The following is a 57,671-nucleotide window of genomic DNA, read 5'->3' as shown; positions in this document are numbered from 1 at the left end:
ATCTAATAATAGGCTGGATTCGTATTCAAACAATGTCGATAGTATAAAGATTACAAATTATGGTTTATATATGACCAATGATTTAGCTCATTATTTTACTTATTTAGATTTGATATGTACCGATACTGGAGTATTTACTGAAAAGACTTGCAACTACCTTACAGAAGCAGCAAGAAAAGAATATAGCCTATTCACTCGAGGTGAACGAATTGAACGGGTCAAAGTTAGATTAGAGCGTGTTGAAGAATTCATTAAATATTTGGAAATAGAGGAATTCAGGGAGAGAGCGAGCTTTAATTTAGATATGCCGCTTAACGAGATGTTTAGCTTTAAAGCTATGGAAGAGTTTAATTCCGAAAAAACAAGGGTATTAAAAAGCGCAAGGAAGCAACCAAATAAGCAAACAAATGGTAGGAAACGAGTAAAATAGCAAGGTGATAAAGTGAACATTTTCGAACGCTGATTGTTTGTTAAATGATTTCAACTTAATAGATATGTGGGGGGCAGTGTAAACTTTATCTAATGACCATATATATCCAAAAAAATCCAACCTTTAGACCTTTTACCATAGTTCGTATATGTCCAGGTACGTGTCTGGGGAATGCTGCTGACACGTTTATGTCCACACTCGTGTCGGGTCGATCAGTTCTGGCACGTTTATGTCCAAAAGTATGTTACGTAATCTTTTTCAATCCACAGGTTACGCTAACGCTAAAAAGGTGAGCAATGGTGATTGGCAAGACGACCGTCCGCCCCATGGACGGGGCGGTCGAGCATCCAAGGATGGACTTGCTGCGTGTCGGCGAGTCAATGCCATGGCGAGCCTATATGCGTGGATACCTGCCAATGCTAACCCACTAAAAAATCTAACTAAAGATGCAGGTCCTCCGGCACTACTTTCCAACACATTTCAGTCTAAAAAATATGTTGCGTATATACTTTCAATCCACTGGTTACGCTAATGCTAAAAAGGTGAGCTAATGCCGTGGCGCGCCTATCTTAACAGCCGTCAGCAGGCCATTACAGCTACAAAAAAAGCGATAAACCCAGTGAGTCTATCGCTATTGTGTTGTCTTGTTATTTCAGTATTCTTAAAGCACTAAATCGCACTTAAATGCTGATAATCCAGCCATTATAGGCCGCACCATTGCTGATGCGGCAATGGCTTACTTAACTATTTCCATCTCGGCTAATAGATTGTCGGCATGATCTAAATACTTCATTACCCACAACATATAGCGGCTATCCACTTGGATAGAACGGTTGATGTTATCGTCATATGCCCAGTCGCCGATAATACTTTCATACACACCATCGAACAGCAAACCGACTAATTCAGCGCGGCCGTTTAGGGTGGGTGAGCCTGAGTTGCCGCCGGTTGTGTCTAACGTCGACAGGAAGTTAACCGGTACAGAATCGATGGCTTTCACATAGAAATCACCGTATTGCTTCTGCTTAATCAGCTCTAACTCTTTTTTCGGCGCATCGAAAGGATCAACACCTGTGTCCTTTTGCACTATGCCTTCAAGGCGAGTGAATGGCACAGCCACTAAACCGTCTTTTGGCGAGTAGCCTTTCACATGACCAACCGTGACACGCAGGCTTGAGTTCGCATCGGCATACACTGGCTTACCTTGCTCAAGATTGTAGGCAATGATGGCATCCATGTACTGAGGACGCACTTTCATCAGCTCGCCATCCAGTTCTTTTTCTTTCTTTTCTTCAGCCATATCTGTGTCATACATAGCCACGGCGAATTGAATGAACGGATCTTTAGAGGCTTTAAAATCGGCAACGGATTTATCCATCCATGCCAGACGCACGTCTTTTTTGCCTAACTCAGTTTTGGCGTACATTTTGTCTAAGGTTTTCGAAAGCTTAGCTTCGCTGAACTTTTTATCGATACCAAAGGCTTTATCCAATGCGGGTAGACGTTTGTCTTCTGGCAGTGCGGCGTAGCGTTTCAGCATATCGAACAACACGGCTTTATCGACGCTTGGCGCATAACGACGATCGATACGCTCCATGCTCGCTTTCAGACGAGTCATATCACGTTCTTGGAAGCCAGGTTCACGCTGCATATCCGGCAGTTGTTTCTCGTTCGCTAAGCGATACAAACTGCGCGCCGTTGGCAACATTGTCGTGCTACCTATGTAGCTTAAGATCATGTCACGCTCTTGATGCGCTTTACTCTTGGCAATTAACGCATCTAGTTCTGCTAAAGTTTTACCGTATTTCGCTTCACGGCCGCTGTCTTTAGCGATCCACGCTGCAAGCTCAGCTTCGCGGGCTTTACGGTCCGCAAGCATGGTGGATTTGCCATAAAACTCGATCATCGAGGTGAAGTTTTTCGCGTAGTTTGCAAGGCTAGCAATTTGACTCTCGTACTTAATACGTTCGTCACTACCCTCTGGCGCGGTATCTTTAATGATCTCAATAAAGCGCTCGCGCAATAACTTACCTTCAGGATAAGCCCACTCGAATTGATTTTGTACTTCATTGGCGGTGCGATATCGGTTGGTGCGACCTGGGTAACCAGCCACCATGACAAAATCGCCATCGCTCACGCCTTTAGCCGATACTTTTAAGAAGCTTTTTGGCTCGTATGGCACGTTATCGCTACTGAAATCGGCAGGTTTGCCCGCTTTAGACACATAGGCGCGATAGAAAGAAAAATCCCCTGTGTGACGTGGCCACATCCAGTTATCGACGTCGCCACCGTATTTACCCACGCTCGCGGCTGGGTTATAGACTAAGCGTACATCGCGGATTTCCAGTTGTTTAACCAGATAATATTCAAGACCACCGTGGAAGCTATACACTTGGCAACGGTAGCCGTCTTCTTTTTCGCATTCAGCTACTAAGGCTTTTTCTTGGCTTTCAACGCCTTGATAGAAGGCACTGCCCACTTTGCCTTCAAGCCCGCCTTTTACGCGCTCGGTCACATTGGTCACATCTTCGGTCACGTACACACGTGAACCCGGTGTGGCAGGTAATTCATCGGCGAAGGTCTTAGCTAAAAAACCATCTTGCAGCAGGTTTTTTTCTGGGGTGGAGTTGTATTGAATCGCACCATAGGCACAGTGATGATTAGTGACCACCAAGCCTTTTGGCGATACGAATGACGCGGTACAGCCACCAAGGCTGATCACTGCGTTCATTGGGAATTCGGTGAGTTTTGAAATCGATTTTGCATCAATTTCTAGCCCTTTTGCTTTAAGCTCATCGGCCATAGCGGGCAGCTGATGGGGCTGCCACATACCTTCGTCAGCCTGAGCGCCAAAACTGGCGGCCACGGCAACTGTGAGTAACCATTTTTTCATTGTGTTAAGTCCGTTTTATGTGAATGAAGCCACGCGCAAGCTGGGCCATGTTCTCGTTTTAATCGTGTTGTTTTTATCTTAAGTCACTGTATTAAAACCCAGCATCACTCGCTTTAAAACCTAAAAAGCAAAAAGTCAGGCCGGGGCCTGACTTTATCACATCGGATACACTTTATAACAGACTCAGAAAAATTCGCTTACAAAGCAAATACATTCCATCAGCTACATTCCATCAAAGTTACCCCGCGGTGTTCGCTACAATGCTGACGCTAGCTGCGAGCTAAATACCAAGCCGTTAGATTGCAACAAATAGCTGCGCGCCCACAATCACAGCGCCTAACAAACCTGCCATCACTAAGCCCGCAGAACCACCCGACACTTGATAACCGCCAGGTTGTGTTTGGCGTTGACGCAATGCCATCACGATTGGCAAGAAGATGATCATCACCACCAATGGCACGGCTGCGAATCCCAGTACCGCCACAAAGCCTTCTGGCAGATACAGAGCACATAATACTGGCGGAATAAAGGTTAACAACCAGGTCTGCATACGGCCGGCAAACGTCTCTTTAGCGCGGGTTAATTCGGCGACAAAGTCATACAGGCTTAAGGTCACCCCTAGGAATGAGGTCACTAGGGCTAAATCGGCGAATAACGAAATACATTTGCTGATCCAAGGCGTATGGGCAATATCCTGCAATGCCGTCACCAGTGACGGTAATGAACCTTCAAAACCACTGACTTCATAGCCGCCTACTGTGCCTAAGGTCACCAACAACCAAAGCACATAACAAGCCAGTGGAATCGTCGAACCGATTAACAATACCTTGCGCAGTGAAACTGCATCGCCATCCAGATAACGCACTAAAGTGGCAATACAAACGTGGAAACCAAAAGAAGTAAACACGACGGGAATCGCCGCCATCCAACTGCTGGTCATCGACTCGGCAATCGCGCCCGTTGCCATGCTGGCAATACTGACTTCAGGCAGGAGAAATAACACCACAACCACCAGCAGTAAAATCATTAACGAAAACAGGAAGCGGGACACTTTATCGACCCAAGCCACACCGAGCGCCGCAAATCCGCCGAGCACTAAGGTAAACAACAATACGGCGACTTGATTATCGAGCACGATATCGAACATGTTCTTCGCTTTAAGCACTAATAGCGATGACCCACCGGTGAGATAAGCGGCAGTCAAAGCAAATAATAAACTTAAGAAAGAAGCGCCTTGAATTATTTGACCTTTTTTACCCAGCAATTTACCCGTAATGGCATGCACGTTATCACCTACGCCAGTGCGTAAGTTAATTTCGAGCATCAGTAATGAGGTATAGGCAGATACGCCCCAAATAACGACGAGTAACACTAACGCTGGAATAATACCTAAAGCCGCGGTGGCTAAAGGTAAGGCTAACATACCTGCGCCAATGGCCGTCCCGGCAACGATGGCGATCGAGCCTAACATTTTTGAATTCACACAATAGTCCTGTTCAATGATTAATTATTATTTTATTTGAGTAAGATTTGAACCGATAAAGCCTTGCGTCTTAAATCGAAATAAGCAACACATCACTTAAAGCAGCTTCAAAAAGCATCCAATCGGATCTCATTCCTGCAGATCAATTGGCCCCAATAGCTTTTGAATATTTCAACCCAGTAGCCATTGAGGCTAACTAAATCGGTTGCATAAAAGTGGCATGACTTTCAATTGTGATAATCCTAATAACAACATAGGTAAAATAGATAGTTTGGGACATTAACAGAGCCAAACCCAGTGGGCAAGCCAGTTGTGAACAAAGATAAGTCGCGCACTGTACGGTAACAACTTAATAGCGCTGTGGTAAACGAAAACATACAAGCCAACAAAATCGCTACCTTTGTTGGAAATACGTGGGATGCCGCATTGTGGGTGAATCGAGGTAAAACGTATATTTTGACTGTCGCGAACGCGCTGAATATGGGCTTAAACATATTCGCTGTGTTTAAGCCCAATCACATCATGTTGAGAATCGATTAACTCAAGATGTTAATTTACAGCTCAGTCCACGCCATAGTCCAAGAAGCGCCAACACCTGGCTCAAATCCTGTGGCAGAAGCCGACCACTGCATGCAATAACCGCTATAGGGGAATGGCTTACATTGATACACTTTGCCATTTTTAGGCTGTAACACTGTAGTGCCCGCAACGTAACCTTTGACTCCTTCAGGGAAGACAAAATCCGCTTCTGGCGCTGGTGCTTGATCCTTTAAGAAAAGATCAAAGTTCTGCTGAATAACATCACCTTGTTTAGGCTCAGCTTTAACCTGCAAGTGATAATGCCCTGCTTTAGGCGCAACCACGTCTAACACTAAGCTTGCACTGGTATTATTAACGGTTTGACTCACAAAACCCGCAGCCGTGCCATCGTGGCTAAACAAATACGCAGACACTAACATTTCAGCATTGCTGGTGACGTCAAAACTAACCTGCGCCGCGCCGTCGATAATTTGATAATCGTCGGCAAGTGAAGTGACTTCTAAGCTGTTGCCCGGAGCGGGTGCCAGATCAAATCCCACTTCAACACGCTCAATACCTGAAGTCGTCGCAGTAAAAATGTCGTTTTTGCCATACACAGGCTCAATCACACCTGATGCATTTTTTTGTCCCGCTTTTAACTGAGACTGCTGGGCATTAATCGCGCTCGCTAATAGGAAAGGCCAATTTTGTTTATCACCTTGAGTCGCATCGCTAATGGTAATGACTGTTTGTTTAGCCGGTTGCTCACCATTGGCATCGAACACTCGGGTCATCACTTTATCGCCCGCCTTGAGATCGAGTGACGGATTGATGTCGCCCACATCGAGCCATTCACCCGGTACGACGGGACCCGAATCTAAGTTCACATCGATAGCATTGTAGAAACTGTTGGTGGTATCACCCACTTCCCACACGGCTAGAATCACTTGATAACCGCTGCGACCTTCTGGCACATAACAGTCATGGGTCACTAACTTAGGCGGCTGCACCATGCCACCATCGACTACGCAGAATGGCGCTAAGTCAAAGCTCGCACGGCTTAAAGCTTGGTTTTGATTCCAATCTTGGCGGGTTAAATAATAACGCCAATTACGGGTGACATGATTGGCAGTAAACTGCCAACTGAACTTATTCCAGCCCGCTTTGATATCCGTCTTGGACCAACGACTGGAACTCTGTTCATCTAAAGGCGAGAAAGCACCATTACCCGCACTCGCCAGTTTGCCATCAGCAGGACCTGACTCAGGAAAACCCGATGGTCCTTCAACGCTTTGCGGTTCCCATTGCACCGCGCCACAGTTGGCATTGTTGCCGGTTTTACAGGCATAGGAACGTGACTCTGGCGCCACAACATAACCGTGTGCCTGTGCAGAAATACTCACAAATGTATTTGCCGCCATCACTGCGACGGCCAATAAACTCAATTTAGAAACAGGGGAAAAAACAGTAGGATTTGCCACTTTAATGCACTCCATTTGCACCCATCTTTGCCAGTATTGGCTTGGGCTTAGATATAAAAGTGGTATTTGGGCAAACAACAGCATTAAACAGCAGTCGTTTATCTTTCACAGAAATCGAATTCTGCGGCAACTCCGCTATCTTAGTTCACTAAAAAATCCATTTACAACCTTAGACCGGAAGCTTTGCGTCCTAACTTTTCAATTAGTTTGCCAAATACGGTAGGTGTCATCGAATCACTACGAGTTAATAGTATGTAATCAAGTAGAAATGACTTGGCTAAATTAGCAACAAAAGACAACGCTGTCAAAAAATAATCCATTTATATTCATATAATTACAGAATGTCGCGCGGTATTATTCTGACACCCGTCAAACATTCATTCATGCCTACTGTAATAAACTCGTGCTTGAAACCGAAATTCACTTAGGTATAATGCCCACCTCGCTTCGGGGGAGTAGCTAACGGGATGTCGAACCATCGTCATCTAGGGTGAACATCAACATACTTGGCCACACGCCATGGTGTTCACAGCAAATCATCGATTTGCCCAGCAAGACCTGAGCACAATGACTGCACCTAGGGGTGGACGGTTTATTGTGCTTATGTCTTAACCACCCCTAAAGGATCACACTTGGAAGCCCTACTTGCCTCAACCTTTACGGTTGCCATTGCCGAAATTGGTGATAAAACTCAATTACTTGCACTAATTCTTGCCGCAAGATTTAAAAATAAAACCGCCATTATTTTAGGCATTTTGCTGTCGACCTTATTCAACCATTTTGCCGCCGCTTGGATTGGCCAATGGGCGATTAACTGGGTCAGCCCAGATCTTGCCCGCTATTTAGTTGCCGCATCCTTCTTCGCGATTGCTCTTTGGGTGTTAATCCCAGATAAAGTCGATGCTGAAGAGAGCCGTTTCTATAAAATGGGCCCCTTCCTCGCCACCTTTATCCTGTTTTTCATCGCCGAGATGGGGGATAAAACGCAAATCGCAACGGTAGTGTTAGCCGCAAAATACGATTCATTAACTATGGTGGTTGCAGGCACAACCTTAGGCATGCTGGTTGCCAACGTACCTGTGGTGATCGCAGGCCATTTCAGCGCCGAAAAATTACCTATGTTGTGGATACACCGCGGCTGCGCCGTATTGTTCGCACTGTTAGGCGTAGCAACACTACTGTTCTAGATCATTGATCATATTGAATTAAGGCAACAAAAAGGCCAGTGATAAACATCACTGGCCTTTCTACTTACGACGGTTTTATTGAGATAAACAGTGTCGACTTAGAAGCTTAACTTCTTAGAAACGCAGCTTATAGCCCTAATGCCGTTCTAATACGTTGACCGTAATCCGCATCGGCTTGTTCGAAATGTGCCAGCATGCGTTGCTGCACATCTAAACTCGCTTGACTTAATGAACCCGAAATTGTTGCCACTAAGCGCGCTTTCTCGGCTTCAGAGAAGATGCGATACAGATTACCCGCTTGGGTATAATCGTCTTGGTTATAACGACTGTAACGTGCCGCTTCACCTTCTAAACGCAATGGTGGTTCGCTAAAGTTTACTGGCTCAACCAAGGCATCTGCAGTGCTGTTCGGGCCATAGTTTGCCGTGGCATCGGCCCCCGTTTGGCTGCCATGGTAAGGACATTGTGTGCCCGCCATAGCGCCCGCACGTTGATGATGATTTGCCTTAGCCGCATGTGGGCAGTTCACCGGTAACTGGTTGTAGTTGGCACCAATGCGGTAACGCTGGGCATCGGCATAGGCAAATAAACGCGCTTGCAACATCTTGTCGGGCGAAGCTCCAACACCGGGAACCAAATTGCTGGGCGCCAATGCCACTTGCTCAACTTCGGCAAAGTAGTTTTGTGGCAGGCGATTCAGCTCTAACACCCCAATCTCAAGCAATGGATAGTCGCTATGTGGCCAAACCTTAGTTAAATCAAATGGATTGATATGATAAATATTGGCATCTGCCTCAGGCATGATCTGCACGTTAACAGTCCAACGCGGGAAATTGCCATCGGTAATCGCCACCACCATATCGCGCTGTGATGAATCGGGATCTATCCCCTTTAATTTATCAGCCTGTTCGTTGGTTAAGTTGACCACGCCTTGCTGGGATTTAAAGTGGAACTTCACCCAGAAACGCTCGCCCTTGGCATTCCACAACGAGAAAGTGTGTGAACCATAACCGTGCATTTGACGGTAGTTGGCAGGAATACCGCGATCCGACATCAAAATGGTCACTTGATGCATGGCTTCAGGGTTCAATGACCAAAAGTCCCACATAGCCTGCGGATCTTTTAAGTTTGTCTTAGGATTACGCTTTTGCGTATGGATAAAGTCTGGAAACTTAATCCCATCTCGTAAGAAAAAGGTCGGCGTGTTGTTACCCACGATATCGTGATTACCACGGGCAGTATAAAAACGTAAACCAAAGCCACGTGGATCGCGCTCTGCGTCGGCAGAACCCATTTCGCCACCGACGGTTGAGAAACGAATAAAGGTTTCGGTTTGCTTACCAACGCCATTGAAATGGTCGGCAATGGTGTAATCGCTTAAATCTTTAGTCAGGGTAAATGTGCCGTAAACGCCAGTACCTTTGGCATGCACGATACGCTCAGGGATACGCTCACGGTTGAAATGGGCTAACTTTTCAATTAAATGCCAATCCTGTAATAGCAAAGGACCACGTTCACCCGCCGACAGTGAGTTTTGATCGTCGGCCACTGGGGCGCCGTTTTGGCTCGTTAAGTACTGACTTGTTTGATGTTGTTGACTCATGCCCTGCTCCTTAGTCTTGATTGCTGGTTAACCAGGTTTCAATTAAATCGTAAATGGTGGCCATGGTTTATCTCCTTGGCTGGCGACGTGTTGTCGATGGAGCAAGAATAGAGAATCGCCAGCAAAGAATAAAACGATTAAACTAGATTCATGCAATCTATAAAAAAGATTAAAAGAAAAATAGCAAAGTCGATAAACGATTGCGCGGACTCACAGCCAATGGTCCGCTCACATCACTAAGGTGCGGCTGAAAAACCAAATGGCTGCTCGCAGGGATGAAGCAGATTACTGTAAAGCTGAGTGCGGTACAAAAAAGCAGAGAAAGATAATGCGCTGCCATTAACTGGCGGGTGAGTCGGCTTCGCGGTAAAGCTTAACCAGATAATAAGTGTCTATCAGTACGATAAAAAAGTTAACTAAGGCAACAGGATAAGCCCCAATTGCCACGCCGTAGGCCACAAATAATGCCGCACCGATAAGATTCCACCAGCGCAGTTTTTTGATGTTTGACATCATCAGTGATATTGCAACGACCACAGACGCTAAATAACCAACCCATTCCCAAATTGTCGCGTTATCCATATCCAATCCTTATTCATATATTATTTAAATCAAACGATTGATACGCCATTCACACCACAGGAAATAGGCTGGGCTATTGCACTTAGCACTTAGCACTTAGCACTTAGCACTTAGCACTTAGCACTTAGCACTTAGCGTTTAACGACAGCCGCCGTCATCCGTGAAATACAAGTCAGTTCACCGGCGCTGTTATGGATTAACACTTCCCATACAGAGCCGCGTTTTCCTAAATGAATAGGCTTAGCCGTGGCGGTTAATAGCCCATTACGGGAAGCCCGTAAGTGGTTAGCGTTAATTTCTTGGCCGACACAATAGTACTGCTCAAAATCCACCGCAAAATTTGCCGCATAACTGGCAACGGTTTCAGCAAGCGCAACATTCGCGCCGCCATGGACTATCCCCAAAGGGTTATGCACCGCAGGGCTCGCTGGCATAGTGGCCTTCATGTAATCGTCGCCAATTTCACTGATCTCAATCCCTAAGGTCTGCATCAAGGTGCCTTTACCGCCCATACCGGCATCTAAACGCGCGCAATCCTCTAACGTGACAGCTCTAAACCAAATACTCATTGCAACTTCCTAGTCAATAAAACCAATCAGCAGTTTACTGCGAAGTGGATGAAGTTCAACTAGTTTGCGCTAAGCCAGTCCCGTCAATCTCGGCAAAAATAAGACTCAAACTAACCATTGTTTAGTAACACTCAGCCGACTAAACCAGACGAGAAACAATCCCCAGAACACCACCACACTCGGCATGATTAATGCGTCAGCTCCTAGCACCACAGCCGCTTGTTGAATGCAAAACACATAGCTCATTTGCAACAAAACCGCGATAAGTGAGGCAACCAGCACTTTATAGGCAAGGGATTTTCGCAATAACAACAATAGGCAGCCCAGAACGCCAGACACCACAGCAAAGCCAAATACCGCATCAACTAAAGCCGGCGTGGTCTCATAGAGTTTGATTTGATCTGGACTCATTTGCGCCAAGGCATCCGGCGTCATGGTCATTTGGATCACAAAGGCCATCAGCCCCATGATATTCCACAATAAACTGAGCGTTGCGACAAAGTAAAACCACAGTGGCGCCTTCGCTTTAATGGTTTTCAGCGGATTTGAGACTGTATCCATACTCACTCCTAATAAAAACTGAAAAAAACAGCTAAAAAAGGGATGGCGAACCATCCCTTCATTTCAGTCTAGCTCACAAATAACACTTGTGAGCGCACCCGTTACACAGGTTAACGGCGACGACGTTGTAAACCAAACAAAGACATCAGTGCTAAACCTAAATAACCCAAAGCACCGCCATCATCTTTAGGCGTTGGCTCAGGTTTTGGTGGCACAACCGGCGCTGGGTAGCTTAAGGCAACGATCACAGGATCGTGGTCCGATGCAGAGAACGCATTTTCAGATTTAGCCAGATCACCAGAGAATTTCTTACCGTATTCAAACAGGTTAGATTCCACTGAGTTGATATGCCAATCTTCAATATCCACTAAGCGCTTAGCTAAGCTAGCATTGGCTAAAGCATGGTCTAAGTTACCTAGCTCGCCGTTATAGCTATAAGAGAAAGTGCCTGTACCGTGGGCTTTCGTGTTCAAGTTGATCAGGCCATAGCCTTTTTCAATCTTGCTACCTTGGCGTTCAAATACTTTGCCATCGAGCGTCGTCCACGAAGCGGTCATGATGTCACGATCTGACTTGCTCGCATCAAAGTCGGTCAGCACACGGATAGGATCTTCCATGCCGTAGGCATTCATATCACCGATGATCAGTAAGTCGCCCTTCACGTCTTTTAGCGTTTCACCCAAGACTTTGGCTGCAGATACGCGGAAAGCATTACACTTGCCCTGTTGATCGGCAGGATCGACTGACTCTTCGAAGTTAGCCCAATCTTCTAAACAGCCTGAGCCTTTAGATTTCAGATGGTTAACGACTACGGTCAGCGACTCATCATGGATTTTGAAAGTTTGCGCTAAGCTGTGACGTTGGTAAGCATCGTTACCTGGATTTGTCTCAGTTTTGCCATCTTTAGTACGAGTCACGCTACCAGCACTGGCATGTTGCTCAGGAGTATCGATAGCTTGCGCAGCACCCGCTAAGGTCACTTTGCCACCGCGGTATAACATACCGACAGTGATAGCATCAGTACCAAAGTACTTGCCGTCATATTTATCAGCGTCGGTGATTTCAACAAAGCTATAAGCGTTTTCAGGCGTTTGCTTCTCGTTCAGTGCATCGACTAAGTTTTTAATCGCACTCTTCTCACCAAAACCGTTGTTGGCAATTTCCATCAGACCGACAATATCGGCGTTCATGGCAGTAATAGCGCTAACGATTTTAGTACGTTGTAGCACCATTTCTTCCAGCGTTAGGGCACCACGGTTACTACCTGATGGATTGGTATCACCACCATCAACATCGTTAAAGAAGTTCAACACGTTAAAGCTAGCCACACGCAGATCGCCCTTAGTGGCGACGCTTGGGGCATCAGTTCTGTCATCCCCACGGATAAAATCACCCGCTGTAATAGTGTTAGTTGCCACTAAACGATAAGCGCCGTAGCTGTAACCAATCACACCTTGCAGATTAGTCAGTTGATCGCCCACACGGATATAGCCCGTTTCCACATTGAAATCAGGGAAGTATGGAATTACACCGTCGGCAGGTTTGTAATCAGATTCGATAAAGAGTTGGTTTTCGAGGTTAGATTTAACTAACGCAGTCGCTTCAGCAGAAAGCGCAGGATAAAGCTGTGTCGCCTTCATTAGCGGTTCTTTATAAGACACTAGCATGTTATTACGACGGCCTGCGTAGTCATAGCTGAAGGTACGGCTGATCTTAAGATCGCTGCCCGCATCTAAAGCCACATTCATGCCTTCATAACGCTCTAATGCTTGCGCTAAGGTTTCGCCATCGGCGACATAGAAAGGCGCGGCAACTGGAACTTCACCCTTAGCGCCGACTTCAAATTTCTTATCGGCTTTAATATCGATTTGAGTTAAGCCAAAGTATTCTTTCACTTTACCCTGCACACAAACTTCAACCCCAGGTTGAATCGCTTCAGGTACCGCTTCACCTAAGAATACAAACACACCATCAGAGGTATACGGTGAGTTATCACCTTTCACTTCTTGTAGATAAAAACCTTTAAACAAGCTTTCACCACGGGCAGTCACGACACCGCGCACTGTGACTTCAGCTTCAGACTCAAATGCACCTTCTGGAACGTAAGGGCTAGACTCACCCGCACCTTGTACTTGATAAATCGGCACTATTTTAGCGCCGCTGCAGCTAAAGAGCGGCACTTCTGGCTCTGCTGGGGCTTCTAGATAACCTAATCCTGAGAAGGTATCTTTAGGTAATTGTTCCCACTGGGCGGCATTAAATACCGTATTCGCCACTAACGCATCTAATTTACGTTTTAAGGTAACGTCGAATCCCCAACCCGTTGGTGTTGGTACATCGCCAATAATATCGACAACCGCATCATCTTTAACGAGTGCGACCGCATCACCACCATTAAAACTTAAACTGCCAGAGTAACTGTCAACACCTTGGTCAAGCGTGATCACAGCGCTAGAATTTAAAATGACTTTAGTCGTTTTAGGCGCAATGGATTGGCCATCTAATGCCACCATATCTGATGCAACAGTTGCCCCATCTTTATAACGAACCAGTTTATAACCCGCGAGATCAATTGCCGTATCGCCGCTGTTATACAGTTCAATTGCTTTATTGTTTGCGCTACCTTCAACATATTCGGTAATCATCACATCTGCGCTTGCCATCATAGGCAAAGCTGCTGCGACAGCTAAAGAAATCGCCGTTAACTTATTAACATTATCCATATCATCAACCCCATTATTATAATATTGCCGCTAACTTCTATTAACGTGCGGGCGGATTATTTCAGAGTTGAATGCTTAAAAAAAGAGGGCAAGATCGCACATTGCCAATGTAACACATTGATGAGTAAATGATTATGGACACAGCACTGTTCACACAGAAGAACAAGGTAATAATTCGAAAGTATTAGCCAAATAAAAACAAACAGTAAGAGTAATACACCCAAGCTCAGCCAAAGCACTGGCGAGTACAAATAATAACCAATATTTTAATGTGATATTTTAATGATTTTTATCGGTATGCAATACCCAATAAAATGTAAAGAATGCGGCGCTTTAAAAGATAGTAGATATCATTAAAACGTAATTTAGCCTTCATTATTTTGAAATAAAACCAACGCTAAAGCGAGCTAACGTTAATGATTAATACCATCCATTGTAATAGCCGATAGAGATTGATGATTGCTATATAAAATTAAACATGAGTTAAGGCTGTAAACCTTGTATAGCAAGGCAATAAATTAAGCATTAAAACTATAATGTGATTTTTACAGACAAAAAAATACCGCTCATTTAGGAGCGGTATTTCACTTACTGCGTAATAAACGCGGCAGTTAATTCATTACTTTTTAGCTGCTGGTTCAGCGGCTGGCGCTGCAGATGCTTTCTCAACTGATTTCAATTCAACTTCAAAAACCAGTGTGGAATTTGGTGGAATAGTACCAGTGTCACGCTCGCCGTAGGCTAAGTTTGCAGGAATAACAAACTTGTACTTAGCGCCAACAGGCATTAATTGAACGCCTTCGGTCCAACCTGGGATCACGCGGTTCAGTGGGAACTTAGCCGTTTGACCACGTTTGTATGAACTATCGAACTCAGTACCGTCGATTAAAGTACCAACATAATCCACTTCTACAGTGTCTTCTGCAGCAGGTTTTTCGCCAGTACCTGGTGTTAATACTTCGTATTGTAAGCCAGACTCAGTTGTCACTACGCCAGACTTAGCCTTATTTTCTTCAAGGAATTTTTTACCGTCTTCGATGTTCTTAGCAGAAATCGCAGTCGCTTGTTCCTGACGTTTATCGTTTAACTTTTTATCTAGACCTTGAAGAATGGTTTGCATTTCTTCTTCGGTTAATTTTAATTGGTCATTCAGACCATTAGTGAAACCAGTGACGATCAGAGTGCGATCAACTGGTAGGCCTAATTCTTCTTGCTCTTTGATATGGCCAGACATGTAACGACCGATTGAAGCGCCTACACTGTAAGCTTCTTTTTGAGCTTCTGTCGTTAATTCAACACTTGTACTCGCAGCAGCTGCTTTTTCTTCTTGATTACAAGCAGATAGGCCAATAACAGCCAATGCAACTAACGATAATTTATAAATCGATTTCATTAAAGCTTCCTCAGCATCCTCAAGCGGTTACAATAACCTAAGCGAGACAACTTTATACTAGTTATCTCGGTTATACCAACTAGATTCTTTATGGGTTAACAGTGATTAATGTCACTTGATCAAGTCTAAAGACAGCAACTTAGGGAGCAAGTTCATGAAGAAAAATCTACTGCTGGTAATTTGCACAATTTTTCTGACAGCTTGCCATCCTAAAGCGGAAGACATTAGCGTTCTCACCACGGAACCTAGCTATAGCGCGAGTCTATCGAGCAATGGACAATTCGCCTTAGTCGCCACCCAAAGTAGTGGAGTCCAATGCTGGGATCTCAGCACCCATACACTTAAATACCAATGGATACATGGCGATATCAATACTGGCGTCACAGGTACGGCGATTTCGCCCAACGGACTATTTGCTGCGTCGTTAAGCCGAGATTCAGTTGCCATGTGGAGAATAGCCGACGGAAAATCCCTAGGATGGTGGTCTTTGCCTTCATCCGGTGAAAGCGTGGCGGTAGCTGATAATGGCGCGCTACTCATTGGTTTAAATGATGGTTCCGTTATGTCACTCAATGCCGCCCAAAGTGCCTTAATCAAATTTCTGGGACATAAAGATCGCGTCAATAGCGTGGCCCTCTCCGCGGATGGCCGTTTAGCATTAACGGGGTCGAATGATATGCTGGCGATTCTTTGGCAGGCGCAAACGGGTCAGCCGCTTCATACTTGGACCTTAGGCAGCCGTATCACTAAAGTGGCGCTTAACGACAGTGGCACACTAAGTTTTACCAATGGCAGCACAAATGAAGCCAAAATCTGGGATAACACTAGCGGTAAACTGTTAAATCAGTTAGATATTACCCGTCGGCAGATGAACTTTTCCGCGGTGCGGTTTATCAAACAAGACAGCCAGATATTAACGGGAACGCCGGCGCGGGAAGTCATACTATGGCAACGTGACTCGGGTAAGGAAATTGAAAAATGGCAGGTTGCACTCACTAAAAACAGCCAAAATCGAGGAGCCGTTGTATACTCTGTGGCAATTCGAGATACCAATAAAGTTGTTAGTATCAGTAGCCAAGGCTTAGTTGAGACTTGGCAGCAATAGAGGTTAGTCATGCAAGGCGTACAAGCACAGATTGAAGATCTAGAAACCAAATTGGCTTTTCAAGAGCTCACAGTCGAAGAGTTAAACCAAGAAGTGATCAAATTAAATCGACTTGTGGCTCACCAGCAGCACCAAATTCACATGTTAATTGGTAAGTTACAAGACATGGAACCGAGTAATATGGCGACTCAGGCTGAAGAAACGCCGCCGCCACATTACTAATACTGACGCTTTAAAATAAGACTTTGATTCAAAGACGGTTACCGCAAAATATCCAGGGAATGCGATGTTTAAACATTTGATGCCAAAACAAACCCCGCCTTTATTACCCATAGCGTTAGTGGGTGAAGCTATCCTAGGGCAGACTGCAATTGCAGTGCAGCATTTTAATGCCGAACTTGCGCACCTTGCAGAGCAAATGTCTGCCTGCATGGAAGCCGCCAAAGGCGTTGGCATCGCGGCGCCACAGGTTCACAGTCCCTTAGCCTTATTTATTATGGCTTCTCGCCCAAATGAGCGTTATCCCGATGCGCCCAATATGGCGCCTGTAGTCGTGGTTAATCCGCAAATCATTAATGTATCAAGCGAGTTGGTCAGCGGAGAAGAAGGCTGCCTATCTGTACCGGGGCAAAGATTTACGATACAAAGGCATCAAGCCATTGAAGTACGCTATCAAAATTTACAAGGCGAGTGGCAGCAAACCGAATTAACGGGCTTTATTGCGCGGATTTTTCAACATGAATTTGATCACCTGCAAGGGATCACCTTACTCGAGCGTTCACTTATGCCAGAACAGGCTCAGTCGATCTCAGCCCAGTCCATCGAACAAGGTGAAGCGCAATAATGAAACTGTCTTTGGTTACACCTTTATCTCGCGTTTTTATCGCACCCGCTTTGGCAATGGGGTTGGTGCTAGGTCTATCTGGCTGCGCCTACAACAGTATTTTCATTAATTACCCTTCACAGATTGAACCGCTCAAACAAGAGTTGAATAGTGCAACGCCCTTGGCTGGTATCGACAAACTTGCCAGCAATATCAATGGCAACGATGGCCTACTCTATGCTCAAGAAGCGGGCCGTATTGCTCAAGTCGCCGGCGATTTTGCGGCCAGTAAAAAGTACTATCAACAAGCGGTCGATGCTTACACCGCCTTTGATGATAAGGCCAAAGTCAGCGTCAGCGATATTAGTGCCACAGCCAGCAGCTTAGTGTTAAACGACAATGCGATTCCGTACCGTGGTCCTGGCTATGAACGCATCATGCTGCACCAATACCAAGCGCTAAACTATTTGTTTAGTGGCGATTACCAAGGCGCTTTAGTTGAAGTTCGTCGCAGTAACGAGTTACAAAGCAGCGAACAAGAGCGTTATCAAAAATCACAAAAATCAGTACAAGCCATGGCGAACGGGACTATCGATGCCGAGGTCAACAAGCTAGGTCAAGCCGCAGGCACTGTGACGAGTTCTTTCTTAAACGCTTACAGCTATTACACCACAGGCGTACTACATGAAGTGCTAGGTGAGCCAAACGATGCCTATATCGATTATCGTAAAGCGGCACAAATCACCCCAAACAACACCTATTTACAGCAAGATCTGGTGCGCCTCGCCAAGCAACTTGGCATGCCACAATATGACGAATTTAAACGCCGTTGGGGCGATGCAAAGCTGCCTAACCCCAAAGATGGCCAAGTGATTTTGATGGTTGAACGCGGTTTTGTTCCGGCCAAACAGGCACTTACAGTGCCTTTTACCATACATGGCAATTGGCAAACCGTGTCGCTAGCCACTTACATGCCAAACAATACTTTTGTGCCAGAGACGCAAGTGCAAGGTTTAGGTACAGTGCTGAAAACTGAACCTATTGCCAATATTGATGCCTTAGCCATCACAGCACTCAAGGAAGATCTGCCCGCAACCTTGGTTCGCCAAGTCGCAAGGGTCTATGCCAAATCCGAGATGGCCTATCAGGTTGAGAAGAGTGGCAGACCCGGAAACAATGCCGCCGATATTGGCAGTATTGCGATGCAGATTTTTAACGTAGTAACAGAGCAAGCGGATCGTCGTAGTTGGCTGACGCTGCCTAAACAAGCACAGATCGGGCGGCGTTATTTGAGTGCGGGTGAATACACTTTGCAGTTAGATAAAGCGCCACCGGCAAAAATTGACGTTGCAGCAGGCAAAACCACCTTAGTCTGGGCAATTGATACTGGTAATTACACCCGAATTTATTCAATAATCATTTAGCCTAGCGGTTGTGGTATTTGAATAAGACGAGTGTCATTAAGTTTATACAATCACAAAATGGAACTGACTATGAAACAATTTAAACTAATTTTTGTGCTGGCTGCCGTTATGGGTCTGGCTGCATGTCAATCTAAAGTCGAGTATGGCGATGCCACCGAAGTTGAAACCGTCAATGAGAACTTTGGCTCAACGGATCTACAAGCTATTGCAGCCAAGATGGTGGATAGCATGATGACTTTCCCTCCTATCGTGGCCATGACAGCTAATAGCCGTCCGATTTTATTTGTCGACAGCATCAAGAATAAAACCTCAGAGCACATTGATACTGAGTCAGTTACTGACTCTATCAGCAACAAACTATTGCGCTCAGGCAAGTTCCGTTTTATCGACATGACCAAAGTAGACTCAGTCCGTAAGCAACTGGATTACCAAAACAACACTGGCATGGTTGATCCATCAACCGCCATCAAGTTTGGTCGTCAAATCGGCGCGCAATACATGTTATACGGCAATTTATCTAGCATAGTGAAGCAAGACGGTAGCACTAAAGACGTGTACTACAAGATGACAATGCGTTTAATGGATTTAGAAACAGGCTTGATTGAATGGTCTGATGAAAAAGAAATCCGCAAGATGAAGTCTAAGTCTTTCTTAGGCATGTAATTGTCTCAGGCGCTTACTTTCGCCAAACTGAGTTTCCAATAAGCCAGCTGAAATGCTGGCTTTTTTTTTACATTTTTAACATTGGTTATCCTAGGCAAATAAGGTAGTGTACTCGGCCAAAATACACTGCAATGATACTGGCTCAAATCGGCACTGGCGCAGGGGATAATTTGCCACTCAGGCAACCCCAAACACCCGACATTGAAACAATATCCAAGCAGAAAACAAAACAAATTGTTGAAGGATTGAAGTTGTGAACTTGTTTAAAGCCAGTTTTGTTGCCCTTGCCTGCGGCGCATTGATGTCGTGTGCCACCCAAAGCACTCTTAATACGGGCCCACGTGACGCCAGTGCTTACATTAGCCAGTATCAGGCCGCGCTGCGCTCGCAGGTTATTTCCGATGTTCGCTATGAATTGGATTTTCAGCTCACAGGGGAAGCCGAGTTTTCCGCCACCTCCAAAGTGACCTTTCAATTAAGTGAAATACCAAAACAACTGAGCTTAGATTTAAACAAAGCACAGATAAAACGCTTTATCATCAACGGTACCGCAGTATATCCAAACTATAATGGCGCTTACATTAGCTTAAATACGCGTCTGCTGACCTCGGGTGAAAACACGGTTGAAGTGCAGTTTACTCGCCCTCACAGCACCAATGGCGAAGGTTTGCACCGTTTTAAAGATCCGGTCGATGGCAAGGTCTACCTCTATTCGCATTTTGAACCCGCCGCCGCGCAACAAATGTTTGCCGTATTTGACCAACCGGATATCAAAGCCAACTATCAGATTACGGTCACAGCACCTAAAGATTGGCAAGTGATTAGCACTATGCGTGAAAGCCAAATCACTCCAGCAGGCGCATACAACCGTTGGACCTTCCCTGATACACCGAAACTCAGTCCGTATAACTTTTCTATGCATGCGGGTCCCTACCACATGTGGCAAGACAACTCGGGCCGCTATCCAATGCGCCTGTTCGCCCGTGAATCTGTGGCTAGCCAAGTCACACCGCAGGATTGGTTTAACTATACCAAACAAGGGTTAACCTTCTTCGATAACTACTTTGGCATTCCGTATCCCTTTAAGAAATATGATCAAATTCTGGTACCTGATTTCCTCTATGGCGCCATGGAAAACGCGGGGGCAGTGACCTTTGCCGAAGATCATTTCCTCTATAAAGCAGCCATGACGGCAGATCAAAAGCAAAGCCTAGCCGGCGTTATCATGCATGAAATGGCGCATCAATGGTTTGGCGATCTCGTGACCATGAAATGGTGGAATGGCCTGTGGCTCAATGAAAGCTTTGCCTCCTTTATGGGCACGCTTGCGACTCAGGAGGCGACCGAATTCACCAATGCTTGGCGCACTTTTTACGCTAAAGGCAAACAAAGAGCCTATGAGCAGGACAGCTTAGTCACCACGCATCCGATTGAAGTGCCAGTGGCAACAACCCAAAACGCCTTCGACAATATCGATGCGATCACTTATCAAAAAGGCGCATCGACACTGAAACAACTGCGCCACTTGCTGGGCGACATGGTGTTTCGCCGTGGCGTCAGCAATTATTTAAAACAATATAGTTATCAAAATGCCGAATTAGACGATTTTATCAATAGCCTAGGCAAAGCCGCTGGTCGTGATTTAAGCGCTTGGACTCAAGAATGGCTCTACAGCGCGGGCGTTAACACCATCAAGGCGGAATATCGCTGTGAAGCTAACCGCATCAGTGACTTTAGTCTGCTACAGCTCCCAGCAAGCACTGAACTGCCAACATTACGCGAACAAAAAGTCCAAGTAGCCCTCTTTACCCAAGGTCGCTTCGATTTACGCCATGACGTTACTGTGCCTGTCACGTACAAGGGTGAGCGTACCGAAGTCAAACAACTGATTGGTGAGCGCTGCCCTGACTTAGTCTATCCAAACTTTGATGATTGGGGTTTTGTGAAAGTCGAGCTCGATGACAAATCCTTTAACACTGCAAAACAGCAGTTGAGTAATGTGTCAGATCCACTGCTGCGCTCTATGCTGTGGCAAAGTCTGTGGGACAGCGTTCGCGAAGGTAAATTGAGCTTAGATCAATACCTAAGCACAGTATTTGTTAACGCGCCTGCTGAGACGGACTACACGATTGTTGGTCAGATCATCGATAGCATGTTGCGCTCGAAGCAGTATCTCGCACAAATCGCACCTATTCAGCAAAACTACGCTGAGAATGCAATCAAAGGCTTAAGCCAGATGAGCCTTAGAAAAGCGATGGAAAGCAAAGGCGATAATGACTTCCAACGTATTTGGTTCGATGCGTATGTCAATTTAGCCAGCGACAGGGATTCATTGCGCCATTTAGCGCAACTCGCTGACGGTGAAACAAAAATTAAGGGGTTAACCTTAGATCAAGATTTACGCTGGGCGATTATCACCCAGCTCAATCGCTATGATTTCCCTAACGCACAGCAACGTTTAACCAAAGAGGCGGCCAAGGATAATTCAGACTCAGGCGAAAAAGCTGCGCTTGCGGCGCAAGTGATCCGCCCAGAAGCGGCGGCCAAACGTCGCTGGTTAAGCAAGGTTCATCAAGACAGCCTGCCTTTCTCCAAGCAACGGATCATTATGGAAAATCTTTATCCTGCGGAGCAGAAACTATTGAGCGCGGCTACGGCGGAAGAACGTCTGGCGAGCTTGAGGGATATTGATAAAAAAGGCCCTGTGTTTATGCGTAACTACGCTCACAACTTGATTCCTACTGATTGTAACTACACTAGCATAGCGGCATTGGATAAAGTGCTTGATAGCCAAACTGGATTATCGAATCTCACCCGCCGCAATCTATTAGAAACTCGTCAAATGGAACTGCGCTGCGTGCTGATCAAAAATAAAATGACTCAATGAGATTAAGGCCATTTTAGAATTAACAAGGAGCTTCTAGGAGCTCCTTTTTTATGTGCCGCAATAGATGAAGCCTAAACACGAAGCAGAACAACAAAGACTCCCCACAGAAACTTAGCCTTCAAATAAACAAGTTGCCATTCTGAATAATAACTCGTAAAACGGTAACATATTTAATTATATCGTTAGCGAGAACGAGTATATTTTAACGGTCTACTGACGATAAAGAATGATATTTGTCATTTGTAGAATATTATTCATCCCTCCTCGATTCAATCTTCTCAGTTTTATCGAGTAGCCATTAATAAAGAATGGCTCACTCAATCGTTATTAACATAGAAATCATATGATTATAAAAATTTTAAATTATGGGAGTCACTTCTAAATTTATTACTATAATTCACTCATGGTTTAATGTTTTACCCCTTGCTGCCGCTATACTAAAACAACATTAGAGAGCTAACGGAATATAAAGGAATAGATTATGCGATCGACACTCAAAACACGGCTGCTGTTCAGCAGTCTTTCCGCTGTACTGATCACTATTGCTGTACTCGTAAGTATCTCAACTTATTTCATTAGAAATAATGCGTTAGAAAATACACAGAATGAAATTGACCAACTGGCGAATACCTTTTCATCCGGCATTGGTCAGTGGATGCAAGACAGAAAAATGGCCATTACCAGCCTAAAACAAACCATTGAAGCCGATCCGAGTACAAACGTTACCCCTCATTTGCTGCAAGCGCATACTGCGGTGGACTTTGCCCTCACCTATTATGGCGACGAGCAAGGCAACATGTATCGTCAAGATCCGTCTCTAAATACCGCGAATTATGATCCCCGCGTCCGCCCTTGGTATATGGACGCTAAAGCTGCCGGTAAAATGATCATGACGGCGCCCTACGTCAGCGCCACACTGAAAAAACAAGTTGTGACGATTGCCGAACCTGTAATGAGTTCGGGCCAGCTGATAGGCGTGGCAGCAGCGAACTTAACCATAGATCAATTGACCGATGCGGTGCAGCGCCTTGAAGTGCCGGGCGAAGGTTATACCTTGATGGTCGATAATGCAGGACTCATCATCAGTCATCCCAATAGTCAGCTCAATACCCAACAACTCACGAAAATTGATAGTGATTTTAGTAATAGCTGGTTATCACAGCGCACCAATGCCAATACCATGGAAGAACGCACCCTCGATGGCGCCACTAAGTTAGTTTATGTGGCGGCAATTCCCTCAACGGACTGGGCGCTGATTTTCGTGATGGATAAAAAGGAAATCATGTCACAGGCAACCGATCTTGCCTGGTGGATGTCGGCCGTAGGTATCGCCCTATTAGTGCTATTTGGCTTGATTTTAATCGCTATTTTCAAAATCCAATTCAAAGATCTCGAACGCGTTGCCCAAGCACTCAATGATATCGCCGAAGGTGATGGCGACCTAACAGTGCGCATTCATACTGCCAACAGTCACGACGAAATTGGTATGTTGGCATCGGGCTTTAACCGCTTTGTGGAACGTCTCCATGGCATGATTTCCCGTATGCACAAGATTGCCGGTCAACTTGAGCATCAGGCCCAAGGCAGCAGCGCTTCGGCCACGGACAACAGCCAACGCATTGAAGTCCAACAAGATGAAGTGACTATGGTCGCTACGGCTGTCACCGAAATGGCCAGTGCCACCGAAGAGATTGCCAGCAATGCCGAGCACACAGCACAAACTGCGCAAAATGCTGTCGGGCTTTCGAATCATGGCCACAAACAAGTCGCCCAGAGTCAGCAATCTATCCGTAATTTAGCCAGTGAAGTTGAAACTGCCGGCCGAATTATCGGTGAGCTGAATGAGCACTCACAGAAGATCAACAGTATTCTGTTAACGATCAGTGGCATCGCCGAACAAACCAACTTACTCGCACTCAACGCGGCCATTGAAGCCGCGCGCGCGGGTGAACAGGGTCGCGGTTTTGCTGTGGTTGCCGATGAAGTTCGAGTACTGTCACAACGCACTCATTCATCGACCCAAGAAATTCAAGCGATGATCGAAACCCTCCAACAAACCGCCGGTAAAGCTGTTAAATCTATGACTCAGAGTCATGAAATGGCAGAAACCAGTGTGGCCGACGCCAATTCCGCCAGCGAAAGTTTGTTGCTGATCAGTAAAGCCATTAATGATATTTCAGATATGGCGAGCCAAATTGCCACGGCAGCTGAAGAGCAAACTTCAGTCACCAGCGAAATCAACCGCAATACTGAGTCGATTCGTGAAGTGTCAGAGAATCTGTCGATTGAGGCGCAAACCTCTATGGTGCAAGCGCAGGAACTCGCCCACTTAGCCGCGTCATTACAGCAAGAAGTGAATCGCTTCAAACTGTAGAGTCATCACGGACTCTATACCCTGATACCGTAAAACCGCTACATACAATAATGCCCGCGAATGTCACTGACATTCGCGGGCATTTCTTTACACATTCCAGTAATTCAAACTCTTGCGCTTGAACGTCTCAATCGGACTCACACTATCTTAGTCACCTTGTTTTCAAGGTTATTTAACTCAGTGTCTTTTAACTCAGCGCTCTTTAACTCAGGAGCCGCTGTGGAAGGATCTGCATGCAGGTTTCTCAGCCCTTGATAGCCCATTTCAATGCGATTGCCCCCATTTTTCTTAGCCTTATACATGGCCGCATCCGCACAGGAAAGTAACTGTTTTTCGTCCGTGCCGTGCTCTGGATACAGGGCAATACCGATACTCGGCAGAATATGGATTTGCTGATCGGTAAGCTCAAAGGGTTGATTGAGGACTTGTAATATTTTTTGCGCTGCCAACAGGGTATTTTGTGCCGAATCAACGCGCTCAAGTAAGATGACAAACTCGTCGCCCCCAAAACGGGCGACGGTATCAGAGCCCCTTACACAACTGACAATACGTTGCGCTGTCACTTGCAGCAATAAATCGCCCACACTATGACCAAAGGTATCGTTCACCCACTTAAACTTATCTAAGTCTAAATAAAGTAAAGAGAAATAACTTGATTCCCTATGGGCTCTGGATAGCGCCTTTTGAAACCTATCGTAAAAAAGCTCACGATTGGGCAACAGGGTTAGCTGATCATACAGCGCAATATGTTCTAATCGCGCTAGCATTTGTCGGCGTTCAATCGCAAAGGCAATTTGCGTAGAAACAAACTCCAATAGCTCACGGTCTTGGTGCGTATAAGAAGCCGAAGTGGGTAAGCTATGCATCATCAAGGCACCGATAACGCCTTTTTGCAGCTTCAGTGGCACGCCCAGCCAACTTAAATTGCCATTACCCAGTTCTTCGCGAATCGCTTGAGGATACTCAGATAAGGTCACGGGACACAGGAGTAAAGATTCTGCACTGTGTATCACTTGTTCGGTGAACAGGCTGAAACTTGCAATATCGACCAGGGATTTATCACCCGCGGCGGCTTTGTAAGGGAAGCTGAGTTCATTTAAATCTTGATCGTACAATGCAATGGCAAAGTTTGCCGCAGGCAGCAATTTTGCAATGATTTCATGGATACGGCGATATAGAGCTAGTAAGTCCTCAGCGACATGCACAGCTTCAGAAATCTCATACAGTGCAGCTTGTCGGCGTTCGGCGTTTTTACTTTTAGAAATATCCCTCGCCACAGCCACACGTTGCTGATGAACCTCAGACCAGCGGGCAGACCATAAAATATCGACAACTGTGCCGTCTTTACGCACATAACGGTTTTCGAAATCGACCTTATAGCGGCCAGTCATAATCTCATTGGCGGTTGCGAGTGTGCGTTCTCTATCTTCAGGCAGCACAAGATCGAGCATCTGCATACCCATCATTTCCGCAGGCGTATAGCCAAAAATACGTTCAGCCCCCGCACTGACAAATTCAAACCGCCCAGTTTTATCAACGACGCAAATAGCATCCAAAAGAAGGTCAATAAAATTGCTTAGGGAAGTGTAGCCATCATTATTCACACCGTTCTCCAATCAACGTCTGTATTTGGCTAAGTAATAAGTCTGATCATAAGCATAAAAATAATAATAACGCACTATTAGAGTAGGTTAATTTTCAATGTCATTCCAGAGTTGCCCAAGTTGGGCTCGGCTTTTTATAGGATTAAATGCAAACAAAATCAAATACAATACCCTAAGCCATCAGCGGCGAGATTTGACTCTAGACTAAGGGTATCGGCACAATGCCCCAAACCCTAGCCTACATCAGGCTAGGATTGCATTGGCAAATGTGAATAAAATTTAAGGAAGGTCTTTTTGGATGAGTTGCGTTCTGGGTTAAATAAACCGAGTCATTTTCGCCTTGGGCTAGCCATGTGGTCACACTCAAATTGGCAAGAGAGTGTCTATGGCCATGGGATTAAACAAGCGGAGCGACTCGCCCGTTACGCCACAATATTCAATACGGTCGAAGGCAACACCAGTTTCTACGCAACAGCAGCACAGCAAACCGTAATGAACTGGCATAGTGCCACACCCGATGATTTTCGCTTTACCTTCAAGCTGCCGCAAACCATTACCCACCAAAAACTATTGCAATACTGTGGCCAAGAGTTGAAAGATTTCTTCCAAGTGATGGCGCCATTAATTGATAAAACGGGGATCTGGAAAATCCAACTACCCGCCCATTTCGGCCCAGAAAACTTACCTGTGTTAGCGCAATTTCTCAATCAAGTCCCCCAAGGATTAACCTATGGCGTTGAAGTCAGGCATGCTGCATTTTTTGCGAAGGGAGAAGCCGAGCGTGCACTGAATCGATTGCTTATCGATAAAAAAGTGAATCGCATCATCATGGATAGCAGGCCCTTGTTTGCCCTACCACCCAGCGACGCCGCCATTATCGACGCCCATAAGAAAAAACCTCGAGTGCCAGTGCATGCGATTGCCACCGCAAATCATCCTGTGGTGCGCTTTATCGGCCAAGCAGACGATGCCGTAGCACGACTCGCGCAGCAAGGCGCGAGCGCTTTACCTAAGGATAACGATGCCTTTTTTGATAATTGGCTCGCCCAACTCCCGCAGTGGCTTACTGAAGGCCGAGAGCCCTATCTATTTATCCATACTCCCGATAATGAAACCGCACCAGAACTCGCCATACGTCTCTATCAAAAATTGCGCAGCCAAATTGCAACGCACATTCAACTCGCCGAGATAAACCTGCTTGAAAAGAAACCCGAAGAGACAAGCCCCCAGATGGGACTTTCTTGGTAGAACGCTATCAAGGTAAAACGGGCCTAATAAAACCCACGGCAAGCTCGCCGTGGGTATCGCTGCTCTTATTATTGGTGTCGTGCTTTAAAACGTATTCGAGATTGCTCAGCCATTTTATCCTTGTGGGTGTTGAAGGCTCAACACTAACAAGACGGCATAGCTCATTATCGCGGGAAACGGCGCTGAATTTAAACACCAAGCGCTTAAGGCTTGGCTATGTGAGCATTCAGCTTATATTTCTGGCTAACCCCAAAGTGCATTGGCAAGGATAAATACGCACGCAGAGAGCAACATAGTGATAGGAAGCGTCAATAACCAAGCGAGCATGATTTGCTTGATTGTCTGGATCTGAAGCCCTGAGCGATTCGCCACCATAGTGCCAGCAACAGCGGAAGATAGAATATGAGTCGTCGATACCGGCATGCCCGTCATACTGGCAATCCCAATTGATACGGCAGCGGTGACCTGTGCAGCAATACCTTGGCTGTAAGTCATACTCGATGAGCCAATTTTCTCACCCACGGTATACACAATCCTTCGCCAACCCACTAACGTGCCGCAGCCCAGTGCAGTCGCAATGGCAATAATCACCCAAAGTGGCGCATATTCAGTGGTGTGGGTGAGATCCTTGCGCCATTTCGCCAATGAAGTCAGATCTTTCACGGGCAGATCTAACTTAGCGACTTGGCGAGCGGTATCATCGATACACAGGAGTAATCGACGCACCTCGCGTCGCTCAGCGACATTCATCTCTTGGTAAGTCGAGACTTTTGCCAAGCGGCGGTCGAGCAGCGACATCGCGGGCAATACATTCGCGGGCGAGCAATGGGCCAGCATATATTCGGGGACGTTTGCTGAAGCGTTAAAGTCGATCACATCGGCGATAACGGCTTGATTGCGATCGTAAATCGCCATGATGCGCCGATTGGCATCTTGAGTTCTTTCTAAATCATAGGGTTGGCTGCCCATATCCAAGGCAAAATACGCCGGAGCCATACAAATCAGCACTAACATCACTAGGCCGATACCCTTCTGACCATCGTTAGAACCATGGGCAAAACTCACGCCCATAGCAGAGACAATTAAACTCGCCCTTGCCCAAAATGGCGGATGTTTTTTGCCATTAATCTGCATCTGCTCATCGGGAGTGCGGTGAATTTTATGTTTCTGCCAGACATATTTCATGATGAGCAGAAAAATCCCCGCCATCACAAAACCTAAGGTCGGCGAAATAATTAAGGACAACATGATCTGCGAGGCTTTAGAGACATTAATACCCTGCAAGATAGGCTGATGATTCATCCACGCGAACGCGCCGCCCACGCCCATTATTGACCCAATCAAGGTATGGGAACTCGATGCTGGAATACCGAAATACCAAGTGCCTAAGTTCCAGATAATTGCCGAAAACAGCAAAGAAAAGACCATCAATAAACCTTGGGTCGAATCCATGCCTAGCAAGGAATCTACGGGCAATAAATGCACTATCGCATAGGCCACACCTAAACCACCTAATAGCACACCCGCAAAGTTAAAGAGTGCAGAGGTAGCAACAGCAAGATTGGCCGGCATCGCCTTGGTATAGATAACTGTCGCCACCGCATTGGCAGTGTCGTGGAAACCATTGATGAACTCGTATGCCAATACAAACAGTATCGCAAGCACTAAACCCACAGACCAAGCAAAGCCTAACGTAGTGAACATTTCAAACATAACATACTGACCCATGGCGAGAACGCCCACAGACTACGCCTATATTTGGCCTCTTTTACAGTGAAAAATTATTTAGATTGTCAAAAAGTGAATTAGTCCTCAATAACTCAGTCGTATGCTTGCAATTGATGATTATATTCAACGATATGAATAACCGCGAATAAAATCCATAAAGCATTGATTCAAATTAAAAAGTCAGATGAAATGCTCGTTATCATAGGTCGTAACTGCGTTATATCCCATGATCGCCTAACCGAAATCGCTGTGGCGTCATCCCAAAGCGCTCCTTGAAAGCTTTGATATAGGATGAATTATTTTGATAACCGATTTGGTGAGCCACATTCTGTATTGATAGGTCTGTGGCCAATAACGACAGCGAATAGATCAGCCGCAAATGTTGACGCCATAAGACGAATGAGGAACCAAACTCCCTCACAAATAACCTCGACAATGTTCGTTCCGATGCCCCAACCATCTCACCCCATTTCACTAAAGAGAAATCTAAAGCTGGTGTTTGGGTTAAATGCTCAAAGATCAATTTTAGGCGCCTATCTTGCGGTATCAGTAACTTAAAAGTCTGTCCTTCCGCACTATTAATTTGATCGTATAACACCTCAAGCAAACGCTGTATTGCCGCCAGAGCCATTGGCTCAACATTCGTTGGGGGATTAAAAACACATTGTTTTCTAAGCGTTAGCACCAACTCCCTTAGAAAAGCACTCATAGCCACGGGTTTTATCATGGCGCCATAATCTCGGCCATACATAGGATTCAAATAGACACCAATAAAGCAGGTATCTGTAATCGCAACAGACTCATGCATGACACCTGCAGGTACAAAAAGCGCTGTAGTATGGGGGACCAAAAACAGTGCCCCATTTGCCTCTGTCTGTAACAGGCCTTGAAGCGGAAAAATAAGCTGATGCCAACAGTGCTGGTGTAAAACATCCACATAACCCTTCTGCATCTCAATCGTTTTTACAAAGGAAGGCATATTAGGCGCTTGCTCAATAATGGTGTTAATCGAATCGAGTTGGCGACTTAGCATTATTACTTGTCCATATGACGTTATTCAGCCAAATAAAAAGGATTGTAGCATAGCGTTATCCCATAAAAGACACAGGTAAACTCGATGCGCATTCATTGCATTATCCATGAAAGCTATGAAGGTCCAGGCTATTTTAGCGATTGGGCCGCAAGTAAAAACTACAAAATGAGCTTTAGCAGAGTCTATCTAGGTGAAGCTTTACCCGAAAATAGTGATGGTTTTGATTTGTTAATTATACTCGGTGGCCCCCAGTCTCCCGCGACATGCCAAAGTGATTGTCCATATTTTGATAGTCAAGCAGAACAAAGACTTATCAGGCAAGCTATCCAGACAAATAAAGCCGTTGTGGGGGTTTGTCTTGGAGCACAGTTAATCGGCGAGGCATTAGGTGCCCGTTATCAAAAGAGTCCACATGCCGAGATTGGTTACTTCCCCATTGAACTGACTGCAGCAGGAAGAGGTGATATTAGCCTTAAGACATTTTCGACAACTGAAGTGGTCGGCCACTGGCATAACGATATGCCAGGCCTCACTCCCGATTGCGAAGTGCTCGCCACAAGTGAAGCTTGCCCAAGGCAAATAATACGTTACACACATTTAGTTTTTGGATTTCAATGCCATCTTGAATTTATCAGTAGCCAATTAACGCCATTAATAGCCCAAGAACATGCTTTTTCCAGTACACAAAAAATGCCATATATTCAAAGCACTGAGTTCATTCTTGGACAATCAACGACTCGAATGAATCAGTTGCTGGGGCATTTTTTAGATAATCTAGTACTAACCTATAAAGCCGTATAAACACCATACTGAGTAAAAAGTGGCTCCAGCCAAAACAAAAACGCCAGCTAAGTTAGCTGGCGTTTTAGATTAATGACTCACGAATCGCTTATTGCAGATGACCCGCATTGTGCAATTCACGATCATCCTTAGCAGGCGGATTCCACTGATACATCCAAGTCTCAGACAAGGGCTGACCATCGACTTCCAAATAGACTCTCAGGTTAATCGGCTCAGTACCGTCTCCGGGGGGCACTACGTCAAACATAGCGCGGTAACCATTAATGGACGCTAAAGGACGGGCAGATTCAATTTCGACTTTGCCTTCAGATGCAGTGATCACAGCTTTTACTTGGGTGTCTTTGCCTATCATAGGCAAAGTGCCGCCCGCGAAATCCACCACAAAACGCTTACTGTAGTATTTGCGTTTCTGGCCAACTACGCCGCCAATCCCGGTGAAGGTATCAACAACGCGAGCACGGGGTGATTGAACCGGTGGAATGCCGCCCCAATACATGTTGTAGCTATACAACAGCTCTTGACCCGGAACAATTGGCTCAGCAGGATTCCAGAATGCGACTATGTTATCGAAGGTTTCATCCAGTGTTGGGATTTCAACTAACTGCACCGAACCTTTACCCCAACTGCTGGTTGGTTCAATCCACAGACTTGGGCGTTTATCGTAAAACACGCCGTCATCCTGATAGTGATCGAAGTTACGGTCACGTTGCAGTAAACCAAAACCTTTTGGATTTTCATCGCTATAGGCGTTGAATCGCAGATTTTCTGGGTTACCTAGCGGACGCCAAATCCATTCACCATTACCCGTATGCATGGCTAAGCCATCGGTATCATGGATTTCTGGACGCCAGTCGTAACCGGTGCGGCGATCGTTCTCACCCACCATAAACATACTGGTCAATGGCGCTACGCCTAAACGTTCAATCGCTTTACGTGGATAAACAGCCACATCCACTTTCATTTTTAAACGCTCACCCGGCTCGATATCGAAACGGTAAGCACCTGTCACACTCGGTGAGTCTAACAAGGCATACACAGTCGTGATATTCGATCCTGGTTTAGGTTTTTCTAACCAGAAGTCGGTGAACATTGGAAACTCTTCAGGTTTTGGCAGCGCAGTATCCACCGCTAAACCACGAGCCGACAGGCCGTATTGCATCTCATGACCCACAGCGCGGAAATAACTGGCGCCAAGGAAAGCGACAACGTCACGTTCCCAATCGGTATTGAACTGCATACGGAAACCCGCAAAGCCAAGATCCTTAGGCAACTGACTGCCTTTCACCTTTGACTTGCCGTAATCGAACATAGAAGGCGAATAGTCGATTAACTTAGCCTTGCCTTCATTCAATTCATAAATGTGAATTGGCGTGTCGAAATACAGCCCTAGGTGGAACAGCTCAGCACGAAACTCCGAGTCCTGATCGCGCCACAGTGCGGCTTTTTTCTTAAAGTGGAATTGTTGGTAATCATCCCAGCTCATGCCCTGAAGGCTTTTAGGCAATTCGCCTTTATGGCTTTCATAGGGTTGTGCAGCCATAGTACGGGCATAGCCCTTAAGCCAAGCGTAACTGAACTCTTCACCTTCTTGTGGTGACGCCTGCTTACCCGCTGCACACGCCGAAAGACTCAGCAATACGCTACAGGTTAACAATACGCTGCCAACCATGCGCTGCAAACGGCCGCGACGAGAGGAGGATTGGGCTTCAATCGAAGGTACTGTCACCATCGATTGTTGGTAAACGTTTCTTTGTTCGGGAAATAAATTGGGTTGCATAAGCAGACTCTGAATTGGTGTAACTTCCTGACACTTCCCTGCAAATCTAACTAAATTTGCAGCGATGGCCCTGTGGAGAACTGTTGATGACAGAGGTAACAATACAGCGATCAGCAACAATTCGCCAGAATCTAACATACTTTCTGTCGAATGGAATATCGCATGCTAGCTATTTTCAATCTTGAAGCCTATTTATGAAAATATGATTAAAAAATTCCGTTATTTACTGAATTAACATCTATATAAATCCTTACCGCTAACAAGGCAATTGTCGATTTGATTGCAGATACTAGCGCGATGTTTGATTACAGATGCTAGTGCTCAGATTCGGCATGAGTTAACTCATCAATCCATGGCTTAAAATCGAAGAGGCCGTATCGCCGCAGCACGCGATGGAAAAGCCAAGGCAAAGTGCAGCACAGATACCATTGCATGAGCGCATTGAATCGGTTTACGGCCTTAAAATCATGCAAGTCGCCGTGGCGGTAGCCAGTAATTTTCCATCCTGCGTTTTTAGCGTGCCTTCCGAAATCCCTAAGGACTTAGACAGATTAATCACTCTGCCCTCGGCCACTAACACTTGATGCTTAGGCACAGGTCGAATCATTTTAATATTCAAATCGATAGTACCGTAACCCACACCCGCTTCAAGCAAAGTGTGCACGGCGCAGCCAGTAACAGAATCCAGTACAGTGGCAGCGAAACCACCATGAACGCCGCCCAGCGGATTCAAATGCTTATCATCGGCTGTCGCATGAAACAGCACTGAACCTTCTTCGGCTTGAACCAAGGACATAGGCATAGTCTGGGTGATCGAAGGTGCGGGCAGTTCGCCTTTTGCCATTGCCTGTAAAATAGCTAAACCCGACATTTGCTGAATGCTCATATTCCTACCCTAAATTGATAAACACCATTACAGATTAATAAAAATGACCGCTTAACCACAGAGGGTTAGGCGATCATTTGACTGATAATCCACTTAAGCGCTAAGCCAACCTTCAACACTACAAGGCTTAAATTGGATCCATTAACCACTAAAATAAGACAAACAATATCAGTTAAAGCTAGGCTCAGCGGAGATCAAACCTGTCTAAGTTCATCACCTTAGTCCAAGCCGCGATAAAGTCATCGATAAATCGCAGCTGCGCATCGCTGCTCGCGTACACTTCTGCAAGCGCACGCAGCTGCGAATTAGAACCAAAGATCAAATCAACCCGCGACGCCGTCCATTTTGGCTCTCCGCTAACGCGATCCACGCCCTCAAACCTATCTTCCGCTTTTGAGGTGGGTTTCCACGTCGTGCCCATATCCAGCAAGTTAACGAAAAAGTCGTTGGTCAAAAACTCAGGACGCGCAGTAAATACACCCGTCTTAGATTGATCAGCGTTAGTATCTAACACCCGCAACCCACCGATGAGTACCGTCATTTCCGGTGCAGTTAAGGTCAGTAATTGTGCCCTATCAACCAATAACTCCTCCGCAGATACCGAAAATTGAGTGGGATGATAATTTCTAAAGCCATCGGCGACCGGTTCCAGTACCGCAAAAGATTCCACATCCGTTTGCGCTTGCGTGGCATCCATACGACCTGGCGTAAATGGAATGGTCACTTCAACCCCCGCATTTCTGGCCGCTTGGTCAATACCGACACAACCTGCCAGCACAATCAAATCAGCAAGGGAGATTTTTTTACCGCCTTTGTTGAACTCAGACTGAATACTCTCAAGTACTTTCAGCACCTTAGCAAGTTGTTCAGGCTGGTTCACTGGCCAATCTTTTTGCGGCGCGAGGCGAATTCGGGCCCCGTTCGCACCACCGCGCATATCAGACCCGCGATAGGTCGAAGCAGAGGCCCAAGCGGTTGATACTACTTCTGAAATTGTTAATCCAGAGCCAATAATCTTAAGTTTAAGATCCGTTACATCCTGCTCATCAACCAAGGGATGATCAACCGCTGGGATGGGATCTTGCCAAAGAAACGCTTCTGCTGGGACTTCAGGACCCAAATAGCGTGTGCATGGCCCCATATCCCTGTGCGTCAGCTTGTACCAAGCCTTTGCAAAGATCTCAGCAAACTCATCGGGATTTTCAAAGAGTCGACGCGATATTTTCTCGTAATCAGGGTCGAAGATCAGTGCAAGGTCAGTGGTTAACATGGCCGGCACATGGCGTTTTGAGGCGTCGTGCGCATCGGGAATCACCCCTTTACCCGCGCCATTTTTAGGTATCCACTGATGGGCGCCCGCTGGGCTCTTAGTCAGTTCCCATTCATAACCGAATAGATTTTCAAAGAAATTATTACTCCACTGGGTGGGAGTTGAGGTCCAAGTCACTTCAAGACCGCTGGAAATAGCATCGCCACCTTTACCGCTTTTGTAGCTACTCTTCCAGCCTAGCCCTTGCTGCTCAATACTGGCGGCTTCAGGCTCAGGCCCGACTAATGCAGCATCACCTGCACCATGGGTTTTACCAAAAGTATGGCCACCGGCAATTAGGGCCACAGTTTCTTCATCATTCATTGCCATGCGAGCAAAGGTTTCGCGGATATCGACAGCGGCAGCGAAAGGATCGGGGTCGCCATTCGGTCCTTCAGGATTAACATAAATCAGCCCCATTTGGACTGCGGCGAGGGGGTCTTCAAGATCCCGCTCACCAGAATAACGCTTATCGTCTAACCACTTATCTTCGGTACCCCAGTAGACATCGACTTCTGGCTCCCATATATCGACTCGCCCACCGGCGAAGCCTAAGGTTTTGAATCCCATAGATTCCAGCGCGACATTACCCGTGAGGATCATCAAATCGGCCCAGGAGATTTTATTGCCATATTTCTGTTTGATCGGCCAAAGGAGCCTGCGAGCTTTATCGAGGTTGACGTTATCTGGCCAACTATTTAACGGCGCAAAACGTTGATTACCGCTGCCCGCACCGCCGCGTCCATCACCGGTACGGTAGGTGCCGGCACTGTGCCACGCCATACGAATAAATAGTGGTCCATAGTGACCAAAATCCGCTGGCCACCAGTCCTGTGAATCAGTCATTAATGCGAGGAGGTCTTGCTTTACCGCGGCTAAATCGAGGGATTTAAAGGCTTCAGCATAATTGAAGTCTTCGCCCATAGGATTCGACAAGGAAGAGTGCTGATGCAGAATATCGAGCCGGAGCTGTTTAGGCCACCAATCTCGATTCGTGGTGCCACCAGCAGAATGATGCATAGGACATTTGTTCTCAGACATAACGTGCTCTCCTTCTGTTCGCAAAAAATATTCAAGTAAGTAAAAACTAAATGACTTTTGCTGCATGTTTGTACTGCGTAACGTTCTAACTCACCGACTAATCGTTTCTATAGAGAAACAAAAAACAGTCTAACGACCTTACCTTACCTCTAGATGAAACGCGATAAATCATCCCATTAAATAATGTTCAGCAAACATTGCCCTTTTAAATTAAGACATTAAAGGAAGCTAAGTTACTGCTGAGTCCAATATATATAAAGGGAGACATAATTGTCTCCCTTTTCATCTTGCTTAAGCACACATCAATTAAGGCGCACCAGTGTGGTGGGCGGCTTTATCCTGATACATGGCCTTATCGGCGGAATCTAATAGATCCTCTAAACTCATCTCAGAATCTGGCGTCCAATGGGCGATACCAATACTGGTCGCTAAGCTATGTTGCTTAGGATGCTGTTGATTATATTGTTCAAGTAACAGCTTAAAACGCTCGATGACACGATTGACTGTATCGCTATGTACAAAACTTAATAGCACCACAAACTCATCGCCGCCAAGCCTTGCAATCACATCCGACTCCCTAAAAGCGGTCATCAGGATATGGGCAAAATCGTATAACACTTGGTCGCCCTTGAGGTGACCAAAGTTGTCATTCACTTCCTTAAAGAAATCGAGATCGAAGAAGAGTAATGCCGCCTCAGATTCGGTACGCCGACAACTCGCCAGCGCCTGATGGGCCAGTAACTCAAATCCACGCCGATTCGAAATCGTGGTCAAAGGATCTAAAGTGTTTTGCGCGATAGAGAGTAATTCCGCCTCCACCATTTCACCTAAATCCGTCAAGGTTTCAATATCTTCAGCCGTAAACTCTCGCGGTTCAGTGCCGATTAAACACAAGGTCCCTACCCGATATTGCCTATGAATGGTTAAGGGATAGCCAGCGTAGAAGCGAATATGCGGCTGCTCGGTCACCAGAGGATTGTCACTAAAGCGCGGATCTTTGAGGGCGTCGTTTACGATAAAAATATCGTCTTGATTGATCGCATGGCCACAAAATGAAATTTCCCGTGGTGTTTCAGTCACCTCCAATCCTTGGCGAGATTTAAACCACTGCCGCTCGGCATCCACTAAGGTCACAACACAAATCGGCAAAGAAAAAATTCTGCGCGTGAGCCGAGTGATACGATCGAAACGTTCCTCGGCATCGGTGTCGAGCACATTGAGTGCCCGTAACGTGGCCAAACGTTGCAGCTCGTTTTCAGGGATAGTAGGTAATTGCATTGTGCTCTCTGCTAACTGCTTTCATTAAACTCTAGCCTAAATTGCGTATTCTTGCGGAGTTAAGGCTGATATTCGTTCCAGCCTTACCCTCTTTAAATGACTGTATAGATGACTGTACTACTCAAGCACAGCGCGATAAATGTTTAACACTCGCTCGGCATGTTCCTCTACGTCTAACACAGGTAACTGCCCCGCCTTTTGTTGCAAAGTCAGACGATGATTCTCATCCCTCAGTAAGCAATAGGTTTGAGTTAAATGCTGGGCACTCATTATAGGTAAAAGTTCAAGTTCAGCTAACACACCGAAAATCCGCACATTGTCAGACCAAATCGTTAGCTCTGGATACTCATTGGCATTAGCCAGCACTAAGTACTGGGCAATAAACTCAATATCGGCAATCCCGCCAGGGCTCTGTTTTAAATCAAACATGCCATCGCTGACTTTGAGCAAGTGATCGCGCATCTTCTGACGCATCTCACGTACTGCTTTTTGCAGCTCAGTTTTATCCCGTGGTTTTTCCAATACCGAGGCGCGAATTCGGCTAAATTTGACCGCTAAACTATTGTCGCCGAAAACAAAACGCGAGCGCACTAAGGCTTGATGTTCCCACGTCCACGCCTCATTAGCTTGGTATTCGCCAAAGCGTTCAATCTCACTGACCATCAAACCCGAGGCGCCGGAAGGACGCAAACGCATATCCACTTCGTACAACTCACCCGAAGTGGTGCGAGTCGAGAACAAATGCAGAATACGCTGGGCGAGTTTGAGGTAGAAATGGCCGACTTCAATCGGCCGATCCCCATTGGTCAGGCCGTTTTCTGCTTTGTTTTCACACAGGAAAACTAAATCGAGATCGGAGCCGTAACCTAATTCGATCCCACCGAGCTTGCCATAACCGACAACGGCAAAGCCGGTGTCATTGCCCTCAAGGTGAGCGGGCACGCCATGGCGCACTGAAACCTGTTGCCACGCCTGCATCACCACTTGTTCTATGATGGCTTCGGCTAAAAAGGTTAAGTGATCGCTCACTTGCATCACAGGTAAAACCCCAGTGACATCGGCGGCGGCGATTTTAAGTTGTTGTGACAGCTTAAATTGTCGCAGCGCTTCCATCTGCTGCTCCATATCATCCTCGGGCACACGCAACATGTACTGGCGCAGCTCGCTCGGATAATCATCGATGGAGGTCGTGTCATAAAGCTGCGAGGGATCGATAAGCTCATCGAGCAGCATGGGAAATTTAGCCAACTGCGCGGCAATCCAAGGACTGGCGCAGCACAGGCTCACTAACTGTTGCCGTGCGCCAGGGTTTTCACATAAAAGCTCAAGGTAGGTGGTGCGAGTTAAAATCTGCTCAAGCACCTTAGACACGGGCTCAAAGGCAGCCGATGGACTCTGTTGATTAATCAACTCTTCCAATAATCTTGGCATTAATTTATCTAAGGTTTCCCGCCCGCGTGGACCAATAGAACGCTTAGTGACCGTTTCACGCCAGCTGCTGAGCATAGGGCACAGCTTATCATCGTCGATTTGCTGTTCGGCCAATAACGCGACGGCATCATCAATATCTTGCACATGCCACAGCTGCGTTGTCCAGTGCTCGGCCTTTTCTTCGCCTTCTTCACCGCCCACGGTGGCTTTAAAATGACGATGGATTTTGCTCATTGCCGCTTCAATATGAGTCCGTAAATCAACCTCGTTTGCCATATCGAGCACATGGCACAATCGCGCCCAATCCAGCGGATTATTCGGCAAGGTTTGGGTTTGTTTATCGTCTATGGCTTGCAGTAAATTCTCGACTCGGCGCAGCAATAAATAGCTGTGTTTAAGCTCATCGACCGCCAAATATTCAAACTGCCCTAAGCTGTAGAGCGTATCGATAGCACCGAATAAACTCTGCTGGCGCAGCGCAGGCTCGCGGCCGCCACGAATTAATTGGAAACTCTGCACCACGAACTCGACCTCACGAATACCGCCCGCGCCGAGTTTAATATTGTCGGTCAAATGACGGCGACGCACTTCTTGCGCAATGAGCTGCTTCATTTTTCGCAGGGATTCAATCGCTGAGAAGTCGATATAGCGGCGATACACAAAAGGTCTAAGCAGGCTGTGTAATTCATCGGAGAAATGGCTCCAAGGTCCGAGCGCACGCGCCTTGACCATGGCATAGCGTTCCCAATCTCGGCCCTGTTCTTGGTAATAATCTTCAAGGCCACTAAAACTCACCACCAGCGGGCCACTTTCACCATAGGGGCGCAAACGCATATCCACGCGGAACACGAATCCATCGACGGTAACTTGGTCGAGTAAGTTCACAAGTCTTTGTCCCATGCGGATAAAAAATTGTTGATTATCTAAACTGCGACGCCCACCAACGGTTTCACCGTGCTCAGGGAAAGTGAAAATCAAATCGATATCGGAGGAGAAATTGAGCTCGCGGCCGCCTAATTTGCCCATGCCTAAAATCAACAATGGCTGTGCATTGCCTTCTTTGTCCATCGGCGTGCCGTATTGGGCGCACATATCTTTATAGAGCCAATCGCGGGCGCAAATGACTAACGCTTCGGCAAGCGCCGACAGATCGAGCAGAGATTCTTCTAAACTGGCGTAGCCTAAAAAGTCACGCCAAGCTAAGCGCACCATTTGATAATTACGAAACCGCCGCAAGCTGGCTTTTGCCATATCTTCAGTTGTGGCGCGGCTTAGGACTTCGTGTAACTCAAGATCGAAGTTTTTACGCTCAATCAGGCTTAACTCGCCAGCAAGCAGAACATTAATCCACTCAGGATGTCGGCATAGCTGGGCCGCCACGTAATCACTGAGTCCAAGAATCGTTTTAAGCTCTTGCTGCTGGGCAGGTGTTAATTGTGCGAGTCCTTCGGACCATACTTCCTCTAACCGCAGCCAATTGTGCTCAGCGGTTTGATTAACGAGAATAGACAATGACTTATTACTGTCTTTTTGCATGGTCATAATAATCCCTAACAAATTTAGCTATCGACATATTATGTCGTAAATGATATAGATTGACGCCACATCATGTTATGTTCGACGAGACTTGCAGCTACCTGATGTAGCACACAAATAAAGGTATCCCCTTTTATCTGTGGCATTTAAGGGTACTATAACCTGCGCAGCAGGCATATTGGGCAAGCAGATTATTATTGCCTGCAAGTATTTGAGTTTTATTTCATTACCATTTGGAGAAAACATGGCAGGAATGCTAACCCGTGTTCTCACATCGATCCTCTTTTTAGCCGTTATGCTATCGCTGACGGGATGTGGCGATGAGAGACCGGATAAAATCGCGAAGTATCAACAACTCACGCAGCAACGCCTCGCAACGCTCACGACGATGATCGATGACGGGCAGTTGCGTAACGCTAACCTCTTAAAACAATACACCACACTGTTAAAACAGCAGAAACCCGATTTAGCCCCATTACTTGATGAATTAGCAAAGGATTCTGGCACCCAAGGCCCCATGTATACCTCGCTGAAACGTCGTTTAGATGAATCGAAAGTGGCGAGTAACTTTGCCGATCTCGATCAACAGCTGGCCGAAGCGGAAAATCTTTATCAAGCCGCTGATCCCAGTCTGTTTAACGATATGTTGTCAGATCCTGTCAACGTGGTCGCCGATATGTCCGACGGCAAACTGGCCCGCGTGAATGCGATTAGCCGTGAGGCCGCAACATTAGCCAATGGCGGCGAAGATTTTGGTCCAGGCAGTCAGCTCGTTGGTAATCCGTCTTACGGTAACTGGCAAACCGACTCGAGCGGCACATCGTTTTGGGCTTGGTATGGCATGTATTCGATGTTTTCGAATGTGTTCAATCGCCCGATTTCCTACGATCGTTGGTCAGGTAACCGAGGTTACAGCTATTACAATGACGTAGGCCGTTATCGCTATACCTCACCCAAACAAGCGGATGCGCAAAATAAGACCTTCGAACAAACAAAAAAACGTTTCGACTCCCAAGGCAAGCGCTTCGACAGCCCTTATGCCAAACCGCGTACCGGTGGCACGGCGTTATCCCGTGAAAGTACCAGCGCACCTAAGGCTAGCAACACCACAAGCGCAAGCAAGAGTTCGAATAGTAAGTTCCGCTCTAACTATGCAAAAGACAGCAGTTTCCGTAATTCCAGTAATCGCACGACCCGCAGTGTGCGCCGGGGCAAGTAACTAAGGATTTCCAATGACACTATTTCAGGATTTCGGTATCACACCAGAGCTAGCCATCATTCTGGCTATCGATCTCACCATAGCCGTGATTTTGCTAACGCTGATGCGTTATTTGCAAGGTTGGAGCGTAAAAGTTAACAGCAGTAAAGAACTGGCGGAGCGTGATAACTTTGCCTTCGGTATCAGTACCGCGGGCGCCGTTGCCGCATTGGGTATAGTGCTCACGGGCGCTATCACAGGCGCTGCAGCGCACTCTTATCTTACCGAAGCGATTGGTATGAGCTGCTATGGTTTATTCGGCTTAGTGCTAATAAAACTGGGCCGCTTCCTCCACGATAAGATTGCCTTAAATGAGTTTGATAAGAACGAGCAAATCATCAAAGGTAATGTGTCTGTCGCGATTGTCGATGCCAGTGCTGCCATCGCCACTGCGATTATCATCCGCGCCGTGTTGTTATGGGCAGAAGACTTAACCCTAGATACTTTTATCGCTATCTTCAGTGCCTTTGCAATTTCGCAGTTGATGTTAGTGCTACTGACACGCTGGCGCGAAAACCGTTTTGCAAGCCGCAATCAAGACTCGTCAATGCAGCAAGCCTTAGTACAAGGTCATACGGCATTAGCACTGCGTCATGCCGGTTATATGATAGCCATGGCGCTGAGCTTTAACGCTGCCAGCCACTTTATTATATTCAATCCAACGGCTTATGTGACTAACGTGATCGGCTGGTTAGTGTTCTCAGTCATCATGCTGATCGCGCTTTCCTTATTACTGTTCGTCGTGAAGAAACTGGTATTAGCCCGTATCGATTTAGCCGATGAAGTGGAAAGACAACACAATATCGGCATCGCCGCCGTTGAAATGGCGATCAGTATCGCTATCGCACTTATCCTCACGGCACTGATGGCCTAATCGAATGCAAGAAACCAGCTTAACCCCCTCGGCGGCTAAACCTAGCCGCCTAGGTTGGTTCGACGATGTCCTCTTATTGGGCATCATGGCCGTATTAGCAGGCTGCGGCCTGATTTACGAATATCTTTTATCCCACTATGCCGGGCGCATTTTAGGCGCATTAGAAGCCGCCATCTACACCATGATTGGCTTGATGATAGTCTCCATGGGGCTAGGAGCCTTCGCCGCACGTAAGATCCGTGATGCCTTTACCGGCTTTGTGATCTTAGAACTCACAGTCGCACTCTGTGGCTCACTCGCCATTTTAATCACAGCGGCGGTGATTGGTTTCGGCCAACAACTGCCCTTAATGATTGCCAACACCTTAGGTTTACCGCCAGATCAACTGCCCGAAGGCGGCATGATAGGCTCGCTACAAAAACTCAGCGAATACTTACCCTATGTGTGGGGCGTGTTGCTGGGCCTGATGATAGGTATGGAAATCCCACTGATCGCCAGAGTGCGCCAATCCCTCTCTGATGAGCATTTGCTACATAATGCGGGGACAATTTACGGCGCCGATTACATAGGCGCTGGCATAGGTGCCGCCATTTGGGTGGGCTTTATGCTTGCCATTGATATCCAACTTGCCGCCGCCTTAACTGCCAGCTTTAACCTGTTGGCGGGCTTTGTGTTTATCTGGCGCTTCTGGCCTAAAATCCGCAGCCCTAAACTGCTTTTAGCTGGGCATGTTATCGTGACAGGCATTTTACTCGTGTTAGCCATCCACGGCCCACGCTGGGAGCAAGAATTCAATAATTTGCTCTATAAAGACAAAGTGGTTTACGCCAAAGCGACACGTTTCCAGCAGTTGACCTTCACCGAGCGACTGCGCGGTAACGGTCTGCCGCCCGTTTATGCGTTATACATCAATGGCCGCTTACAGTTTTCGAGCATAGACGAACACATCTACCATGCGTTTCTCGTGCATCCCACACTCACTGCCAGTGCTCGCCATAACAAGGTGTTGATCATTGGCGGTGGCGATGGACTCGGTCTTAAGCAAGTGCTGCGCTGGGAGCCTGAGCAAGTGACGCTGCTCGATCTCGATGTAGGCCTAGTGCAATTATTTAAGTCGCCCGATACGGATATGCCCGAGCGTTTGAGCCGCGCTATGTTGGCGCTCAATGGCAATGCACTGAACGATCCCCGTGTCACAGTGATCAACGACGATGCATTTAATGGTGTCGATAAACTGATTGCCACAGGCGTGAAATACGATGCGATTATCGTAGACTTGCCCGATCCGAGCCATCCCGATCTTAATAAGCTCTATTCGGACTATTTCTACCGTAAATTAAAGGAACTTATGAGCAGTGATGGCGCTCTGACTGTACAGTCAACATCGCCTTACCATGCCCCTAAGGCCTTTATTTCGGTAGCAAAAACCTTGGCATTGGCGGGATTTGACGTCAAGCAGTACCATCATAATGTGCCCAGTTTTGGCGAATGGGGTTGGAGTATAGCCACCGCAGGTGGGCTCGATGCACAACACAGACTAGCTAAGTTAACTGAGCTGCCCATCAAAGATGACTGGCTCACTTTAGGTTTAGTGGATGGCGCCTTTGAGTTTCCAGCCAATTTTTATCAAGATGCCGCCAAAATAAAACCCAATGAATTGGGTTCGTTGCAGCTGTATCACTACCATTTGCAAGATTGGTCCGAGAATCAGGGACTGAATCTTTTTTAATAGGACAAGATAGTGCTTGACATATTATGTCTCGGTGCTATCTTTGAACACAGACATAATATGTCAATAAGGACAAATATGAATATCCATACCCTTGCCAATCACCTCAACAGTCTTGGCAATAATAGCCAAACCGGCTTTCAATTCGATTGTTATCCTATTGATGGCGAAGTCGAAGTACTGCAAGTGAATGTGGTTGGCCGTGAAGAAATACCGGTATTCGTATCGGTGACGGATAACCAGATTCTTTGCATCAGTTACCTGTGGGGCGAGAACGAAGTAAACCAAGAACGTCGCAGCGAAATGTTTGAAACCATGCTAGAACTCAACATTCCGATGCCCTTGTCAGCCTTTGCGAAAATTGATGACAAATACGTAGTTTACGGCGCGCTTTCACTGCAATCTAGCATGCTCGAAATCGAGCAAGAATTAGCAGTTTTATCCGATAACTGTTTAGAAGTTATCGATGAAATGGTCGACTATCTAAAATAAGGAGCCACAAAATGGGCATTCTGAATAAAATTTTAACAGCGTTTCGCGGTGGTGCCACCGAAGTTGGCCAAAGCATCGTTGACGCAAACTCAACGCGTATTTTCGAACAGGAAATTCGCGACGCCGAGAAACATTTAACCAACGCTAAACGTGAACTGACCGATGTCATGGCGAAAGAAATGCAAGCCAGCCGTGAAATCGACCGCCTGAAACGCTCGATTGCCGAGCACGAAGGGTATGCGACTCAAGCATTGGACAAAGGTAATGAAGCCTTAGCAATTGAAGTCGCTGAAAAAATCGCCCAGCTCGATCAAGAGCTTGCTGAGCAGCAAACTGCCAACGATAGCTTTAGCGCCCATGCAGCACGTTTGAAAGACTTAGTGAAGAAAACCGAGCGTCAACTGTCTGATTATCAGCGTCAGCTGAGCATGGTTAAAACCACTGAAAGCGTGCAAAAAGCCACGGCAACCATTACTGACTCGTTCGCGTCTAGCAACTCTAAGCTGCTGAACGCTAAAGATTCACTTGAGCGCATCAAGGCACGTCAGCAACAGTTTGACGACCGCCTGAAAGCGGCAGAAACCTTAGCCGATGAAAACAGCGACAAGTCACTGCAATCTAAGCTAGCCGAAGCCGGTATTGGTGAGCAAAAGTCGAACGCAAATGCTGTGCTAGACCGAATCAAAGCACGTAAAAGCTAAGCAATGATTGACCGAATGCCGAGTCTCAGTGGGAGCATCACCCCCTACTGACCTCGGCATTTTTTTGTTTCATCCGCATAAAATAATTGACCACTATCGCCCGTTACGATCCGCAGCCAATCGATTTGAAGCCGCACGCGAGCATAGTCAGCAGGAGTCACTATGGGGTTTTTCAATAGTATTTTTGGTAAGAAAGCAGCGCCACAGCGCGAGCTCAATCACCCATCCCAGCTCAATGTGGGCGACATGATCTCAATTGATGACAGCTTTGCCCTGCCGCAACAACTTCGTGGTCAACAATTGAGGGTAGAAGCCGTACATACTTATGAGTCTGAACGTAATCAGCAAGCCGAATGGTTACTTAAAGGCCATGGTAGCGACACACTCTTTTTAAGCATCGAAGAAGACGACGAAACCTATCTCGCCTTCTCGATTAAAATTTCCCGCGCCCAAGTGGAACAATTATTCGATCTTGAGCAGTTCAGCGCCCTGTTCGATGAACCGGGTCATGCCGAGTTAACCACGAAAGAATTACCAGCCGACTTAACGGAAAAACTGCAACAATGGCTTGGAAAGCAATATCACCAAGTGACGTTTGCCGCTTTTGGCTATTTCCATCGTCAGGACTACCGCGGCCAAAGGCCACCACAAGACGCCAATGGCGCCACGGGTGAGCCCTTCGAGTACTATTTACTGCTCGATGACGATGAAAGCCGCGCCGTCGAAGTGGAAGTCTACGAAGGTGGCGATACAGATGTTCTCTTGACCTTATATCGCCCACTGACGGATATTCGGGAATACTGGCCAGCGAAATAAGCCAAAAATAAGATAAAGTGCGCGCTCGCACTTTATCGATAATCCCAATACAATCTCACAGATAAGCGCTAGAAACGGTTGATAGCAATAGGTAATACGCCATGAGTAAGACCAAACACCCTCTCCCCGAGCAATGGTTAAAGAACCAACAGGCCGCGAAAGCAACGCAAGTCGCCTTCGATCTCGATGAAAAATTTCAATACTCAATTCGTAAAGCCGCGTTAGATGCAGGTGTGAGCCCTTCGGATCAAATTCGCACGATTTTAGGCCTTAGCGTGTCGAAACGACCAACGCGTCCGCGTCTTACTGTGTCACTCAATGCCGATGACTATGTACAACTGGCAGAAAAATATGGGTTAAGCGCCGATTCGCAGCTAGAAATTAAACGCCGAGTCCTCGACGATTTAGTTCACTTTGTAGATAAGAAATAACTCCCACAAACATTGCACAGGCTATTGAATATATAGCCTGTGCAATTAATTGACGAAATTCGATTTTATTGGCTTAGACAATTTACTCACAGCCTAAAGTCTTTTACTTTAGTTGAGACATTCGCCGCACTTAACAGGGATCATGTTTGGCATGACAGATAAAACCCCATGGTCACTTCGCACCCTTGGCAGCCCTTCTCCATTCGAAATGGCGATGATGTTGCTATCCTTGCTGTCGGTGATCATAGTGCTCGTCATGACCTTCGGCCGCCTCGATAGCGAAACCTACCGCTTACTCTTTTTTGTCGATACCAGCATTTGTATGATTTTCATGATCAACTTCTTTATTGGGTTGTTCAGAGCTCGCGATAAACGCTTTTTCATTAAACACCATTGGATTGATTTTATTGCCAGCATTCCGGCAATTGAAGCCCTGCGGATGGCACGCTTGTTCCAAATCCTGCGGGTAATTCGCCTGATCCGCATGAGTCGTTCACTGCTGCTTCCGCTGATCAAACAACGTAAACAAGCCACCTTAGCCAGTTTGCTCGTCGCTATGGTGACGATTCTGACCTTAGCCTCAGTGATCATTTTGATCGTCGAAAGCGGCACAGAAGGCGCTAATATCCAAACCGCAGAACAAGCGATTTGGTGGGCGTTAGTCACTATCTCGACCGTCGGTTACGGCGATTATTATCCGGTGACGACAGCTGGCCATATCATAGGCGGTATTGTGATTGTCAGCGGCGTGAGCTTTTTTGGGGTGATCTCAGGTTATATGGCGTCGGTATTTGTCGCGCCCGATGAAACTGAGCGACAGGAGCGCCAAGAGGCCCATAAAGCCGAAATCAAATCAGAGCTTGAACTAGCGTTAGCTAGAATGGAAGAAAACCAGCAAAAGATGGAACAGAACCAAGCGCAAATGCTCGCAAAAATTGCAGAGCTGAAGCAAGTTATCGAAAACAGAAACAACTGATTTAGCGAAGAATGGGCTAACAATCTGCAAAAGAAAGGGCTCAATCCAATGTGGATTGAGCCCTTAGTATTTTTCAGTGCCGAGCTAGAATCAGTGCTGCGCCAGTCAATAGACTTAAAATTAGTTCAACGTTATAAACATAACCCTACCAATAGCCCTGTTGCTGCATCGCATTACGACGCGTCGACTCCATGGCAAATAACAAACTTTGCTGTTTATCTTCCAGCCATTCAGTTAAATCAATATCCAACGCTCGGCTCGCATCCTGCACCGCGCGGTAGCAGGCTAAGGTTTTAATCCCGAGCACCAGATCTTGCCAAGGTGCGCGAAATGCATCCCGTGATTTCGCCTCATATAAACTGCCATAGGCGTGACCGACTAAGATGCTCTCATCAAGCACTGCAGCCACTTGCAGGTAATTTGCACTGGTCATGACACTATTGAGTGGCATTACCTCCACGATTGCCATCCAAGAGGCTTGCTGGGCGCGGTCGGCATGCTGGCGTAAGCTAGGCTGATTACTGATGTCCACTTCACCTGCACTGATCTTAAGCAATAGTTCAACTATCGCCAGCTGTAATTGACCATATTCAGTTTGTTGCCACAGGGAGAGTAAACGTCCCTTCAGATTCATCTCTGTCAGTTGCACCATAAGGCGCGCGTTAACTTGAGCATGTTGACCAAGCTTTGCGAACAAGCCCCTTTGGCTTCCAAGCAAGGCAGTCAGCGCTTGTGCTTGCTCGATAAAATCGAGCTGTTTTTCAATCGACATGAATTGACTAGAGAGTTTCACATTCAATAACTTGAACTGACTTAAGGTCATACGCAGCAAACGAATACAGGCACGCATTCGCCACCACAGTGCCACACAGGCTTCGGGTTCGCTTTCCTCTGCAATCATGCTTTCTAATAATTGCCAACGCTCAAGCGCGGTTTCAAGCAGGATTTGGCAGTTTGCACTTAAATCCTGTGAAGAAGAATCATGTGACTCTGTCAGTGGCAAAAATTCCAATGCGTTTAAATCGAGCGGATTAGCTTTACCCGCTAATCGATAGCCGCGCTGTGCTTTACTGGCTTTACCTAACCGCACAGGCACCACGCTCGCCACTTGCATAGCCAGCTTAAGTAGTGCCTCAGTATCGCCACTGAGGAGTTCAAACTCGAGCTCACACAGCGCTTCTTGCTGACCATTGGCGGTGATTTCACCTATGTCTAACGCCACTTCGACCAAGCTATTATCAATTTGGACATGCCAAGCACGGCGATAAAAATCGGTGTGAAATATACAGGTCAACTGGGCTTGTGTGGCGGCTAAATCCGCATCGGCGGGCCAAATACTGGCTGGGAATAGACTTAAATCTGGGCTATCGGCTTGGATAGTCACATTATATTCGGGCCGCGAATGAATCCCGCCCACGACTTGCCCAGCGGTTTTTATGGTCTGCTCCCTGTGCCCATCGTAACCGCGCACCCGCAAACCCATGTCCCACTGACGCAGTTGTAAGTCAGGTGAGTCGAAGTAACCATTCGCCAAACGACGTTTACCTTGAGGTACGGCATTATCGAGACTATCTAACTTATTTATCAGGGATTCTTGATATATCGGCAGGAAAAACAGTTTTAATTCAATCTCAGCATTCATTGCGTTACCGCTCATTTTGTCATCAAACATTCATTGATGCGTCATCTTTAGTTCATAATGTCACAAATGTGTCATAAAAATCCCGTAGGATTTGGTTTTGCAGTTGGTATATAACCCGTTAGAATAAAGCTGTCGTTTTTTCTGAAAAAACACAGTTTCAATACGCGGACGCATAGGTTAACATGCGCCCGCTTTTTCCAATAATGGAACAATCTAAATAGGTAAACGGCAATGCCAGTAAACTCTATTTTGGGCGTGTTTGCAAAATCGCCAATTAAGCCTCTTCAAGAGCACATGGACAAAGTACACGATTGCGCATCGTTACTCGTCCCCTTTTTCGAAGCCACTATCACAGGTAACTGGGACAGTGCAGTTCAATTACGTAAGCAAATTAGTTTAGCCGAGAAGCAAGCAGATTCACTGAAGCGTGAAATCCGCCTGACTCTGCCAAGCGGTTTGTTTATGCCAGTAGAACGTACAGATTTATTGGAACTTTTAACTCAACAAGACAAGATTGCCAACAAAGCAAAAGATATTTCTGGTCGTGTTATCGGCCGTCAGCTGTTAATCCCTCAGGTCATGCAAGTCCCTTTTATTGCTTATCTACAACGCTGTATCGATGCGGTAGCACTAGCAAAACAAGTCATTAATGAACTCGAAGATCTGTTAGAAACAGGTTTCCGTGGTCGTGAAGTCGACTTAGTGGCAAAAATGATCAACGAACTCGATATCATCGAAGAAGATACTGACGATCTACAAATTCAGTTACGCCGTCAGTTATTCGCCATGGAATCTGAATTGAATCCTGTCGATGTGATGTTCCTCTACAAAACGATTGAATGGGTCGGTGGTCTTGCAGATCTTGCCGAACGCGTCGGTTCACGTCTTGAGCTTATGCTGGCTCGCGTTTAACAAATAAGGTTATCAAGGTATCAATATGGTTGATGCAGGTATTGAGGTGGCTAACGTCTTAGTCACCAATGGCCCGTGGCTTATTGCCGTTGCGGCTGCATTTGGTTTTCTCATGGCATGGGGTATTGGCGCCAATGACGTTGCCAATGCGATGGGAACCTCTGTAGGTTCAAACGCAATTACGATCAAACAAGCGATTATTATCGCGATGATCTTTGAGTTTGCGGGCGCTTATTTAGCCGGTGGCGAAGTCACCAGCACGATCCGTAATGGGATCATTGATTCAAGCTACTTTACAAACACCCCTGAATTGCTGGTTTACGGCATGATAGGTTCGCTTTTAGCGGCAGGTATTTGGCTAGTGGTTGCGTCAGCTTTAGGTTGGCCAGTATCAACAACTCACTCTATCGTCGGTGCCATCATAGGTTTCGCGGCAGTCGGTGTCGGTACTGAATCGGTCGAATGGGGTAAAGTAGGCGGTATTGTAGGTTCTTGGGTGATTACCCCTGCAATCTCAGGCTTTATGGCTTTTATCATATTCCAAAGCGTACAAAAGCTTATTTTCAACACTGACGACCCATTGAGCAATGCTAAGCGTTATGTGCCTTTCTATATGGCATTCGCTGGCTTTATCATGTCGTTAGTGACCATTCTTAAGGGCTTATCCCATGTGGGTATTCACTTAAGTGGCGCAGAAGCTTACCTGTTAGCGGGCGCTATCGCAGTTGTGGTGGGTTTATTTGGTAAAGTGGCCATTTCACGTTTACAAATGAGCGATAAAAACGACCGTCAAACCCAGTTCAAAAACGTTGAAAAAGTGTTTGCGATCTTAATGGTACTGACGGCCTGTTGTATGGCTTTCGCCCATGGCTCAAACGACGTTGCCAACGCGATTGGTCCTTTAGCGGCGGTGGTTTCTGTCGTTAACAGCGGCGGTGAAATTGCATCAAAATCACCATTAGTCTGGTGGATTCTACCTTTAGGTGCCGTAGGTATCGTGATGGGTCTGGCAATTTTTGGTCAGCGCGTGATGCAAACCATAGGTAAAAACATCACTCACCTGACGCCAAGTCGTGGTTTTGCAGCTGAATTAGCAGCGGCTTCGACAGTAGTTATCGCATCGGGCACAGGCTTACCTATCTCTACCACTCAAACCTTAGTCGGTGCGGTATTAGGTGTGGGTATGGCCCGTGGTATTGCAGCGATTAACATTGGTGTGGTGCGTAATATCGTCGTATCTTGGGTTGTGACCCTACCTGCAGGCGCAGGCCTATCAATCATCTTCTTCTTTATGATTAAAGGTATCTTTAATTAAGAGGTTTAGCTAAATAAGTTACTGAAGTTAAGTAATATTAGCGCCTAGGACTAGAAGGTCTTAGGAAAGATAGAGTGAAATGGGAATGGTCATAGCATGGATGCAGTAAAGTTGAGGGAAGTCTATGACTTCCCTCTTGCATTACAGGCCTCAAATCCCTAGCATGTGCAGACTATTTCGTTGATGAGAATACAAAAGTGTTTAGACTCCTGACTCTGGTAGGAATGATGTTACTGTCTTCCAACCTGCTGGCCGAAGGCCAATCCCGTTACATCTCGGATAACGTGTTCCTTTATCTTTTAGGTGGCCCAGGTACTGAGTTCCGAATTCTTGGATCAATTGAAGCCGGTCGACCTGTGACACTGCTCAACGAAACCCAAGGCGATTACTCTAAGATCATCGACCATAAAGGCCGCGAAGGTTGGGTGCAAACTAACCTAATCAGCTCGACTCAAAGTTTCCGTGAACAAGTGCCAGCGTTAACCACTGAGCTTGCACAAGCTAAAGCTAAACTAGCGGAAGTATTAAGTTCGACTGATAACCACGCCGACGAAGTAACCGAACTGAAGGCCAAGCTAAACGAGTTGGAAACAAACCTAGCCAAAACCACTCAAGAACGTGATGAACTTAAAGTCGCGGTTGATCGCTCAGCCCAAGATGAGCGTTTTGAACTATGGCGCCAAGGCGGGTTAATTGCAGGTATGGGGTTAATCCTAGGCATTATTTTAGTGTATTTACCTAGACCACAACGTCGCAGTAAAAAACGTTGGATGTAAGTCTGACCTGCAAAAAGTCTTAATTTATCTTCCAAAAGCTAGTGTTTTCAAACACTGGCTTTTTTGTCAATCAAGCGTTACATCGACTTATACCAATCATCTTAAATATCTAATCAGTTCAGAGCCTCACAGGCATCTCAATCCAAGGCGCATTGACGCAGAAATGGTCATTCCCTTTTAAGTCAATGCAACACGGGAGTGGGATGCCTGTGAGGCTCCCGAAGGGCGGGTTTCAACGCGCTTTATACTGCGTTTAAGGCTTTCGACAGAGCACCACTATGCCTTCAAGCCTTCGCCTTGTCTAAAGCGCGTTGAACTCCCGCTGAATGAACAGATATTTAATACGATTGGTATTATTAACAAGCCAATCAAACAAGCTTCACAATCTTTCACGCTATAGTGTTGTCCGTCACATTTTGGTTGTATAATCGGCGCGCGCAAACCTTCATATTGTATACAAAATATCAAATGCGTTTAGCGCCTCCCAATTTGTTTCAACAATAGCGCCCCAATAACGGCCAAGATGGAAGCGATAACTATGTTCAAAGCGAGTGAAGTGCTGGCAGGCCGCTACGATTCTGCCAATCTCGACGAACTGTTCAAAGCGATCAGCGACAACTACATTGTCGATGAAGAACAATACTTGTCAGAGTTGATCCAACTAGTTCCCTCCAGTGATGAAGCCATAGAGCGCGTCACTCGTCGTGCCCACGAACTGGTTAACAAGGTTCGTCAATTCGATAAAAAAGGGTTGATGGTCGGCATTGATGCCTTTCTGCAACAGTACAGCTTAGAAACACAGGAAGGCATTATCCTGATGTGTTTAGCCGAAGCGCTGCTGCGTATTCCCGATGCGGCCACTGCCGATGCACTGATTGAAGATAAGCTTTCAGGCGCTAAGTGGGATGAGCACATGAGTAAGAGTGACTCTGTACTCGTTAATGCATCGACCTGGGGCTTAATGCTCACAGGTAAGATTGTTAAACTCGATAAAAAAATCGATGGCACCCCAAGCAACTTACTGAGCCGCTTAGTTAATCGCCTCGGCGAGCCAGTGATCCGCCAAGCCATGATGGCCGCGATGAAGATCATGGGTAAGCAGTTCGTACTGGGCCGCAACATGAAAGAAGCCCTGAAGAACAGCGAAGACAAGCGTAAGTTAGGCTATACCCATTCCTACGACATGCTGGGTGAAGCAGCATTAACGCGCAAAGATGCCGAAAAATACTATACCGATTACGCCAATGCGATAACCGAGCTCGGTGCTCAAAGCTATAACGAAAATGAATCACCGCGCCCAACGATCTCAATCAAGCTATCGGCATTGCACCCACGTTACGAAGTGGCCAATGAAGACCGCGTTTTAACTGAACTGTACGACACAGTTATCCGCCTGATAAAACTGGCTCGTGGCTTAAATATCGGTATTTCTATTGATGCTGAAGAAGTCGATCGCCTCGAATTATCACTGAAACTGTTCCAAAAACTGTTTAATTCAGATGCAGCAAAAGGCTGGGGATTACTCGGCATAGTCGTGCAGGCTTACTCTAAGCGTGCCCTGCCCGTACTGGTTTGGTTAACGCGTCTTGCCAAAGAGCAAGGCGATGAAATCCCCTTACGTCTGGTAAAAGGCGCCTATTGGGATAGCGAACTGAAATGGGCGCAACAAGCGGGCGAAGCCGCTTACCCACTCTACACTCGCAAAGCTGGTACTGACGTGTCTTACCTCGCCTGCGCCCGCTACTTGCTATCGGATGCAACTCGCGGCGCTATCTACCCACAATTTGCTAGCCACAATGCGCAAACTGTGGCGGCGATTTCAGATATGGCGGGCGATCGTCACCATGAATTCCAACGCTTACACGGCATGGGACAAGAGCTGTACGACACTATTCTGTCGGAAGCTGGCGCCAAATCGGTACGTATTTATGCGCCTATCGGTGCCCATAAGGATCTGCTGCCCTACTTAGTGCGTCGTTTGCTGGAAAACGGCGCTAACACGTCGTTCGTCCATAAGCTTGTCGATCCTAAAACCCCCATCGAGTCATTAGTGGTGCATCCGCTAAAAACGCTGACGGGCTATAAAACCCTGGCTAACAACAAAATCGTATTACCTGCCGATATTTTCGGTAGCGAACGCAAAAATTCCAAGGGACTCAATATGAACATCATTTCCGAATCTGAGCCGTTTTTCGCAGCTTTAGAACAATTTAAAAATACCCAATGGCAAGCGGGTCCTCTGGTTAACGGTAAAACTTTAACTGGCGAACATAAAACGGTTGTTAGCCCATTCGATACCACCCAAACCGTGGGTCAAGTGGCCTTTGCCGATGACGCAGCCATAGAACAAGCACTGGCATCCGCCGAAACGGCATTTGCCTCTTGGGCACGTACGCCAGTGGAAACCCGTGCATCAGCACTGCAAAAGCTAGCGGATTTATTAGAAGAAAACCGCGAAGAATTGATCGCCCTGTGCACCCGTGAAGCGGGCAAGAGCATTCAAGACGGTATCGACGAAGTCCGTGAAGCCGTTGATTTCTGTCGTTACTACGCAGTACAAGCCAAGAAGATGATGGCGAAGCCTGAACTGCTTCCTGGTCCAACGGGAGAGCTAAACGAACTCTTCCTCCAAGGCCGCGGCGTGTTCGTGTGTATCAGCCCATGGAACTTCCCACTGGCTATCTTCTTAGGTCAAGTGTCAGCGGCATTAGCGGCGGGTAACACAGTTATCGCAAAACCCGCGGAGCAAACCTCGATTATTGGTTACCGTGCAGTGCAACTCGCTCACCAAGCAGGTATTCCTGTCGAGGTGCTGCAATTCCTACCGGGTACAGGTGCGACTGTGGGTAGCGCAATTACGGCCGATGAACGTATCGGTGGTGTGTGCTTTACCGGTTCAACTGGCACGGCAAAACTGATTAACCGTACACTGGCTAACCGTGATGGCGCGATTATTCCATTAATCGCCGAAACTGGCGGTCAAAATGCCATGGTGGTGGACTCAACCTCACAACCTGAGCAAGTGGTTAACGATGTGGTTTCATCGTCATTCACTAGCGCAGGTCAACGCTGTTCTGCATTGCGCGTACTCTTCCTCCAAGAAGACATCGCCGATCGCGTGATCGAAGTGCTGCAAGGCGCAATGGATGAGTTAGTGATTGGCAACCCAAGCTCAGTGAAAACTGACGTAGGCCCAGTGATTGATGCTACCGCCAAAGCCAACTTAGATGCGCACATCGACCACATCAAGCAAGTCGGTAAGCTTATTAAGCAAATGCCGCTTCCTACTGGCACTGAGAACGGTCACTTTGTGTCGCCAACGGCGGTTGAAATCGATTCGATTAAAGTGCTTGAGAAAGAACACTTTGGCCCAATCCTGCACATTATCCGCTACAAGGCATCTGAACTTGCCCACGTGATCAACGAGATCAACAGCACAGGCTTTGGTTTAACCTTAGGTATCCACAGCCGTAACGAAGGCCATGCCCTTGAAGTTGCAGATAAAGTGAACGTGGGTAACGTGTATATCAACCGTAACCAAATCGGCGCTGTAGTGGGTGTACAGCCTTTCGGTGGTCAAGGCCTGTCAGGCACAGGTCCTAAAGCCGGTGGTCCACACTACTTAACTCGCTTCGTGACTGAAAAGACTCGCACTAATAACATCACCGCTATCGGTGGTAATGCGACCCTGCTGTCACTGGGTGATAGCGACGCCTAAGTCCTAACGACTTATTGATAAACGAAAGCCAGACTCTGTCTGGCTTTTTTATTGGCGAATAAATACTTACAGCTAAATGCAATTCCATAAATAATTATATCAATCAATTACTTTGGCATCATTTTGGGGGATGATTTTTAGATATCTGAGTATTATGGGAGTCTTCGCATTTTTCATTTGAGTTTATCAATCAAAATCAAAGTCGTGGGGCTTCACCCCACACCCGACCAAGGAGGACTGCTCGTCCTATCCTCCTTGGATGCTCCAAGACGCCCCTAACGGAGTTGAAAGCCCCTTGTGCTCATTGCCAAATTTGCTATCGCTTCCGAAGGATGCGTCCCTGCACCTGCGAAAGCTAGCCCGCCATCCATGGCGAGACTCACGCAATTTGTCTATTCGCCCTGCGGCAACTCCGAGGGGAGGCGTATTCTGTTGCTTCGGAGTTAGCCGTTAATAACAAGAGAGTGGTGCCTATCCCATCATTAAGACGTGAGTGTAAAAGAATGAAAAAGCCAAAACGATATCAAGTAATTACCGACCAAACTGTATAAAAAACAGCTACCGCAAAAAAGTAAATTCCTATAGCATCATTTATACCAATTGACATGGATGTGGTAGCTGTCAAGTCCAACAATCGATTTATGCCGTTCAAACAGCGAATAAATACTAAGACGTTATGTTTTTGGGGAAGGAAGTGAGATTTAATGAAAGTTGATGAGTATCAAGAGTTACATAGTGGCGCATACAATTGTGATTTGTCTAGGTCTGAAAAAGAAGTGATCAGGAAAAAACTGCTGGGTTATAAGAGTCAGGTCTTAGCTAATGGAAGTCGTTGCCCGACAGAAACAGAAGATGCAATTAAGCACCTCAATCAAGAGCTCGCTCCTACTAAATTTTGGTCTACGTGGACAACGGTGACTAAAATTAGCGCTTTATCATCAATAGCTTCGATGCTCGGAATATTGATTAGTATTGCATCTATTGCCCTTAGTACCGCTTCTAGAGATGAGTCAATAGAAAATAAGATTAATGAACTTGATCAAATTCAAGCATCCCTACAAACCTTAAGTAATTACGTAGAGTCCCAGAAATCAGCAGTTCAACTGATTGCCAAAGAAACGGAACAATTAGAATCTGAACGAGATCAAATTAAGCAGATTTTAGAATTAGACCAAAGCAAGTTGGATGCGATGTTTGCGTATCAAAACAAAATCAGCCGTGAGCAAGCATATTTCGAATATTTTATTTCATTCTTAATAGGGGTTTTATCAAGCTCAGTTGTAGTTCTTGCTGGAAATTGGATTCAAAATAAAAAGAAAGGTCTTAGGTTGCTGCAGGAAAAAACATAAACAAGCATTCAAGCTAAGAAATCAGGGACATATATGGTCACCTCGGGGTGTAGTGGCATAGTGAATTTGGCCACCTAATAAGAAATGTTATGATCCTCTCATAACCCATTTAGGTGACAACATGAATAAAAGTAAACGTGCTCGATATAGCGCAGCCATTAAGCTCGAAACCGCTCAATTAGTCGTTGAGCAAGGTTACACACAAGAAGCGGCCGCAAAAGCCATGAACGTGGGGAAATCGACGGTCAGTAAGTGGGTAACACAGCTTCAGATTGAGCGCCAAGGGCTTGCACCTAAAGCCTCCCCCATG

At 46.4% G+C, this 57,671-nt stretch carries 44 protein-coding genes and 1 riboswitch (1 of these 45 running past the window's edge); of the genes, 26 read left to right on the top strand and 18 right to left on the bottom strand.

From position 1 onward, the window contains the following. Positions 1 to 430: the 3' end of a hypothetical protein gene (locus tag NE536_RS13290; protein WP_261272985.1), read on the top strand. It extends 2,069 nt beyond the left edge of the window; only the last 430 of its 2,499 coding nucleotides appear in the window; its start codon lies off the left edge, out of view; the stop codon is at positions 428 to 430. A 229-nt stretch (positions 431 to 659) separates the two neighbouring features. Further along, entirely contained in the window at positions 660 to 962 is a 303-nt protein-coding gene (locus NE536_RS13285) for a hypothetical protein (RefSeq protein ID WP_261272984.1), read from the top strand. A 204-nt stretch (positions 963 to 1,166) separates the two neighbouring features. Here the strand turns inward: NE536_RS13285 and NE536_RS13280 are convergent, their stop codons facing one another. From NE536_RS13280 to gbpA, 3 genes are all read right to left on the bottom strand, one after another. Continuing rightward, positions 1,167 to 3,323: a S46 family peptidase gene (locus NE536_RS13280; protein ID WP_220590994.1), complete on the bottom strand. Its 2,157-nt coding sequence runs from the start codon at positions 3,321 to 3,323 to the stop codon at positions 1,167 to 1,169. Between the two features lie 295 nt (positions 3,324 to 3,618). After that, a complete protein-coding gene (locus NE536_RS13275; RefSeq protein WP_172481235.1) occupies positions 3,619 to 4,794 on the bottom strand; it encodes an aromatic amino acid transport family protein in 1,176 nt (391 codons plus the stop codon). Between the two features lie 566 nt (positions 4,795 to 5,360). Next, the gene (gbpA, locus tag NE536_RS13270) at positions 5,361 to 6,806 is read right to left on the bottom strand and encodes an N-acetylglucosamine-binding protein GbpA (protein WP_261272983.1); all 1,446 of its coding nucleotides are present in this window, start codon (positions 6,804 to 6,806) and stop codon (positions 5,361 to 5,363) included. A gap of 122 nt (positions 6,807 to 6,928) precedes the next feature. Continuing rightward, positions 6,929 to 7,028, bottom strand: a riboswitch (cyclic di-GMP riboswitch). A 410-nt stretch (positions 7,029 to 7,438) separates the two neighbouring features. On the opposite strand from gbpA, the gene NE536_RS13265 reads away from it, so the two are divergent. Then, positions 7,439 to 7,993: a TMEM165/GDT1 family protein gene (locus NE536_RS13265; protein ID WP_261272982.1), complete on the top strand. Its 555-nt coding sequence runs from the start codon at positions 7,439 to 7,441 to the stop codon at positions 7,991 to 7,993. A gap of 127 nt (positions 7,994 to 8,120) precedes the next feature. Here NE536_RS13265 and katB read toward each other — a convergent pair whose 3' ends face one another. The 6 genes from katB to fkpA form a co-directional block, all read right to left on the bottom strand. Beyond that, positions 8,121 to 9,596: a catalase KatB gene (gene katB, locus NE536_RS13260; RefSeq protein WP_261272981.1), complete on the bottom strand. Its 1,476-nt coding sequence runs from the start codon at positions 9,594 to 9,596 to the stop codon at positions 8,121 to 8,123. Between the two features lie 339 nt (positions 9,597 to 9,935). Continuing rightward, complete coding sequence (locus tag NE536_RS13255; protein ID WP_006080419.1) at positions 9,936 to 10,178, bottom strand: YgjV family protein; 243 nt, start codon at positions 10,176 to 10,178, stop codon at positions 9,936 to 9,938. A gap of 131 nt (positions 10,179 to 10,309) precedes the next feature. Continuing rightward, positions 10,310 to 10,747 (bottom strand): PaaI family thioesterase, encoded by a 438-nt coding sequence (locus NE536_RS13250; RefSeq protein WP_261272980.1) that lies wholly within the window; start codon positions 10,745 to 10,747, stop codon positions 10,310 to 10,312. A 105-nt stretch (positions 10,748 to 10,852) separates the two neighbouring features. Then, positions 10,853 to 11,308, bottom strand: a complete 456-nt coding sequence (locus NE536_RS13245; RefSeq protein ID WP_063884117.1) for a hypothetical protein — start codon at positions 11,306 to 11,308, stop codon at positions 10,853 to 10,855. A 110-nt stretch (positions 11,309 to 11,418) separates the two neighbouring features. Further along, positions 11,419 to 14,031, bottom strand: a complete 2,613-nt coding sequence (exeM, locus tag NE536_RS13240; RefSeq protein WP_261272979.1) for an extracellular exonuclease ExeM — start codon at positions 14,029 to 14,031, stop codon at positions 11,419 to 11,421. 619 nt (positions 14,032 to 14,650) lie between these two features. Then, positions 14,651 to 15,424 carry an FKBP-type peptidyl-prolyl cis-trans isomerase gene (gene fkpA / locus NE536_RS13235; RefSeq protein WP_261272978.1) on the bottom strand — a complete coding sequence of 258 codons (774 nt, stop codon included), beginning with the start codon at positions 15,422 to 15,424 and terminating at the stop codon, positions 14,651 to 14,653. A gap of 154 nt (positions 15,425 to 15,578) precedes the next feature. Between fkpA and NE536_RS13230 the strand changes: the two genes are divergently transcribed. The 7 genes from NE536_RS13230 to NE536_RS13200 all read left to right on the top strand — a co-directional run bounded on the left by NE536_RS13230 (position 15,579) and on the right by NE536_RS13200 (position 24,700). Next, a complete protein-coding gene (locus NE536_RS13230; protein ID WP_261272977.1) occupies positions 15,579 to 16,529 on the top strand; it encodes a WD40 repeat domain-containing protein in 951 nt (316 codons plus the stop codon). A 9-nt stretch (positions 16,530 to 16,538) separates the two neighbouring features. Next, positions 16,539 to 16,751: a SlyX family protein gene (locus NE536_RS13225; RefSeq protein WP_006080410.1), complete on the top strand. Its 213-nt coding sequence runs from the start codon at positions 16,539 to 16,541 to the stop codon at positions 16,749 to 16,751. Between the two features lie 64 nt (positions 16,752 to 16,815). After that, on the top strand, positions 16,816 to 17,373 hold the full coding sequence (gene def, locus NE536_RS13220) for a peptide deformylase (RefSeq protein ID WP_261272976.1): 558 nt from the start codon (positions 16,816 to 16,818) through the stop codon (positions 17,371 to 17,373). Next, positions 17,373 to 18,776, top strand: a complete 1,404-nt coding sequence (locus tag NE536_RS13215; RefSeq protein WP_261272975.1) for a COG3014 family protein — start codon at positions 17,373 to 17,375, stop codon at positions 18,774 to 18,776. Before def ends, NE536_RS13215 begins: the two co-directional genes overlap by 1 nt. Positions 18,777 to 18,845: 69 nt before the next feature. Continuing rightward, complete coding sequence (lpoB, locus tag NE536_RS13210) at positions 18,846 to 19,439, top strand: penicillin-binding protein activator LpoB (RefSeq protein ID WP_006080406.1); 594 nt, start codon at positions 18,846 to 18,848, stop codon at positions 19,437 to 19,439. 253 nt (positions 19,440 to 19,692) lie between these two features. Further along, positions 19,693 to 22,326: an aminopeptidase N gene (gene pepN / locus NE536_RS13205; RefSeq protein WP_261272974.1), complete on the top strand. Its 2,634-nt coding sequence runs from the start codon at positions 19,693 to 19,695 to the stop codon at positions 22,324 to 22,326. Between the two features lie 481 nt (positions 22,327 to 22,807). Further along, complete coding sequence (locus NE536_RS13200; protein WP_261272973.1) at positions 22,808 to 24,700, top strand: methyl-accepting chemotaxis protein; 1,893 nt, start codon at positions 22,808 to 22,810, stop codon at positions 24,698 to 24,700. 137 nt (positions 24,701 to 24,837) lie between these two features. On the opposite strand, the gene NE536_RS13195 is transcribed toward NE536_RS13200, so the two are convergent. Further along, on the bottom strand, positions 24,838 to 26,304 hold the full coding sequence (locus NE536_RS13195; protein WP_261272972.1) for a diguanylate cyclase domain-containing protein: 1,467 nt from the start codon (positions 26,302 to 26,304) through the stop codon (positions 24,838 to 24,840). A gap of 294 nt (positions 26,305 to 26,598) precedes the next feature. On the opposite strand from NE536_RS13195, the gene NE536_RS13190 reads away from it, so the two are divergent. Next, entirely contained in the window at positions 26,599 to 27,552 is a 954-nt protein-coding gene (locus tag NE536_RS13190; RefSeq protein WP_261272971.1) for a DUF72 domain-containing protein, read from the top strand. 243 nt (positions 27,553 to 27,795) lie between these two features. Here NE536_RS13190 and NE536_RS13185 read toward each other — a convergent pair whose 3' ends face one another. Together NE536_RS13185 and NE536_RS13180 are read right to left on the bottom strand one after the other, a co-directional pair. Then, complete coding sequence (locus NE536_RS13185) at positions 27,796 to 29,265, bottom strand: inorganic phosphate transporter (RefSeq protein WP_261273004.1); 1,470 nt, start codon at positions 29,263 to 29,265, stop codon at positions 27,796 to 27,798. 232 nt (positions 29,266 to 29,497) lie between these two features. Further along, positions 29,498 to 30,313, bottom strand: a complete 816-nt coding sequence (locus tag NE536_RS13180) for an AraC family transcriptional regulator (protein WP_342455082.1) — start codon at positions 30,311 to 30,313, stop codon at positions 29,498 to 29,500. Positions 30,314 to 30,397: 84 nt separating this feature from the next. Between NE536_RS13180 and NE536_RS13175 the strand changes: the two genes are divergently transcribed. Then, complete coding sequence (locus NE536_RS13175; protein ID WP_261272969.1) at positions 30,398 to 31,114, top strand: type 1 glutamine amidotransferase; 717 nt, start codon at positions 30,398 to 30,400, stop codon at positions 31,112 to 31,114. Between the two features lie 88 nt (positions 31,115 to 31,202). On the opposite strand, the gene NE536_RS13170 is transcribed toward NE536_RS13175, so the two are convergent. The 5 genes from NE536_RS13170 to glnE form a co-directional block, all read right to left on the bottom strand. After that, positions 31,203 to 32,891 carry an OpgD/OpgG family glucan biosynthesis protein gene (locus NE536_RS13170; RefSeq protein ID WP_006083981.1) on the bottom strand — a complete coding sequence of 563 codons (1,689 nt, stop codon included), beginning with the start codon at positions 32,889 to 32,891 and terminating at the stop codon, positions 31,203 to 31,205. Positions 32,892 to 33,342: 451 nt separating this feature from the next. Continuing rightward, on the bottom strand, positions 33,343 to 33,777 hold the full coding sequence (locus NE536_RS13165; protein WP_107403900.1) for a PaaI family thioesterase: 435 nt from the start codon (positions 33,775 to 33,777) through the stop codon (positions 33,343 to 33,345). A gap of 184 nt (positions 33,778 to 33,961) precedes the next feature. Continuing rightward, positions 33,962 to 36,127: a catalase/peroxidase HPI gene (katG, locus tag NE536_RS13160; protein ID WP_261272968.1), complete on the bottom strand. Its 2,166-nt coding sequence runs from the start codon at positions 36,125 to 36,127 to the stop codon at positions 33,962 to 33,964. Between the two features lie 306 nt (positions 36,128 to 36,433). Next, entirely contained in the window at positions 36,434 to 37,405 is a 972-nt protein-coding gene (locus NE536_RS13155; protein WP_126491244.1) for a GGDEF domain-containing protein, read from the bottom strand. Positions 37,406 to 37,522: 117 nt separating this feature from the next. After that, a complete protein-coding gene (gene glnE, locus NE536_RS13150; protein ID WP_261272967.1) occupies positions 37,523 to 40,378 on the bottom strand; it encodes a bifunctional [glutamate--ammonia ligase]-adenylyl-L-tyrosine phosphorylase/[glutamate--ammonia-ligase] adenylyltransferase in 2,856 nt (951 codons plus the stop codon). A 238-nt stretch (positions 40,379 to 40,616) separates the two neighbouring features. Between glnE and NE536_RS13145 the strand changes: the two genes are divergently transcribed. The 8 genes from NE536_RS13145 (at position 40,617) to NE536_RS13110 (ending at position 47,649) form a co-directional block, all read left to right on the top strand. Further along, positions 40,617 to 41,591, top strand: a complete 975-nt coding sequence (locus NE536_RS13145; RefSeq protein WP_261272966.1) for a hypothetical protein — start codon at positions 40,617 to 40,619, stop codon at positions 41,589 to 41,591. A gap of 13 nt (positions 41,592 to 41,604) precedes the next feature. After that, complete coding sequence (locus NE536_RS13140; protein ID WP_220592108.1) at positions 41,605 to 42,504, top strand: DUF350 domain-containing protein; 900 nt, start codon at positions 41,605 to 41,607, stop codon at positions 42,502 to 42,504. Between the two features lie 4 nt (positions 42,505 to 42,508). Then, a complete protein-coding gene (locus NE536_RS13135) occupies positions 42,509 to 44,233 on the top strand; it encodes a polyamine aminopropyltransferase (protein WP_261272965.1) in 1,725 nt (574 codons plus the stop codon). 78 nt (positions 44,234 to 44,311) lie between these two features. Next, positions 44,312 to 44,725, top strand: a complete 414-nt coding sequence (locus tag NE536_RS13130; RefSeq protein WP_007645549.1) for a YjfI family protein — start codon at positions 44,312 to 44,314, stop codon at positions 44,723 to 44,725. Positions 44,726 to 44,736: 11 nt separating this feature from the next. Next, positions 44,737 to 45,426 (top strand): PspA/IM30 family protein, encoded by a 690-nt coding sequence (locus tag NE536_RS13125; RefSeq protein WP_106649569.1) that lies wholly within the window; start codon positions 44,737 to 44,739, stop codon positions 45,424 to 45,426. 162 nt (positions 45,427 to 45,588) lie between these two features. Next, complete coding sequence (locus NE536_RS13120) at positions 45,589 to 46,242, top strand: DUF4178 domain-containing protein (protein WP_261272964.1); 654 nt, start codon at positions 45,589 to 45,591, stop codon at positions 46,240 to 46,242. A 101-nt stretch (positions 46,243 to 46,343) separates the two neighbouring features. Beyond that, the gene (locus tag NE536_RS13115) at positions 46,344 to 46,673 is read left to right on the top strand and encodes a hypothetical protein (RefSeq protein ID WP_106649567.1); all 330 of its coding nucleotides are present in this window, start codon (positions 46,344 to 46,346) and stop codon (positions 46,671 to 46,673) included. A gap of 151 nt (positions 46,674 to 46,824) precedes the next feature. Next, positions 46,825 to 47,649: an ion transporter gene (locus tag NE536_RS13110; RefSeq protein WP_106651766.1), complete on the top strand. Its 825-nt coding sequence runs from the start codon at positions 46,825 to 46,827 to the stop codon at positions 47,647 to 47,649. A 145-nt stretch (positions 47,650 to 47,794) separates the two neighbouring features. Here NE536_RS13110 and NE536_RS13105 read toward each other — a convergent pair whose 3' ends face one another. Next, positions 47,795 to 49,291 carry a CYTH domain-containing protein gene (locus tag NE536_RS13105; protein WP_261273003.1) on the bottom strand — a complete coding sequence of 499 codons (1,497 nt, stop codon included), beginning with the start codon at positions 49,289 to 49,291 and terminating at the stop codon, positions 47,795 to 47,797. A gap of 231 nt (positions 49,292 to 49,522) precedes the next feature. Between NE536_RS13105 and NE536_RS13100 the strand changes: the two genes are divergently transcribed. The 6 genes from NE536_RS13100 to NE536_RS13075 all read left to right on the top strand — a co-directional run. Continuing rightward, positions 49,523 to 50,203, top strand: coding sequence for a TIGR00153 family protein (locus NE536_RS13100; RefSeq protein ID WP_105251552.1), 681 nt, complete (start codon positions 49,523 to 49,525; stop codon positions 50,201 to 50,203). Positions 50,204 to 50,228: 25 nt separating this feature from the next. Continuing rightward, on the top strand, positions 50,229 to 51,518 hold the full coding sequence (locus NE536_RS13095; RefSeq protein ID WP_220592105.1) for an inorganic phosphate transporter: 1,290 nt from the start codon (positions 50,229 to 50,231) through the stop codon (positions 51,516 to 51,518). Between the two features lie 227 nt (positions 51,519 to 51,745). Next, positions 51,746 to 52,294, top strand: a complete 549-nt coding sequence (locus NE536_RS13090) for a TIGR04211 family SH3 domain-containing protein (protein WP_261273002.1) — start codon at positions 51,746 to 51,748, stop codon at positions 52,292 to 52,294. A 523-nt stretch (positions 52,295 to 52,817) separates the two neighbouring features. Continuing rightward, on the top strand, positions 52,818 to 56,012 hold the full coding sequence (gene putA / locus NE536_RS13085) for a bifunctional proline dehydrogenase/L-glutamate gamma-semialdehyde dehydrogenase PutA (protein WP_261272963.1): 3,195 nt from the start codon (positions 52,818 to 52,820) through the stop codon (positions 56,010 to 56,012). Positions 56,013 to 56,716: 704 nt separating this feature from the next. Further along, entirely contained in the window at positions 56,717 to 57,361 is a 645-nt protein-coding gene (locus NE536_RS13080) for a hypothetical protein (protein ID WP_261272962.1), read from the top strand. 121 nt (positions 57,362 to 57,482) lie between these two features. Beyond that, positions 57,483 to 57,671: transposase (locus NE536_RS13075; RefSeq protein ID WP_261272961.1), on the top strand; the 189-nt coding region annotated here is incomplete at its 3' end.

Origin of the sequence: Shewanella septentrionalis, assembly GCF_025370265.1 — a bacterium.
Lineage (GTDB): Bacteria > Pseudomonadota > Gammaproteobacteria > Enterobacterales > Shewanellaceae > Shewanella > Shewanella hafniensis.
Note: the sequence above shows the minus strand (reverse complement) of the source record. Positions and strands in the feature narration are given on the sequence as shown.

Excerpts from the sequence above, each read along its gene's own strand:
- glnE (WP_261272967.1), bottom strand. The coding sequence starts at position 40,378 with ATGACCATGCAAAAAGACAGTAATAAGTCATTGTCTATTCTCGTTAAT.
- NE536_RS13280 (WP_220590994.1), bottom strand. The coding sequence starts at position 3,323 with ATGAAAAAATGGTTACTCACAGTTGCCGTGGCCGCCAGTTTTGGCGCT.
- NE536_RS13185 (WP_261273004.1), bottom strand. The coding sequence starts at position 29,265 with ATGTTTGAAATGTTCACTACGTTAGGCTTTGCTTGGTCTGTGGGTTTA.
- putA (WP_261272963.1), top strand. The coding sequence starts at position 52,818 with ATGGAAGCGATAACTATGTTCAAAGCGAGTGAAGTGCTGGCAGGCCGC.
- NE536_RS13200 (WP_261272973.1), top strand. The coding sequence starts at position 22,808 with ATGCGATCGACACTCAAAACACGGCTGCTGTTCAGCAGTCTTTCCGCT.
- NE536_RS13155 (WP_126491244.1), bottom strand. The coding sequence starts at position 37,405 with ATGCAATTACCTACTATCCCTGAAAACGAGCTGCAACGTTTGGCCACG.
- NE536_RS13215 (WP_261272975.1), top strand. The coding sequence starts at position 17,373 with ATGAAACTGTCTTTGGTTACACCTTTATCTCGCGTTTTTATCGCACCC.
- NE536_RS13165 (WP_107403900.1), bottom strand. The coding sequence starts at position 33,777 with ATGAGCATTCAGCAAATGTCGGGTTTAGCTATTTTACAGGCAATGGCA.
- NE536_RS13110 (WP_106651766.1), top strand. The coding sequence starts at position 46,825 with ATGACAGATAAAACCCCATGGTCACTTCGCACCCTTGGCAGCCCTTCT.
- fkpA (WP_261272978.1), bottom strand. The coding sequence starts at position 15,424 with ATGAAATCGATTTATAAATTATCGTTAGTTGCATTGGCTGTTATTGGC.
- NE536_RS13120 (WP_261272964.1), top strand. The coding sequence starts at position 45,589 with ATGGGGTTTTTCAATAGTATTTTTGGTAAGAAAGCAGCGCCACAGCGC.
- NE536_RS13145 (WP_261272966.1), top strand. The coding sequence starts at position 40,617 with ATGGCAGGAATGCTAACCCGTGTTCTCACATCGATCCTCTTTTTAGCC.
- katG (WP_261272968.1), bottom strand. The coding sequence starts at position 36,127 with ATGTCTGAGAACAAATGTCCTATGCATCATTCTGCTGGTGGCACCACG.
- NE536_RS13275 (WP_172481235.1), bottom strand. The coding sequence starts at position 4,794 with ATGTTAGGCTCGATCGCCATCGTTGCCGGGACGGCCATTGGCGCAGGT.
- NE536_RS13140 (WP_220592108.1), top strand. The coding sequence starts at position 41,605 with ATGACACTATTTCAGGATTTCGGTATCACACCAGAGCTAGCCATCATT.
- NE536_RS13180 (WP_342455082.1), bottom strand. The coding sequence starts at position 30,313 with ATGCTAAGTCGCCAACTCGATTCGATTAACACCATTATTGAGCAAGCG.
- NE536_RS13095 (WP_220592105.1), top strand. The coding sequence starts at position 50,229 with ATGGTTGATGCAGGTATTGAGGTGGCTAACGTCTTAGTCACCAATGGC.
- NE536_RS13080 (WP_261272962.1), top strand. The coding sequence starts at position 56,717 with ATGAAAGTTGATGAGTATCAAGAGTTACATAGTGGCGCATACAATTGT.
- NE536_RS13130 (WP_007645549.1), top strand. The coding sequence starts at position 44,312 with ATGAATATCCATACCCTTGCCAATCACCTCAACAGTCTTGGCAATAAT.
- NE536_RS13115 (WP_106649567.1), top strand. The coding sequence starts at position 46,344 with ATGAGTAAGACCAAACACCCTCTCCCCGAGCAATGGTTAAAGAACCAA.
- NE536_RS13230 (WP_261272977.1), top strand. The coding sequence starts at position 15,579 with ATGAAGAAAAATCTACTGCTGGTAATTTGCACAATTTTTCTGACAGCT.
- NE536_RS13250 (WP_261272980.1), bottom strand. The coding sequence starts at position 10,747 with ATGAGTATTTGGTTTAGAGCTGTCACGTTAGAGGATTGCGCGCGTTTA.
- def (WP_261272976.1), top strand. The coding sequence starts at position 16,816 with ATGTTTAAACATTTGATGCCAAAACAAACCCCGCCTTTATTACCCATA.
- lpoB (WP_006080406.1), top strand. The coding sequence starts at position 18,846 with ATGAAACAATTTAAACTAATTTTTGTGCTGGCTGCCGTTATGGGTCTG.
- NE536_RS13255 (WP_006080419.1), bottom strand. The coding sequence starts at position 10,178 with ATGGATAACGCGACAATTTGGGAATGGGTTGGTTATTTAGCGTCTGTG.
- NE536_RS13105 (WP_261273003.1), bottom strand. The coding sequence starts at position 49,291 with ATGAATGCTGAGATTGAATTAAAACTGTTTTTCCTGCCGATATATCAA.
- katB (WP_261272981.1), bottom strand. The coding sequence starts at position 9,596 with ATGAGTCAACAACATCAAACAAGTCAGTACTTAACGAGCCAAAACGGC.
- NE536_RS13090 (WP_261273002.1), top strand. The coding sequence starts at position 51,746 with ATGTTACTGTCTTCCAACCTGCTGGCCGAAGGCCAATCCCGTTACATC.
- NE536_RS13170 (WP_006083981.1), bottom strand. The coding sequence starts at position 32,891 with ATGCAACCCAATTTATTTCCCGAACAAAGAAACGTTTACCAACAATCG.
- NE536_RS13100 (WP_105251552.1), top strand. The coding sequence starts at position 49,523 with ATGCCAGTAAACTCTATTTTGGGCGTGTTTGCAAAATCGCCAATTAAG.
- exeM (WP_261272979.1), bottom strand. The coding sequence starts at position 14,031 with ATGGATAATGTTAATAAGTTAACGGCGATTTCTTTAGCTGTCGCAGCA.
- NE536_RS13225 (WP_006080410.1), top strand. The coding sequence starts at position 16,539 with ATGCAAGGCGTACAAGCACAGATTGAAGATCTAGAAACCAAATTGGCT.
- NE536_RS13135 (WP_261272965.1), top strand. The coding sequence starts at position 42,509 with ATGCAAGAAACCAGCTTAACCCCCTCGGCGGCTAAACCTAGCCGCCTA.
- NE536_RS13125 (WP_106649569.1), top strand. The coding sequence starts at position 44,737 with ATGGGCATTCTGAATAAAATTTTAACAGCGTTTCGCGGTGGTGCCACC.
- NE536_RS13285 (WP_261272984.1), top strand. The coding sequence starts at position 660 with ATGTCCAAAAGTATGTTACGTAATCTTTTTCAATCCACAGGTTACGCT.
- NE536_RS13245 (WP_063884117.1), bottom strand. The coding sequence starts at position 11,308 with ATGGATACAGTCTCAAATCCGCTGAAAACCATTAAAGCGAAGGCGCCA.
- NE536_RS13175 (WP_261272969.1), top strand. The coding sequence starts at position 30,398 with ATGCGCATTCATTGCATTATCCATGAAAGCTATGAAGGTCCAGGCTAT.